The organism is Arthrobacter sp. 05L428, from assembly GCF_056397665.1.
In genome coordinates this window covers 221,805-278,308 of record NZ_JBFTNW010000001.1, presented here as the reverse complement: position 1 = coordinate 278,308, position 56,504 = coordinate 221,805, and the positions used below count along the sequence as shown (strand labels likewise).

The window sequence follows — 56,504 nt, the reverse complement described above, 5'->3', positions numbered from 1 at the left end:
GGCCAGCTCGCGGCCGCGCTTGCGTTTTTCGGTGACGCTCTCGTTCCGCAGGCTGCCGTCCAGGAGTTCGGCGTGCAGCCGGGTCATCTTCTCCTTGACCAGGGCCACCTTTTCCTGCGGCAGCTCCTTCATAAGCTCGTGGTCCTTCAGCGCCGCAATGGCCGCCTGCTGCGCGCGGGAGGCCAGCAGCCGGGCGGCGTCGCGCTCCACGGACCCGTCCTCCGAGGCCTTCAGGACCCGCATCAGCCACGGCAATGTCAGACCCGGCAGCACGAGCGTGGCCAGCAGCACGGCGCACGCAATCACCAGCAGCTCGCTGCGGGCCGGGAACGGGGTCCCGTCGGCCAGCGTGGCCGGGAGGGCCAGCGCCAGCGCCAGGGTGGCCAAGCCGCGCATGCCGCACCAAGTCAGGATCAAGACCTCTTTCGCGGAGGTGGGACGCAGCGTGTTTTTCTTGCTCCGCGCCAGGCCCGACATCATCGCCAGCCAGCCGAACCGCACGGCGAAAACCAGCACGCAGACCACGGCGGCTGTTCCGGCCATTCCGATCACCGCGGTGCCCTCGTCGTGGATGACCTGGCGGATCTCCAGGCCCACCAGCCCGAAGGCGAGGCCCGTGGCGAGCAGCTCCACCACATCCCAGAACGCCGTGCGGGTGACCCGTTCGGCGGCCTCCTGCGGCCGTGAATGCCGCTGGATCTCCAAGGCCGTGACGACGACGGCGATCACGCCGGAGGCGTGCACCTCCTCAGCGAGGATGTAGGCGGCAAACGGGACCACTAGCGTGACCGCGCTGCGGGCCACCATCGAGTGCACCAGACGCGTGATGAGGCGCGTGAGCCAGCCCATCCCGATCCCGACGCCGACGGCAAGGGCCGCCCCGACGGCGAACTGGAGAACGACGTCGGGCCCCACCCTGCTGCCGGCAACGGAGGCCGCCGCGGCCGCCTGGAAAATGACGATGGCGGCCGCGTCGTTGAACAGGCCCTCGCTCTGCAGGACCGTGATGAGCCGGCGCGGCATGTGGACCCTGCCTGCGATGGAGTCCACCGCCACGGGATCGGGCGGGGCCACCATGGCGCCCAGGGCGATCGCGGCCGGGATGCCGATACCCGGGATCATGAGCCAGGCGGCGCCTGCCACGACGGCGGTGGAAACCACCACAAGCGCTACGGCGAGCATCAGCAGCGTCCGCCAGCGCACCCGGAAGACGGCCCAGGAACTGCGCTGCGCGGTCGCGAAGAGCAGCGGCGGCAGGAAGATGGGCAGGATCAGTTCCGCCGGAATGTCCACCTCCGGAAAGCCCGGGATAAACGTCAGCGACGCGGCGAGGATCAGCATCAGGACCGGGTATGGCAGGCGGAGCCGGTCGCCCAGGCCCACCGCCACCACGGTGGCCAGAAGAAGTCCGATGATGAGGGCCAGCTGGTCCATGTGCACTCTTTCCCCGGGGTGACGGCGACCAGTCCCCGGCCATCGACGCGCCAGCCGCCCCCACCACCCTATCGGGGCACTGGTTCGCCGGGGCCGGCCCGGCCGACTACCTCACGGGTCCAGTTCGCCGGTTTAGCTCACGGGACCGAGGGCCGCGGCGAGCGGCAGGGTTCCGTCCCGGAACTCGATTGTCCGGCCTGCGGTCTGCGGCAGACCCAGCACCGCGGCGGCGACGAGCGCCACGTTGGAGCGCGAGGTGCCGGTGCCGTCAGAGGTATCGGTGGGGTTGACGTCCAGCAGACCGTTGCCGGGGCCGTCGGTCAAGGCTCCCGGGCCCAGGATGGTCCACTCCAGGCCGCTGCCACGCAGGTGGGCGTCCGCGGCAGCTTTGGCCTCGGCGTAGGCGTGGAAGCTGTTGTCCGCGGGGACGCCATGGTCCGGCCCGGCCCCGAGGTAGGAGACCATAAGGTAGCGCCGGACGCCGGCGTCGCCCGCGGCGTCGATCGACCGGATGGCCGCGTCCCGGTCCACGGCATAGGTGCGTTCCGGGCTACCGCCGCCCGCGCCGGCGGACCACACCACGGCGTCGTGGCCCTTCAACGCTTCGGCGATTTCCGCCGTCGTCGATTTCTCCACGTCGAGCACCAACGGGGTGGCGCCGGTGGCGGCGACGTCGTCGCGATGGTCCGGGTTGCGGATGATGGAGGTCACCTCGGCCCCGTCCTTCGAGAGGATGCCGGACAGTTCCATAGCCACTTTTCCGTGGCCGCCGATGATTGCGATTCGCGTCATCGTCCCATTCTGTCCCACCGAGCCCCGTCCCCGCACCCGGACCGTGGCCATTCGAGCGCGATGCGCTATCACTTCTGGCGGTTGTGGGCGCGGCAGAACAGCCATAAGTGACAGAGCAACGGCGGAACCCGGACCGCCGAACCTGGCAGGTCCCGTAGTAGTTACCCGATGGTGTAGCCGTTGAAGCCGTGGCCGATCTGCACGCGGTGCTTGAGTCCGCGTTCACTCGCGTAGAGCCACAGCCCGCCGTGGGTGTCCGTGGCGACGAAGTCGATGTACCCGTCCACGTTCACGAAGTCACCGTCCTCGACTATGCTCCTGTACTTGCCCCAGCCGGAACCGTAGTTGAACGGCGACCGGTGGACGTGCGGCCCGTAGTGGCTGTCGTAGGTGAAGTAGTAGGGCCAGAGCGTGCCGTGCGTGTCCCGGGCCAGGAAGTCCGAGTCGTTGTACCCGCGCGAGGCGACCAGCATGTGTCCGGCCCATCCGGCGCCGAGCCGCTGGCGGGTCAGCCAGTGGATGCTGTGCGATCGGACCTCATACGGATACCGCCACAGCGTGCCGGAGCGGTCGATTGCCAGGAGCGCGGGTTCGTGTGAGGCGGGGATGATGCTGGTCATCTGGTTCCAGCCGCCGCCGGTGCGTATCCGTTTGAGCCAGCCGCCGTGGCCGTTGCTCGGGATCGCCCAGAGGGTTCCTTCGCGGTCCCGGGCGAAGACGCCCGTATATTGGGCCGGACCGGGCACCACCCCTTCCAGAATGGCGGTGTAGTGCCACCCCGTGCCGGACCTAATACGCGGTTTCAGATGGCCGTCCCCGTCGTTGGGGTAAAGCCAGAGTGTGCCGTGGCTGTCCTGCGCGAGCAGGTCCGGACGGCCGTCGCAGGTGAAGTCGCGAACACCGGACCCACACGGCGCCGGTTGCAGTGCGGCCTGCGCCGGGGCGGCGAAGATGCCCGCGGCCAGGAGCAATGGCCAGGTGATGCTGATCAGAAGACGCCGGCTTGCTTTCATGGCCCGGAGCCTAGACCCGTGTGCCATTGTGCACACGAGTATCAAAACCCGTGACTAGTACGACCCCTACGCAAGTAGCGGCTGCCGCCCTCGACGCTCACCTGGTTCCGCGGATATGAAACGCAGCCAGCAAGACCGATGACCTGCTTCTTCGTGGCGGTTAAGACAAAAGGACCCCGCAGGCCGGGCCTGCGGGGTCTTTCTGTAGCGGCGGGGAGGCTCGATCTCCCGACCTCACGATTATGAGTCGTGCGCTCTAACCAACTGAGCTACGCCGCCACGAATGAGAAAAACCTGCGTCAAGCCGGTCAAAAACCGCCTTGACGCAGGCCCTCATTCAGAGCCCCCCACCGGAATCGATCCGGTGACCTCGTTCTTACCAAGAACGCGCTCTACCACTGAGCTAGGGGGGCAACGAGTAAATACTCTACCGGAAGATTCGGCTCCCAACAAATCGGCTGGCCTCCCCTGCCGGCGGTGCCAAAATCCGCGCGATTTCGGGGGTATCCCGGGCCTTCGGGCATCCCCCGGGGGCCCATTCCGGCCGGTCCGCACCCCGGATGTGACGAAGGCGACTCACGGGTCCGGAGCGTGCCAGGAACTGCGCACGCTCCGGACCTTAAAGCAGGACGGGCCGGCTCAAAGAGAGCCGGCCCGTCCTGCTTGCCTAGGAACTAGTGGTTACCACTTGTTGCGGGGCTTGAAGCCGCCTTCGGTGCGGGGCTTGCGGGTGTCGGTGCCGACGCTGCGCTCGTTGCGGTCGCTGAAGGAGCGGCCGCCGCGGTCAGCGGAGGAACGCTCGCCGTCGTTCTTGCGGAACTCGCGCTTGAAGCCGCCGTTGCCCTTGAAGTTGCCGCTGCCACCGGAGTAACCGCCGCGCTCGCCGCCACGGTTGCCCTGGTAGGCGCCCCGGTCGCCGGAGGGCTTGCGGCCGTTGTCCAGCTCGAGGTGGATCAGCTCGCCGCCGATCCGGGTGCGGGACAGTGCCTTCAGCTGATCCGGGCTCAGGTCCGCCGGGAGCTCCACGAGGGAGTGGTCCGAGCGGATGTCGATGCCGCCGATCTGGGCCGAGGAGATGCCGCCTTCGTTGGCAATGGCGCCCACGATGGAACCCGGCATGACGCGCTGGCGGCGTCCGACGGCGATCCGGTAGGTGGCGTTGCCCTCGGTCAGGGTGCGGGTCGGGCCACGGGAGCCGAACCCGTCCTTGGAGCGCTCGCGCTTCTGGAATTCCGGCGCGGCGGGCAGTTCCTTGACCAGGAGCGGCTGTCCGCCCTGCGCCATGACGGCCAGTGCAGCGGCAATCTCGGCTGCCGGAACGTTGTGCTCTTCCTCGTAGGAAGCGATCAGGTCGCGGAACGCCGAGACGTCCTCAGATTCGAGGGTTTCGGTGATCTTCTCGGCGAACTTGCCCAGCCGCAGGGTGTTGACCGTTTCCGCGGTAGGCAGGTGCATCTGCTCCACCGGCTGGCGGGTGGCCTTCTCAATGGAACGCAGCAGGTACTTCTCCCGCGGGGTCATGAACAGCACGGCGTCGCCGGAACGGCCCGCGCGGCCGGTGCGGCCAATGCGGTGCACGTAGGACTCGGTGTCGTGCGGGATGTCGTAGTTGATCACGTGGCTGATGCGCTCGACGTCCAGGCCGCGGGCCGCGACGTCGGTGGCGACGAGGATGTCGATCCGGCCCTCCTTCAGGGCCTCGACCGTGCGCTCACGCTGCTGCTGCGGGATGTCGCCGTTGATGGCCGCCGCCTGGAAGCCACGCGAGCGCAGCTTGTCGGCCAGGTCCTCGGTGGCCATCTTGGTGCGGACGAAGGCGATGACGCCGTCGAACTCTTCGACCTCGAGGATGCGGGTCAGTGCGTCGAGCTTGTGCGGGCCCATGACCTGCAGGTACCGCTGACGCGTGTTGGCGCCGGTGGTGGTCTTGGACTTGACCTGGATCTCGGCCGGGTTGTTCAGGTACTGCTTGGAGAGGCGACGGATCTGGCTCGGCATGGTGGCAGAGAACAGTGCAACCTGGCGGCCCTCGGGGGTCTGCTGGAAGATCTGCTCCACGTCATCGGCGAAGCCCATCCGCAGCATCTCGTCAGCCTCGTCCAGCACAAGGTACTGGAGTTCGGACAGGTCCAGGGAACCCTTGGCGATGTGGTCGATCACACGGCCGGGGGTACCGACGACGACCTGGGCGCCGCGGCGCAGGCCGGCCAGCTGGGGTCCGTAGGCGGAGCCGCCGTAGACCGGCAGGACGGTGAAGTCGTCGATGTGCTTTGCGTAGGAGGTGAAGGCCTCCGCGACCTGGAGCGCAAGCTCGCGGGTCGGAGCCAGGACCAGGGCCTGCGTCTTGCGGGAGGGGCCGTTCAGGTCGTGGAGTTCGGCCAGCCGGGACAGTGCCGGTACTGCGAATGCTGCAGTCTTACCGGTACCGGTCTGGGCTAGGCCCACAACGTCGCGGCCTTCAAGCAGCACCGGGATGGTCGCTGCCTGGATCGGGGACGGCTTCTCGTAGCCGACGTCCTGCAGGGCGGCAAGGACGCGGGCATCAATGCCGAGGTCGACGAAGCGGAGACCGGTTTCGTCGTCACCGGCATCGTTCGGGGTGTTTTCGGCCGCGGTTTCCACCGGCGTGGTGGCTGCTTCGGCGGCAGGGGTTTCGGTGATCTCGACGTCGGCCTGGGTGTTTTCAGTGTCGACGGAGTTGTCCTGATTTTCGGGCATAGGGGAATCTTCCTCATCCATAGGGGCCAGGCGGCACAACCCGAGGTGAGCGGAGCCGCAGTACACGTGCCGTAATTGCCGGGCATACGTTGACCGGCCGGTCACATAGAAGCCCGGCGCTTTCGCAATCCCGTGGCAGGACTTCCCGCTGCAACTCTTGGCTGCTATCCCAGCAGTCTGTACAGCGTTTTCTTTAGCCGGCTCTCCCTATGAAAATGCCCGCATCACAGTAGCGGGCCCCAACACTTGCCAGTCCTGCCTCAAAAATTGGGCAGGAATAAGGGATTTCCGGAGTGGGGGATATTTCAAGTGTAAGGCATGCACACCTGCAGGTGGTAACGCAGGGGTCGACGGCGGCGGTGAGCTTGCGCACATGCCGCACCGCCCGGGCCTGTGCGGGGCCCCGGACCGCGCTCCGGCGGGCGTGCTAGTCCGCCGGTTGCAGCTTCGCAAATTCCTGGTGGTACTCCGGCTGCAGCCGGATCAGGCCATCGGCGTCGGCATCCCGCAGCGCCTCCATGTCCTGGACCGTGGGGTCGGAGAACCATTTGCCGATCGTCACGCCGTGCGCCGGGACGTAGAGCCGGTGGATGTGGTCCCCCGCCTGGATGCTGCCGGTGCGCACCACGCGCAGATAGGTGCCTACAAGTCCGGCCTCGGTGAACCGCTTGACCCAGTGGGGTTCGTTCACGCGCCGCTGGAAGGTGCTGCACGGCCGGCGGGGCGAGGTGACTTCCACTTCGACGTCGAGCCCGATCTTCCAGCGTTCGCCGATCACCGCGTTGGTGGCGTCGATGCCGGCAACCCGGAGGTTCTCGCCAAAGTATCCGGGCGGGATGTCCCGTCCAAGTTCCGCGGCCCAGTAGTCGGCGTCGGCCTGGGAATAGGCGTACAGCGCCTGGTCTTCGCCGCCGTGGTCGATCCGGTCGGCCTGGATGTCACCGCGGAGGCCCAGCCGGTGGACTTTCACGGGTCCGTCCACGGGACGCTTGTCGATGGCGGTCACGCCCAGTCGTCCCTCGTCGCTGAGCAGCTGGTGCACCCGGCAGACGGCAAGCACAGAAGCGGTGTTCATGGCACCAGTGTAGGCCTGGGGCCGCGTCCAGACGGCGGAAAGTAGGATGCTCCCATGAGCAGTGTTGGAGCAACAGACGTGTCCGATGTCCTGGCGATCGATTCCCTGCTGAGCGCCGAAGAGCTGGCTGTTCGGGAAAAGGTCCGCGATTTCACCAGCCAGCGGATCCGGCCCGGGATCGCAGCCTGGTATGACGACGGCGTCTTCCCGCTCGAACTGGCAGCGGAACTGGGCGAGCTGGGCGTACTCGGGATGCAGCTGGAAGGCTACGGCTGCCCGGGCCGCTCCGCCGTCGAGTACGGCCTGGCCGCGATGGAGCTCGAGGCCGGCGACTCCGGCATCCGCACCTTCGTCTCGGTGCAGGGTTCCCTCGCCATGACCGCCATCCACCTGTGGGGCTCGGAGGAGCAGAAGCAGGAGTGGCTGCCCCGGATGGCCGCGGGCGAAGCGATCGGCTGCTTCGCCTTGACCGAGCCCACCGCCGGGTCGGACCCGGCGGCGATGCAGACCTTCGCCCGGCGGGACGGTACGGGCGATGACGCCGGCTGGATCCTGGACGGGGCGAAGCGCTGGATCGGGCTCGCCTCCGTCGCGGACGTGCTGGTGGTGTGGGCAATGACCGACGACGGCGTGCGCGGCTTCCTGGTGCCTGCCGGCACGCCGGGGGTGACTGCCACGCCGATCGGGCAGAAGCTTTCGATGCGCGCCTCGATCCAGTGTGATGTGGGCTTCGACGGGGTCCGGCTGGGCCCCGAGGCACAGCTGCCCGCCGCCCGCGGGCTGCGCGGACCGTTCAGCTGCCTGAACGAGGCACGCTACGGGATCGCCTGGGGCGCGATGGGCGCCGCCCGGGACTCCTACGAGGCTGCGCTGCGGTACTCGCAGTGGCGGCTGCAGTTCGGCAAGCCGCTGGCCGGGTACCAGCTCACCCAGGAGAAACTGGTGAACATGCTGCTGGAAATCCAGAAAGGCACCCTGCTGGCGCTGCAGCTGGGCCGGCTCAAGGACGCCGGGAAGCTGAGGCCGGAGCAAATTTCGTTGGGCAAACTGAACAATGTGCGGGAGGCAATCGCGATTGCCCGCGAGGCCCGCACCATCCTGGGCGGGAACGGGATCACGCTGGACTATTCACCGCTGCGGCACGCCGCCAACCTCGAGTCGGTGCGCACCTATGAGGGCACCGACGAGGTGCACACCCTGGTCCTGGGCCAGCACATCACCGGGCTGGCCGCCTTCCGCTAGCGGCGCGGGGTGAAATGACAGTTCGCGGCAGTGTTGCCGCACCACACTGCCGTGAAATGTCATCTCGACGGCGGCGACGGCGCGGCCTCAGGCGGAGAAGCCTCCGTCGGCCTTGACCAGCTGCCCGGACACCCAGCGGCCCTCGGGTGAGAGCAGGAACGCCACCGTCCCGGCCACGTCCGCGGGGGTGCCGATCCGGCCGCCTGGATGCCGGCGGGCCAGGTCCTCGCGCAGTTGCGGGTCCATCCAGCCGGTGTCCACCGGCCCCGGGTTGAGCACGTTGGCGCTGATGCCCTGCGGGCCCAACTCCCTCGCGGCCGCGATCACGATCCGGTCCAACGCGCCCTTGGACGCCCCGTACGGCAGGTTGAACGCGGTGTGGTCGCTGGTCAGCGCCACGATTGCACCGCCTTCAGCCGGCGCCTGCCGGGCAAATGCGGCGACCAGCTGCCAGCTGGCGCGGGTGTTGACGGCGAAGTGGCGCTCAAAGCTCTCCAGGGACGTGTCCAGGATGCCCGAGTCCACGGATTCGGCGTGGCTCAGCACCAGACCCTGCAGGGCGCCAGCCTCTTCCGCCACTGCGGCCATCAGCCTTTCCACGGCCTGCGGATCCTCGAAGTCGGCGGGCACGGCCAGCACGGCGGCGCCGGTCGCCTGCAGCTCGGCGGTGAGGCGTTCGACGTCGTCCGGCTGCACGCCCCAGGGCATCCGGGTGTCGTAGTCCTGCCAGTAGGTGAGCACCAGGTCCCAACCGTCCGCTGCGAGCCGCCGCGCAATGCCTGCACCGATGCCGGCGAGCCTTCCGACGCCGGTAACCAGGGCCGTCTTGCGCTGCACCGGCGGGGCATCGGCGGCCGGCGTGTCCGGGTTATCTGGCCTGGGCGGGGTGGAAACCATGGTGCCCAGCCTAACGTCCGGCCTAGGCCGGGACCGGGACGGCCGCCTGCTTTCCGGTGTCCTTGCGGATGGTCGCGCTGATGACGGCGGCGATGGTGCACATCGCCGCGGCGGCGAACCAGGCGTACGTGTACTGGCCGGTGGCGTCCCGGACGGCACCGGCCGCCAGCGCTGCCGCGGCGGCGCCGAGCTGGTGCGCGGCGAAGACCCAGCCGAACACGACACTGCCGTCCGCGCCGAACACCTGGCGGCAGATCGCGGCCGTCGGCGGGACGGTGGCTACCCAGTCCAGGCCGTAGATGATCACGAAAACGATCATGCTGGGCTGGATCTCGGCGCTGAGCAGCAGCGGCAGCACCAGCAGCCCGATGCCCCGGAACTGGTAGTAGACGGCGAGCAGGATCCGTGGATTGAAGCGGTCCGTCAGCCAGCCCGAGGCGATGGTGCCGAGAATGTCGAAGATGCCGACGACGGCGAGCAGGCCGGCGGCCGTGGTTTCGGCCATGCCGTGGTCGTGGGCGGAGGGGATGAAGTGGGTGCCGATCAGTCCGTTGGTTGTGGCTCCGCAGATGGCGAAGCCGGCCACGAGTGCCCAGAACGTCCGGACCCTGCTGGCCCGCTTGAGCACCTGGAGTGCCCGGACGGCGGCATTCCGGCGGGGCCCGGCCGGGACCGCCTGCTCCCCCGGCGTTGCGGTCTCGCCGGCTGTAGCCCCACCCTCCGCGGACTCGGTCTCGGCGCCATACGGCAGTGCACCGACGTCGGCCGGTGAGTTCTTCAAGAACTTCAGCACCAGCGGCACCACCGCCAGGGCACCGGCGGCGATCAGCAGCGAGGCCTGCCGCCAGCCGGGGCTCTGCGCGAGGGCGGCGATGAAGGGCAGGAACACCAGTTGCCCGGCCGCGCTGCCCGCGGTGAGGATGCCGATCACCAGCCCGCGGCTCTTCACGAACCAGGTGTTGGCGACCGTGGCGGCGAACACCAGCGCCATCGATCCGGTGCCGAGTCCGATCAGCAGCCCCCAGGTCAGCAGGATCTGCCACGACTGGTTGACCAGGACGGTCAGGGCGCTGCCTGCCCCGATCAGCACCAGCGCCACGGCGGTCACGGCGCGGATGCCGAAGCGCTCCATCAGGGCCGCGGCGAACGGTGCCGTGAGGCCGAACAGCACCAGGTTGATGCTGACCGCGGCCGAGAGGACCGTGGTGGACCAGCCGAACTCGGTCTGCAGCGGCACCATGAGCACGCCCGGGGCGGCCCGGAAACCGGCAGCGCCGACCAGTGCCAGGAAGGCGACGACGGCGACGATCCAGGCCGGATGGATGCGGCTCCGGGTGGAGGTGCGGGGCTCACTCATGCTGCGGTTCCGTTCTTCCGTGTCGCCGGAGCGGTGGCGAGGGGGACAGGGTCGGCGGTCCGGGTGAGGCTGTGCCAGCTGGTGTTTTCGGCCGTGAGCCGTTCGCCGCAGGCCGTGCAGCTGTCCGCAGAGGAGGTGCGCTGCCCGCAGCCGCTGTGGACCACAAACATGTGCGCCTGTTCGGACGGCGCGGCGAGGTGCTTCTCGGACCAGATCACGACGGCGTTGAGCACCGGCAGGGCGTCCTCGCCTTTGGCGGTGAGCACGTACTCCTGGCGGCGGCGGCCGCCGTCGTCGTCGTAGGGGCGGCGGGTGAGCAGGCCGGCGTCGACGAGTGCTGCCAGCCGCCGGGTGAGGACCGAGTCAGCAGCGCCCAGCCGGGCCTTCATGGCGTCGAAGCGTCCGTTGCCGAAGAAGACTTCGCGCAGGACCAGCATGCCCCACGGGTCGCCGAGGATGTCCAGGCCGCGGGCCATGCTGCAGTTGCGCCGGGACCAGTCGGATCGAAGTGCCATACCGGCAGATTAGCTGGCTTTCTTCAAGATAGCTAGAGGCCGCAGCTGCCGGGACCTAGAGGTACGGCCGGAGCCCGGCGCGGGACGGCCGGTAGGCCAGCGCCCAGTACACCAGCATCGCCATCCCGCAGACCACGCCGAGGCTGGCGACCGTGAGCTGCCACTGCGTAGTGGGATCCTTGCCCCACTCGTGTGCCCCGGCCATCACCGCGAGGTACTTGGGGGTGAGGTAGAAGACGACGGCGGAGGCGGCGACGATGATCCAGCCGGCCAGCCGCATTTTGCCGTCACGCGAGGGGACTCGGTGGATGGCGAACCCCATGCACGGCAGCGCCACGGCCATCCAGACCCAGTGGTGGGACCAGGACACCGGGCTGATCAGCAGCATCAGCAGCGCGGTGGCGGACACCGCCACGAAGTTCTCCTCCGCGTCAACCGCCCACTTGATCACCAGCGCGGCGACGGCGGCGAGGCCCAGCGCGAGCACCAGCCAGACCACGGAGGTCAGGGACGAATCCGGCATCCCCAAGTGCAGCAGCAGGCCCTTGACCGAGAGGTTGTCCACGTAGGCCGGCCCACCGATCCGTCCGGTGTCCGGCAGGATCTTGGTCCAGAACGTCACCGAAGCGGTGGGCAGCATGGCCCAGGCCAGCGCGATCGAGCCGAAGAACCCCGCGGCCATCCAGCCCAGGGCCTTGAAGTCGCGGCGGACCAGGAAGTATAGGCCGAAGGCGAGCGGGGTCAGCTTGATCCCGGCCGCGATCCCGATCAGCAGGCCCGCCGGCCAACGGAACTCGCCGGCCCGGGATTTTCCGTAGAGTGCGAAGTCGGCCAGGATCAGGCCCATCAGGATGATGTTGATCTGGCCGAAGTCGAAGGTATCCCGCCACGGGCCCATCAGCAGGATCGCCGCGGTGCCGGCCAAGGCGACGGCCCGGAACCGCCAGTCCGCGACGGCGTCGCGCCAGCGGCCCAGCCCGAAGTAGTGCCGGGTCAGCCAGGCGGACACGACGGCTGCGCCGAGCAGCGCGGTGGCAGTGAAGACAAAGCCGCCGGCGCTTTGGCCCAGGGTGGCGAGGGCGGCGAAGATCAGCGCGGCGAACGGCGGGTAGGTGAACGGAAGCCCGTCGCGCGGGGCGTAGAGCTCGTTCACGCCGGCTTCGCCGGTCTGCAGCACCCGGTTTCCGCCGTAGAAATAGACCTCGAAGTCGTTCAGCAGCGGGATGTAGGCCGAGTACAGCACCACCAGGGCGGCGACGACGGCGGCCGCGCCGGCCGCCGTCGCGATCCAGCCGCGGGTGGTGGAGCTGGCTGCCCTGGAAGTGCTGGTCACCGGAGGCTAGCTGCCCGTCTCAATGCGCGCGAAAGCCTGCTCGAGGTCCGCAATCAGGTCCTCGACGTCCTCGATGCCGCAGGAGAGCCGGATCAGGTTCTCCGGGACTGCCAGTTCGGTGCCCTTGACCGAGGCGTGGGTCATCTCGGAGGGGTAGTTCATCAGCGATTCGATGCCGCCCAGGGATTCCGCCAGCGTGAACACGGAGGTGGATTCGGCCACCTTGCGTGCCGCGGCCTCGCCGCCCTTGAACTGCACGGAGATCATCCCGCCGAACTTCTTCATCTGCTTCTTTGCCAGTTCGTGGCCCGGGTGGGAGGGCAGGCCCGGGTACAGCACGGCCTCCACCTCGGGGCGCTGCAGCAGCCATTCGGCCACGGCCTGGGCGTTGTCGCTGTGCCGGTCCATCCGCACGCCGAGCGTCTTGAGCCCTCGGGTGGTGAGGAACGCGTCCATCGGCCCGGACACGGCGCCGACGGCGAACTGCACGAAGCCGATCTTCTCGGCCAGCTCGGGGTCGTTGACGATGATCGCGCCGCCGACGACGTCGGAGTGCCCGCCGATGTACTTGGTGGTGGAGTGCACCACGACGTCGGCGCCGAGGGCCAGCGGGTTCTGCAGGTACGGCGAGGCGAAGGTGTTGTCCACCACGAGGAGGGCGCCGGCGTCGTGCGCCACCTTGGCGAGCGCCTCGATGTCGGTGATCTTCATCATCGGGTTCGACGGCGTCTCCACCCAGACCAGCCGGGTCTTGCCGCCGGCCGCGCCGCCGTTCGATCCGCCTGCGGCGACGGCCTTCGCGACGGCGTCAAGATCGGACATGTCCACCGGGGTGTTGCCGATCCCCCACTCGCCCAGGACGCGACTGATCAGCCGGTACGTCCCGCCGTAGGCATCGTTGCCGAGCACGATGTGGTCTCCGGGCCGGGTGAGGGCGCGGATCATGGAATCCTCGGCGGCCAGGCCGGAGCTGAAGGAGAACGCCGCTGCGCCGCCCTCCAGCGCGGCGAGCTGCTCCTGCAGGGCGTCGCGGGTGGGATTGGTGCCGCGGCCGTATTCGTAGCCTGCCCGGAGGCCGCCGATCCCGTCCTGCGCATAGGTGGAGGAGAAGTGCACCGGGGGCACCACGGCGCCGGTGCGCGGCTCGAAGGCCTGGCCGGCGTGCACGGCCCGGGTGTTGAAGCCGGCGTTGGCCGTGGAAGAGCTTTCTGGCTGGGACATGGGACTCCTTGAACTGGTCAGTTGCTGAGGTAGGCGAGGAGGTCGTGGCGGGTCAGGATCCCCACCGGAGCGCCGACGAACGTCACCATCAGGGTGTCGGTGTCGGAGAGGAGTTCGCGGGCCGTCGAGATCGATTCGAGCGAACCGATCACGGGCAGCCGTGCCTCCATGTGTTCGGAGATCTTGTCGGTGAGGTTCGCCTCGCCGCGGAAGAGCTTGGCGGTCAGGGTGCGCTCGTCGACGGCTCCGAGCACCTCGCCCATCACGACCGGCGGTTCCTGGGACAGCACCGGGATGTGGGAGACGCCGTACTCGTTCATGATGTTGATGACGTCCCGCACGCTCTCGTTCGGGTGGATATGCACCAGGTCCGGCAGCTCGCCGGTCTTGGACTTGAGCACTTCTCCCACCGAGGCTTCATCGCCGCCGGCGAGGAAGCCGTAGGAGCGCATCCACTGGTCGTTGAAGATCTTCGCCAGGTAGCCCCGGCCCGAATCGGGCAGGATCACCACGACGACGGCGTCGGCAGGCAGGTCCTTGGCGGCCTGCAGCGCGGCGACGACGGCCATGCCGGAGGAACCGCCCACCAGCAGGCCCTCTTCCCGGGCCAGGCGGCGGGTCATGGCGAAGGACTCGGCGTCGCTGACGGCTATGACCTCATCCGGAACGGCCTTGTCGTAGTTGGCGGGCCACATGTCCTCGCCGACGCCCTCGACGAAGTACGGCCGGCCGGTGCCGCCGGAGTAGACCGAACCGGCCGGGTCGGCGCCGATGATCTTGACCACGCCGCCGTCGGCCTCGGGCCGGTCCGCGGAGACTTCCTTGAGGTAGCGGCCGGTGCCGGTGATGGTGCCGCCGGTGCCGGCGCCGATCACGCAGTGCGTGACTTTGCCGTCCGTGTCCTCCCAGATCTCCGGGCCGGTCGACTCGTAGTGGCTGGCCGGCGCGGCCGGGTTGGAGAACTGGTCCGGCTTGTAGGCGCCCGGGATTTCAGTGACCAGGCGGTCCGAGACGCCGTAGTAGCTCTGCGGGCTGTCCGGCGCGACGGCGGTGGGGGTAACCACCACTTCGGCGCCGTAGGCCTGCAGCACGGCGCGCTTGTCTTCGCCGACCTTGTCCGGGACCACGAAGATGCAGCGGTAGCCCTTCTGCTGCGCCACGAGCGCCAGGCCCACACCCGTGTTGCCGGACGTGGGCTCCACGATGGTCCCGCCGGGCTGGAGCTTGCCGCTGCGTTCGGCCTCTTCGACCATCTTGGCGGCGATGCGGTCCTTGATCGAACCGCCGGGGTTCAGGTATTCCAGCTTCACCAGGACCGTGGCGGCGATGCCGTCGGTCACGTGATTGAGTTTGACGAGCGGCGTGTTGCCGATGAGGTCCAGGACGGACTGGGCGTACTTCATAGGTACAAAGTTACCGTCTCCGGGACGGCGGGCACGTCGCGTCGCCGGCGCCGCGGTCCGGGTGCGACGATAAGGCAGTGAAGCGAAGGACCTGGTTGAAGACGCTGAGGAGCTACCTCGTCCCCGGCGGGATGCTCCTCGCCGGGGTGGCGGTGCTGGGCACCGGGCTGTTGCCCTGGCCCGCATTCGAGGAGCTCACCGGCCGCACGGTGCCCGTACTGGGCTTCGTGGTGGCCATGTCCCTGGTGACGGAACTGGTGGATGACGCCGGGCTGTTCCGGGCCGTCACGGACCGACTGGCCGCACTGGGCCGGGGCAGCGTGCTGCTGCTCTGGCTGCTGGTGATCGCGCTGGCAACGGTCTCCACCGTGTTCCTGTCGCTGGATACGACGGCGGTGCTGGTCACGCCCGTCGTCGTACTTCTGGCCGTCCACGCCCGGATCCCGCCGCTGCCCTTCGCGCTGACTACCATCTGGCTCGCGAACACGGCCTCGCTGCTGCTGCCGGTGTCCAACCTGACCAACCTGCTGGCCCAGTCCCGGCTGGGTCTCAGCCCGGCCGCCTTCGCCTCGCTGGTCTGGGCCCCCGCGCTGGTTGGGATCCTGCTCCCCCTGGCTCTGCTCTGGCTGGCCTTCCGGAAGGATCTGCGGGGCCGCTACGGCCCCCAGCCGGTCCACCGGGTGCGTGACAAGGTGCTGCTGTACGCCTCGGCTGGCGTGATGCTGCTCCTGCTCCCGGCCCTGGTGTCCGGAGTGCCGGTACAGATTCCCGCCGCTGCCGCGGCCGCGGTCCTCCTGGGGCTGTTCCTGTGGCGGCGCCGCTCGGCCCTCCGCTGGGCCATGGTCCCGTGGCGGCCGCTTATGCTCACCGTCGGCCTGTTCATGGTGGTCGAGGCGTTGCACGCCAACGGCCTGACCAAGGTCCTGGCGGGCGTCGCCGGGTCCGGGGAGAGCCTTCCCGCGCTGCTCCAACTGGCGGGGCTCGGCGTGGGAGCCGCGAACACCGTCAACAACCTGCCGGCCTACCTCGCGCTGGAACCGGCGGGCGGCTCGCCGGTGAGGCTCGCGGCCCTCCTGATCGGCGTGAACCTTGGCCCGCTGGTGAGCCCCTGGGCGTCCCTGGCGACCCTGCTCTGGCACGAGCGCCTGCGGGCCCTCAACGTCGAGATCCGCTGGGGCGGCTTCGCGCTGGCCGGCCTCGCCGCCGTCGTCCTCACGGTTCCCCTCGCGGTCGTGGCCCTCTGGCTGGCCAGCGGCATGCACTAGGCGCGGGTCAGGCCCCGATGTCGTTTCCGGCGGTTTCGCCGCTGCCGCCGGCCGGAGCCGGTGCCGCGGGCGCGGCGTTCTGCCACAGCCCCACTACGTTGCCCTCGGTGTCCGTGAAATACGCGTTCCAACCGGACCCCGGCACCTCCATCTTTGCCCGCTGCACCGAACCGCCCCGGGCCACGATCTGCTCCAAGGCGGCGTCGATGTCGTCGACGTCGACGGTCACCACCGGGGCGGTGAGCTCGCCGCGGCGGAACAGGCCGCCGTTGATCGACCCGGAGACCGCGGGCCGGCCCTCCTCGTCCATCGGGGTGGTCAGCGCCAGGCTGTATTCCATCTCCGGCATGACCTGGAAACCCCAGCCGAACACCGAACTGTAAAACTCACGCGCACGGTTCTCGTCGTCCGCGGGAAGCTCGAAGTGCACCACTCCACCAGCCATCACACTCTCCTGACCATCAAGGGATCCGATCCCGGGGCGGGCGCGGGAAGTCCGGGCCACAGCCGGAGTCTAGTCCCGTCCGGGGCCGCGGATAAGGGCCGTCCGGTTGCGCGCATCCCTCCGCCCAACAGCCCGGATGTGCCCGCCGTCGGCCGGGCGTGGGAACATATTCGAGTGACCACCGCAGAGCTCCCCGCCGGCGTGCCCGCCGCGGCGGACGCCTCGCTGCGGTGGCACCCGGGCGGCCCGTTCGATCTCCTGCAGACCCTCGGCACGCTCCGCCGGGGCCACGGCGATCCGTCCATCCGGGTCACTGCGGACGGCTTCTGGATGGCGTTCACGACGGCGGCCGGTCCGGCCACGCTGCGCCTGGCGTCCGCGGGTCCGGCGGCCGCGCCCTGGATCGAGGCGCGCGCCTGGGGGCCCGGGGCAGCCGCGGCGATCGAGGCCGTTCCGCGAATGCTGGGACGCGACGACGACTGGACGGCCTTCGACGAACCCGGCTTCCACGCCACGCTCCCCCGGATGGTTGTCGACGCACGACGCCGCAACCCCGCCCTCCGGCTGCCGGCCACCGGGCGGATGATCGATTCCCTGGTGCCTACGGTGCTCGAGCAGAAGGTCACGGTGATCGAGGCACGCCGCGGCTACCGCTACCTGATGTACCGCTTCGGGACAGCGGCGCCCGGCGCCGGCACCGTGGCCCCCGCCAACCTCCTGGTCCAGCCCACGCCCGAGCAGTGGCTGCGCATCCCGTCCTGGGAATGGCACAAGGCCGGAGTCGGCCCGCAACGATCGGACACCGTCATGCGGGCGCTGCGTTCCGCGGCCGCGCTGGAACGGCTGGCGGCGCTGCCGGCGGCCGAAGCGGCCGCGAAGCTGCAGACCCTTCCCGGGATCGGCGTCTGGACGGCGGCCGAGGTGGTGCAGCGCACGCACGGCTGTCCGGACTCGATCGCGGTGGGCGACTACCACCTCGCGGCCTACGTCGGCGCGGCCCTGACCGGGCGGCGGACCGACGACGCCGGGATGTTGAGGCTGCTGGCGCCCTGGGCCGGGCACCGCCAGCGGGTGGTGCGCATGATCGGCCTCAGCGGGTTCCGCAAGCCGGTTTTCGGGCCGCGGATGACCATCCAGGACCACCGCGGCCACTGACCGGCGCCGCTGAAGCAACGCGGGGTCACATCCGGCCCATCCGGGGCGCCTTTATAGGCGCGATCTGACCCCGCGTTGCGTTAGACCGAGCGGAGCCGGGTCTTCTTGATCCGGCCAACGACGGCTTCGAAGCCATCGGCGAGGTCATCGGCGTTGGCCTTGAAGTACGCCCAGCCAGCGCCGCGGAACGCTTCGTCCCGCCGGATGTCCCTGGATTGTTGTTCCCGGGTGAGGTGGTGGGCGCCCTCGTACTGGATGGCGATGCGGTACCTCCGGTAGCCCAGGTCTGCGGCCGGCGAGCGCCGGTCGTCAGGGTCCAGCCTGATCTGAAGCTCCGGCTCCGGTAATCGCGCGTCCATCAGCGCCAGCCGCAGAAAGGTCTCCGGGAACGAATCCGCCCCCACCCGCATCTCGTCCAGGGCCAGCCGGGCTTTCTCGACGCCCTTCATGTTGGGATGCTGGCGGATGAGTAGCCGCAGTCCGTCCTTGTACGCGTAGGGCTCTGAGCGCTGTTCCAGGCCAGGCCGGGGTATCCGAATGATCTGGTCGCCCAGGGCGATGAGGTAGTTGAGAGGCAGGCCCGAGGCGAGATCCAGCCAGGTCCGCGGCGGTGCCGTCACAGGGACGCCGTCGACGTCGGTCAGCTCGCCGGGGATACACCGCACGCGGTGTCCCGTAACCCCGGCCCGGCGGACGCGAGGCAGTTCGTGCGGCTTGCTGAGGTGGATGGTGGAACACCCGCCCAGCCACGGCGGCAGCCCGAGCCGGGTGAGCACGGCGGCGGTCTCGTGGGACACCCAGGCGCCGGGCGTGGCTGCGCTGAGTACCCGGGCACGTTCGAAGATCTCCAGGTGCCTGCCGGCCGGCAGATAGATGAGACGGCCGCCGTCGGACAGGTCCTTCGCCCGGAGTCGCTTGGACGTAACGCCGGCCGCACGGGATTCGTAGACCGTGAACGGCGTCTGGAAGAGACTTTCGGGGAGCGGCACAATGCGGACCATGGGCACCATTGTGGCCGCGGATTAGGCTCGCTGCCTGAGTTATCCACAGGCCTGCCTAACTCGAAGCATCGCGGGGTCAAAGATGCAGCCTGGCCACGGCTTCCTGGCGCATGTCCACCTTGCGGATCTTGCCGGACACGGTCATCGGGAAACTTTCCCGGACGTCCACGTAGCGCGGGATCTTGTAGTGCGCCAGCTTGCCCCGGCAGAATTCCGCCAGCCCCGCGGCGTCCAGCCTGCCGGCTCCGGGCTTGAGGATCACGCACGCCATCAGTTCCTCACCGTACGTGGCGTCAGGGACACCGATCACCTGAACGTCCTGGATATCCGGGTGCGTGTAGAGAAACTCCTCGATCTCGCGCGGGTAGACGTTCTCGCCGCCGCGGATCACCATGTCCTTGATCCGGCCCTCGATCACCAGGTAGCCGTCCTCATCCATGCGCGCCAGGTCGCCGGTATGCATCCAGCCTTCGGCGTCGATCGCCTCGGCCGTCTTGTCCGGCTGGTTCCAGTAGCCCTGCATCACGGAGTACCCGCGGGTGCACAACTCGCCGATCTCGCCGCGCTGCAGCACCTCCCCGGTCACGGGGTCCACGATCCGGTTCTCCAGCTGCGGCATGGTGCGGCCGACGGTCTGCGTGCGCTGGGCCATGGTGTCCCCGTCGCGGGTCATGGTGGAGACCGGAGAGGTCTCGGTCATGCCGTAGCAAATGGCCACGTCGCGCATGTTCATTTCCGAGATCACCCGGTTCATGACCTCGATGGGGCACAGCGACCCGGCCATGACGCCGGTGCGCAGCGTCGAGAGGTCGTAGGAGGCGAAGTCCGGCAGCGCGAGTTCGGCGATGAACATGGTCGGCACGCCATAGAGCGACGTTCCGCCGAAGTCCTGCACTGCCTCCAGCGCGGCGGCCGGCGTGAACCCGCGGCCCGGAATGATGGTGGCGGCGCCGTGGCTGAAGGCGGCCAGGTTGCCGATCACCATTCCGAAGCAGTGGTAGAACGGCACCGGCAGCACCACCCGGTCGTGCTCGGTGTAAGCCAGCAGCTCGCCGATGGCGAAGCCATTGTTGAGCAGGTTGTGGTGGGTCAGGGTGGCGCCCTTGGGAAAACCGGTGGTGCCGGAGGTGTACTGCAGGTTGATCGCGTCGTGCGGGTCCAGTTCGGCCATCCGCGCCTTCAAGCCGGAGTGCGCGACGTCGTCGGCCCGCCTCAGCAGCTCGGCGAATGTCCGCTCCGCCTCACTTTCCGGGACCCCGGCGGTGAGGCCGGGCTGGCCGGAATCGGGCAGGAACACGACTTCGCGCAACTCGGGACATTCCGCCAGCGCCTGCCGGGCCATCACCGTGTAGTCGCTGTTCCGGTCCGACGGCGCCGCCACCAGCATCCGCATGCCGTTCTGCTTGACGACAAACTCCAGCTCGTGGCTGCGGTACGCCGGATTGACGTTGACCAGGATCGCCCCGATCTTCGCTGTGGCGTACTGCAGAATGGTCCATTCGGCGCAGTTCGGGCTCCAGATTCCGATCCGGTCTCCCTTGGCGACGCCGAGCGCCAGCAGCGCGCGGGCCAGCCGGTCGACGTCGTCGTTCATCTTGGTGTAGCTCCACCGCCGGGCCTCCCCGCCGGGAACCGCCGCGGCCTCGATCAGCGCGTCGTGGTACGGGAACCGGGCGACGATCCGCTCAAAGTGGTCGCCGATGGTTTCATCGATCAGCGGGACGTCAGTGTCCCCGGCTGTGTACGCAAGCATGGTGTGACGCTACCAACAGGCCGCCGGCAAGAGAAGGGCAAAGCGTGGAAGTCCTAGGAAATCTTCAGGACATCTTCCGACGCCGGGTCGGCCGCCCGGTAGGGTAAAACCCATGAGCGCACCCATTGACCTGCAGGCCACTTTTATTCCCAACGAGGGCGAATTCTTCCGCGTGAAGCTTGCCCTCGAAATCGCGATCGACGAGGTCGTCAACGAACCCGGTTGCATCCGCTATGAGCTGACCGAGGCGAGCGAGGACAAGCTGGTTCTGACCGAGCAGTGGGCTTCCCAGGCAGACCTGGACAAGCACTCCAAGGGCACCGCGGTCCAGGACCTGAACGAGTCCCTGAGCGCTTTGCTGGCCGAGCCGGTCAAGCTGGAAAAGCTCTAAGCCCGCCCCGCCTCCGAACACAAACGCGGGGTCACCTCGCGCCGGTAATCCCTCAAGGGATGGGCGCGAAGTGACCCCGCGTTGTTGTTTGTTGCGGCAGTCCGGCTTAGATATCCGGAATCTGGCTGCCGTCCTGCTGGGTTGCGGCGGCCTCGGCCTGGGAACGGGCCACGTGCGCGTGGACCTCCTCCATGTCGAGGGCCTTGACGGCGTCGACCACCTGCTCCAGCTGCTGGGCGTTCAGCGCACCGGGCTGGGAGAACACCAGTACCTTTTCGCGGAAGGCCATCAGCGTGGGGATCGAGGTGATACCGGCCTCGGCGGCAAGCTGCTGCTCCGCTTCGGTGTCCACCTTGGAGAAGACCACGTCCGGGTGCTTCTCCGAAACGGCCGAGTACGTGGGGCCAAACTGCTTGCACGGGCCGCACCATTCGGCCCAGAAGTCTACGAGGACAATGTCGTTGTCCTCGACGGTCGATGCGAACTGTTCACCTGTAATGTCTACGGTAGCCATGCGTCAACGGTACGCGAGCCGCCCGCGAAAGTCCCCTGCGTTTCGCTGATGGCACATCCCGGCGGGCACGGCGCGGAGGTCACGCCCAGACGTGCGGGGCGGGGCGGCGGGCGCCCGGCAGCGCGTTCGTTTCCCGCCACTCGTGGATCCATTCGGGCAGCTCCAGGTCCGCCGGCGGCGCCCCGAACTCGCGGATGATCTCTTCCTGGCTGACCGGCTTGCCCTTGCTGACCAGCCGGGTGGCGATGTGGGCGCGGGCGTAGATTTCGCCGTCGACCACCATGCGCTGCTCAAAGTAGATGGCCTTCTCATCCAGGCCGATGACCTTGGACTCGATGGTGTACTGCTGCCAGAGCTGCAGGGAGCGGCGGAAAGCGATCGTCTCCCCCGCCACCACTGGCGTCCAGCCGCGCCGGCGCATGGCCTTCCAGGTCCCGCTGCGTGCCATCAGGTCGAAGCGGCCCAGGTCCATCAGCGAGAGGTACATGCCGTTATTGACATGCATTGCGATGTCGATGTCTGTCGGGAGCACGCGGAGCGGCAGCGAGGACGTGTCCCAGATGCTCAGCGGCGAGCGCCGGGCGGACTTGATGAGCAGGAGGAGGGTGCGGAGCAGCAGGTGCATGGGACTATGTTACCCGCGGGTAACAAAGGTGCCAAGAAGGGTCGGCCGCTCAGCCGGCGGACAGCACCGCCACCGTGGCCTTGCGGCCGGAGCCGCGGATGGTCCAGCAGTTCCCGGTGCCGAGCACCTCAAGGTCCTCGAGGCCCGCGTGGCGCAGCACCAGCGCGGTGTTCTCGTCCACGGCCACGGCCCGGTCAACCAGGCCCTCCGCCACCGCCGCGACCGCGCGGCTCAGGGTTCCGGCCTGCGCGGTATGGACGTCAACGGCGAACGGCACCAGGCCCAGACCGTCGCGGACGTCGAGTTCGTCAAGGCCTTCGGAGCATTCCTCCGAGCACACCTCGATGCCCCGGACCCGGTATCCGCCCACAAGCGCCCGCTGCGGCGCGATCATCGCCCCCGCGGAGAACCCCAGATAAGGCACGCCCGAAGCGACCGCCTTCCGGATTGCCGCGGCCGAGGCCTGCAGGCCGGCCAGATAGTCCGGGGCGGGGCCGCCTCCGACGAGGATCCCGTCGACGTCGTCGAACGCCCCCGGGTCCGCCGGCTCGTGGGAGCGCAGCAGGATCGGTGTCAGCTGGCAGGGCGTGCGGCTCTGCAGCGGCTCCAGGTACGCGGGGAGGAAATACTCCGAGCTGCCTTCGCGGTCGAACAGCACGACGACGATCCGGGGAGGCCGGCTTCCCCCGCCGCGGTTCCGGACATCCTTGACGAAGCGGTCAAAGATAACCGGGGTGGTGACGGTATCGGGGCCCCCGCCCACCAGGATGATGCTCATGGGTATCACGGTACCCGCCCGGCCGCCGGGTCAGCCGGTGGCGACCAGCTCGACTTCGAAACCGTCCGAGTTCACCAGGTAGGCAGCGTAATGTCCGGGGCCGCCGGCGTGCGGATATTTTTCCGGAAACAGCTCGGTCCAGCCGTTGCCGGGGCCGTCCGCGGCCAGCGCGTCCACGTGCTCCGGCGTTCCGCCCCGGAACGCCAGATGGTTCAGCCCGGGCGCGGTGCGGTGGTGGTTCCGGCCGTCCAGGTCGGGTGACTCCTCGACGACGATGTACGTGGCGCCGCGCCGCCAGCTCCGCCCGCGGGGCCAGTCCTGGAACTGCCCGTAGCCGAGCCTGGTCAGCAGCCAGCCCCATTCGTCCCGGGCCCGCGCAAGGTCCGGCACCCAGAGCTCGACGTGGTGCAGGTCGCCGAAGGATTCGTCAGTCACTGTGTGAGTCTCGCACGTGCCTCAGTGCAGGATGCGCTGGAACAGGAGATGGTCCTGCCAGGCGCCCGCAATCTGCAGGTACTCCGGGGCATGTCCGATCTGCTGGAACCCGGCCCGCTGCAGCACCCGCTGGGAAGCGGCATTGTGCGGCAGCGTGGCCGCCTGGATCCGGTGCAGGCCCAGCGCGGTGCTGGCGGCTCCGACAACATGGGCGACGGCGGCCGATCCGATGCCCCGCCCGTTGAAGTCCTGATCCACCCAGTACCCGAGGTTGGCGCTGAGGAAAGGCCCGCGCACGATGCCGCTCAGCGTCATCGTCCCCACGGCCTCCCCGCCGGCCAGCAGGACCCACGGAACGCCGGTTCCGGCGCCGAACATGGCGAGTTTGCCGCCGATGTTGGCGCGCTGCCCCTCCGTGGTGAAGAACTCGGCGCTCCGGGCCGGTTCCCAAGGCGCAAGATGATCCCGGTTCCGCCGGTACGCGGCCCCCAGCCGTTCGGCGTCGGAACCGCGAAGCAGCCTGATGCGGAGACCGCCGGGCAGCTCTCCCGCCAGCGCGCTTGGGGCGTCAGTCGTCACGTGCCCCTGCCGTCCCGGTGAGCGCAATGATCATCCGCTCCATCCTGGCAACGCCGGCGAAACGCCCCGCGTTGTCCGTCACCAGGAGCGAGTCGAACCTCTGGTTCTTGGGCCTCGTCATGGCCCGGGCCAGGGCCTGGCTGAGCGGGGTATCGAGGTTCACGCGCATCCCGGGGCTGACCACGCCCAGTGCGGACGCTCCGGCGTCCAGCACCGCGACCGGCCGCAGGTGCTCGCCGAGCAGCACGACGGCCTCCAGCGCCGGGTTGGCCGCGAAGGCGTCAGCGGCCTGGGTGACGCTGCCGGCCGTCGTCGCCGGTTCGACGACGTCGCGGATGACCGTCTTGTGTGCCACCGGACGGGCGCTGGCGAGGCGGTGGGCCAGGTCAAGATCAATGCCGGCCCAGGGCGGGGCGGGCCGGGCGAGGTAGTAGCCCTGCACGAGCGGGACGCCCAGCGAGACCAGTGCCTCGAGCTCCTCCGCCCGTTCGACGCCCTCGGCCAGGATCCAGGCGTCGACCTGACTCGCAAACGCGCCGAGCATCCCGATGAGGGCACGCTTCGCCTCATCACGGTCGACGTCCTGGATCAGGTCCCGGTCGATCTTGATCAGGGCGGGGCGCAGGGCCAGCAGGTGGCGCAGTCCCGCGTAGCCGGCTCCGGCGTCGTCGACGGCGATCAGGGCACCGGCGGCGCGCAACTGGTTGAGGTCCGGTTCCAGCTCCACGTACGAGTCGATCGGTGTTTGCTCTGTCAGTTCGACGATCAGGCCGCCCAGTTTGCCCTCGTCGCGCCAGACGCTGCGGATGCATTCCGTGGTCAGCAGCTCCGGTGAGACGTTGAGGGTCAGGAAGCAGTTGGCCGGCAGGGCGGCGCGGGCCTTGAGCGCGGTGCGCAGCGCGGCCGCTTCGAGTTCAGCGGCTTTCCCGTGTTGACGCGCAGCGGCGAACCAGACTTCGGGGTTCTTCTCGGCATAGCCGGGAAACCTGGCGAGGGCTTCATAGCCCACCACCGCTCCCCGCGCGGTATCAACGATGGGCTGGTAGGCAGCCGCCAGGCCTTCGCCGCGGCAGGCCGAGGCCAGCAGCCCATCCCAGTCCGGCGGTGCAGTGGCGCCGGACCCGGAAGGTGGACCGCCCGCCGCAGGAATCAACTAACCGGGTGGATTGCTTTGTGCACCGAGTCGACGAGCTCGGCGGGAAGCTCGGTCAGGCCGTGCACGGACGCGGCATGGGCGCCGACCTGGACCAGGATTTCGTCATCGGTGCTGCAGACCCAGCGGGCTTCACAATCGGGAACAACGTCACCACATGCAAACGATTTCATGTCAACTCCTCAGGCTCATTCGATCAACGCGCCTAACCCTACTCCGCAGTAATGCCGGATCGGCCGATTATCCGCCCGGGTGTCGCCGGAGCCTCCGGTGCCGCGGAAGGATCAGCCGGCGACGCTCTGCGGTTCGTCGCTGGCGGCCAGCTCACCCAACCACTCCAGGGCGTCGGCGCGGGAGGTGAAGTAGCGTTGCGGGCAGTCGTTTCCGCGGCGCATCCACGCGGCGACAACCCGGTCCACGTTCGATTCGCCGACGAGTGCCACGGAGGAAACGAAGCGGCTCTCCAGGTAATGGTTGCGGGCTCCGGCGGTCAGCTTGACGTCGCTGATGTCGATCAGCAAGGGCAGCATCCGCCCGGCGCTGATTTTTGAAATGGCAACGACGGAATCGACGGCGTCCGCCGTATCGAGCATGGACCCGGAGGCCCAGGCCAGCCGAAGAATTCCGCTCTCATCCAGGTTGAGCGTCCCCTTGCCAGCTGCCAGGACTATCTCCATGTGATTCCCCCTCCTGCGACAGAGTAGCGCCTCAGCGGGCCAAGATGTGACGCCGGGCACGTTTTCGACCGGAAAATGACGTTCGACGGCGGAAACCCCCTGCGTTGCGCGCCTTCGCCAGCGGCCGGACCGCGTAGGGTGCCGTCATGGACATCATCCTGGTTCCCGGTTTCTGGTTGGACGCGTCGTCGTGGTCGGAGGTCACGCCGCCGCTGGTCGCCGCGGGGCATCGGGTCCACCCGCTCACGCTGCCCGGGCTGGAGTCGGCTGACGCACCGCGCGCCGGCATCGGCTTGCGCACCCACATCGACGCCGTCGTGGCCGCCGTAGACAGGGTGGATACCCCGGTGGTCCTGGTGGGCCACTCCGGCGGCGGGGCGATCATCCATGGCGCCGTGGATGCGCGACCGGACCGCGTTGCCCGCGCCATCTACGTGGACAGCGGCCCGCTGGGGGACGGCGGCGTCGTCAACGACCAGCTGCCGGCCGACGGCGACGAGGTGCCGCTGCCGCCATGGGAATTCTTCGAGGACGAGGACCTCGTTGACCTGGACGAGGAGCTCCGGTCCGCCTTCCGGGCCCGCGCCGTCCCGGAACCCAAGGGCGTTGCCTACGACCAGCAGAGGCTCCACGATGACCGCCGCTACGACGTTCCGGCAACTGTCATCGCCTGCGAATTTCCGACGTCGGTGCTGCTCGAATGGATTGCCGCGGAGCAGCCGTATGTCGCGGAGCTGGCACGGATCCGCGACGTCGAATACCTGGACCTGCCGACCGGGCATTGGCCGCAGTTCACCAGGCCCGCGGAACTGGGTGCTGCCATCGTCGCCGCCGTGGACCGAACGCCGATTGCTCCATAACTGCCGTTTTCACGTCCCGTAACGGCACCTACGGAGCAGTCGCGCAATAAAACAAAAAAGCCTCCGGAACCGTTTGGTTCCGGAGGCTTTCTCGAGGGTGGCAGATGAGGGATTCGAACCCCCGTAGGCGTTGCCAGCTGATTTACAGTCAGCCCCCTTTGGCCGCTCGGGTAATCTGCCGAACTTCAAAAGAAGATCACTCGCGGCTTCCATCTGCCGAACGCCTGTTTCCAGTCCGTTCCGCTTCCAGCAACCGCGGGCAAGACAACTTTACAGAACTTCCGCCGAAGAATCGAATCGGCGCCGCGTGGCCCCGGGTGGCCCGGAATATCAGGCTTCTCCGAGGATGCGGCCGGCGAGTTTGGCCTCGAACTTCGCCGCCTGCTCGGCGGTGACCTGGTTCAGCTGCACCGCCCGGGCCAGGTCCGCCTGCACGCCACCGAGGCGGGCGGAAGCGTCTGCGGCCGGGCTGAGGATGATGGAGGCCGCCAGGGCCGCGGCGGCCACCGACGTCACCGCCGTCGTGATGGAACCCGCGGCTGCGGCGGTGGTGCTGCTGACGTTACGGATGGCCCTGCGGTTCATGTGCCCTGCCTTTCAAGCGGCTCTTCCAACGGTCCCAACTCTCCCGGGCCAAGCTTCGTTCCCCCCGGGGTTCAGCTTTGAGCCAACTGTGAAGACCGGCCGCCCCGCGGCACCTTCACATCCGGAGCATCCGTACTAGGCTGGAATGCAGAAAACACCGCCCTCCAGCAGGGCGTCCGGACAACATCAGGAGGACAGTCATGGCAGGCGAATCCACATTCGACGTCGTCAGCAAGGTCGACAAGCAGGAAGTCGCCAACGCGCTGAACCAGGCGCAGAAGGAACTGGCGCAGCGGTACGACTTCAAGGGCGTCGGCGCCGAGGTCGACTTCAGCGGCGAGAAGATCCTGATGAAGGCCAATTCCGAGGAGCGGGTGCTGGCCGTCCTCGACGTGCTGCAGTCCAAGCTGATCCGCCGCGGCATCTCGCTGAAGTCCCTCGACACGGGCGAGCCCTACCCTTCCGGCAAGGAATTCCGCCTCGAGGCCACCATCAAGGAAGGCATTGCCCAGGACCTCGCGAAGAAGATCAACAAGTTGATCCGCGACGAGGGCCCCAAGTCGGTCAAGTCCCAGATCCAGGGCGACGAGCTGCGCGTGACGTCCAAGTCCCGCGACGACCTCCAGGAAACCATGAACCTGCTGAAAGGCTTCGACGAGGCCGATCTCCAGTTCGTGAACTTCCGCAGCTAGCTGCGCTCCGCGTCGGGCACTACCCTGCGACGCACAAAAGGGCTGGCGCCACCGGTATTCCGGCAGCGTCAGCCCTTTTGTGCGTCATGGAACCAGGTGCGCGTCGTCGGGCCGGCGGGCCTAGCCCAGCTGACGCCCCGCCATCCGCTCAAGCCGGCCGATCCGTTCGCTCATCGGCGGGTGCGTGGAGAACATCCGCGCCATGCCGCCGCCGCGGAACGGGTTGGCGATCATCAGGTGCGAGGCGTTGACCAGCCGCTGGTCCTGCGGCAGCGGCGCGAGCTGGACGCCCTGTTCGATCTTGCGCAGGGCCGAGGCCAGCGCCAGCGGGTCGCCGGTGAGCGCCGAACCGTCCTCGTCGGCGTCGTACTCGCGGGTCCTGGAGATGGCCATCTGGATCAGCGACGCGGCAAACGGCGCCAGCAGGGCCATCGCGAGGAGGGCGAGGGGATTGCCGTTGCGGCGGTCTCCGCCCCCGCCGAAGAACAGCAGCATCTGGCCCACCGAGGTGATCACGCCCGCGACGGCGGCGGCCACCGACGAGGTGAGAATGTCCCGGTTGTAGACGTGCATCAGCTCGTGGCCGAGCACGCCGCGGAGTTCGCGGGCGTCGAGCAGCTGCAGGATGCCCTGCGTGCAGCAGACCGCGGCGTTTTGCGGATTCCGGCCGGTGGCGAAGGCGTTGGGTGCCATGGTCGGTGAGATGTAGATCCGCGGCATCGGCTGGTTGGCGCGGGCGGAGAGCTCCCGGACGATCTGGTGCAGCCCCGGCGCCTCGGCCTCGGTCACCGGATAGGCCTGCATGGACCGGATCGCGATCTTGTCGCTGTTCCAGTACCCGTAGGCGGTGGTGCCGACGCCGATCAGGGCCATGATCCAGATGGGCGCCGAACTCCGCATCCCGGATCCAATCACCGCGCCCAGGCCAAGCAGCACCGCCCAGAGCACGCCGAACAGGGCCGCCGTCTTCAAGCCGTTGTGATGGTTATGCACTGATCCTCCCAAGCCATGCCGTCGATCGGGTGTCCCACGGGTCACCCATCTAAGAAACGAACCGCTAGGGAACCGGGTTCCGCGCGTCGTACTTCAGGAACCCGGACTGCCAGCGCGCCACGAGCCAGGCCACCACCGCGCACAGCACCCCGCCGGCGAGCAGAACCCAGCCTTCACTGAGCAGCTTAGTCGCGCCGCCGGCCAGCATGTCCCCCACCCGGGGGCCGCCCGCGACGACGACCACGAAGACGCCCTGCAGCCGGCCGCGCAGGTGGTCCGGGGTGGCCGATTGCAGGATGGTGGTGCGGAAGACCGCGCTGACGGAGTCGGCGATACCGGCGAGCGCGCAGCACACGGCGGCAGGCACCAGCCAGGGGGTCACGCCCGCGGCGCCGGACCGGCCGGCGAGCACGACGACGAGGCCCAGCCCCGCGATGGAGGCGCCCCAGCCCATGACAGACCAGACCACCGCCGTGCCCTGCGCCCGGACCGCACCGAGCGGGCCGGAGAAGAGCCCGGCCAGGAACGCGCCGACGGCAGTTGAGGCTAGCAGCACGCCGACCGTGGCTTCGCCGCCACCGATCATGAGTGCGGCGATGGCCGGCAGCAGCGCCCGCGGTTGCGCCAGGATCATGGCCACGAGGTCGATCACGAAGGTCATGCGCAGGTTCGGCCGCGTGCCGAGGAAGCGGAAGCCCTCGACGACGGAGCGCAGGCCGGCCCGGTGCGACTCATGCCCTGGCGGCATGGGCGGCAGCTTCAGCAGGGCCCAGACGACAAACGCGAAGCTGGCCACATCGATCGTGTAGGTCCAGGCGAAGCCGACCGTGGCCACCAGCACGCCGGCCAGCAGCGGACCGGCGGTCATGGTCAGGCCGAAGATCATCATGCTCAGGGCATTCGCCGCGGGCAGGAGCTCTTTCCGGACCAGGACCGGGATGATGGCGCTGCGGGCCGGCTGGTTGATGGCCTGCGCGCCGCTCTGCACCGCGACGAGCAGGTACAGCAGCCAGACGTTGCCCAAGTGCAGCCACGCCTGCAGCGCCAGGCCGACCGTAGTCAGCCACAGCACCGCGGAGGCGAGCAGCGCGACCTTGCGGCGGTCGTGGGCATCCGCGATGGAGCCGCCGAGGAGGCCGCCGAACACCAGCGGGACCAGGGCAAAAATGCTCAGCAGCCCCACGTACAGGCTGTCCTGGGTGAGCCGGTAGACCTCGAGGCTCACGGCTACGAGGGTGAGTTGGCTGCCCAACGCCGAGGCGGCGGATCCAAGCCACAGACGGCGGAAGGCCGGGCTTTCGCGTAACGGCGTGATGTCCGCCAGGAATTTCCCCACCCGGCAACTCTAGTGGGCCACAAAGGAAATAAGCCGAACCTTATTGTGACCAGCTAAAAATAAGTGCTTGAATGGGGCCATGACGGATTCGGTGGGCGGCAGCGAGGCATGGACCGCCGCCCTGCATGCCCACGGCCGCCGGGTCACTAAGCAGCGGCTGGCCGTGCTGGCCGCCGTCGAACGCCACCCGCATTCGCCGGCGGAGAGCATCCTTGCCGCAGCCCGCGAGGAGCTGCCCGAACTTACGGCGCAGTCCGTCTACGTGGTCCTCGGCGACCTGACCGAGCTGCAGATGCTGCGCCGCTTCGAACCCCCGCACTCGCCCGCGCTGTATGAGACGCGTGTGGGGGACAACCACCACCACGCCGTCTGCATCAGCTGCGGCCGTGTGGAGGACGTTGAATGCGCCGTCGGCCACGCGCCGTGCCTCACCCCGCACTGGGAGTCGGGCTCCAAGCCCATGACCATCCAGATCGCGGACGTCCTGTACCAGGGCATCTGCGAGGACTGCCAGCGCACCCAAAAACTCCCCGCCGACCGTAACTAAGTTAGAAACAGAAATAGGAGAATGATGACTCAGAACATCTCTGCGCCCGCAGTGTCCACGACACAGTCCGGTGCCCCCGTCACTTCCGACGCCCACTCGCAGTCCGTCGGTGCTGACGGCGCGATTATCCTGACCGACCACTACCTGGTGGAGAAGCTCGCCCAGTTCAACCGCGAGCGCGTGCCGGAGCGTGTCGTGCACGCCAAGGGCGGCGGCGCCTTCGGCACGTTCACGACCACGGGGGATGTCTCCCAGTACACCAAGGCCGCGCTGTTCCAGCCGGGCGCCGAGACGGACATGCTCATCCGTTTCTCCTCCGTCGCCGGCGAGGCAGGCTCCGCCGACACACTCCGCGACCCGCGCGGCTTCGCCGTGAAGTTCTACACCACCGAGGGCAACTACGACCTCGTCGGCAACAACACCCCGGTGTTCTTCATCCGCGACGGCATCAAGTTCCCGGACTTCATCCACTCGCAGAAGCGCCTCCCGGGCACCCACTTGCGGGACGCCGACATGCAGTGGGACTTCTGGACCCTCTCCCCCGAGTCCGCCCACCAGGTCACCTGGCTCATGGGCGACCGCGGCCTGCCGGCCTCCTGGCGTGAAATGCAGGGCTACGGCTCGCACACCTACCAGTGGATCAATGCAGCGGGCGAGCGCTTCTGGGTCAAGTACCACTTCAAGTCCAACCAGGGCGTCAAGTCCCTGACGGGCGACGAAGCGGAAGAGCTGGCCGGCGCGGACGCGGACTTCTACATCCGCGACCTGCAGGAGAACATCGACGCCGGCAACTTCCCCTCCTGGGACCTGCACGTCCAGGTGATGCCGTACGAGGACGCCAAGACGTACCGCTTCAACCCGTTCGACGTCACCAAGGTATGGCCGCACGGCGACTACCCGCTGGTCAAGGTCGGCACCATGGAGCTGAACAAGAACCCGGAGAACTACTTCGCGCAGATCGAGCAGGCCACCTTCGCGCCGTCGAACTTCGTGCCGGGCATCGCCGCCTCCCCGGACAAGATGCTGCAGGCCCGCATCTTCTCCTACGCCGACGCGCACCGCTACCGCGTGGGCACCAACCACGCCCAGCTCCCGGTGAACCTGCCCAAGAGCCAGGTCAACAACTACAGCCAGGACGGCGCGGCGCGGTACCACTTCAACGCCCCCTCGGTCCCGGTGTACGCGCCGAACTCCTTCGGCGGTCCCGCCGCCGTGGAACCGCAGAACCCGGCCGGCGGCTGGGAGAACGACGGCGAGCTGACGCTCTCCGCGCACTCCCTGCACGCTGAGGACGGCGACTTCGGCCAGGCCGGCACGCTGTACCGCGAGGTGTTCGACGACGGCGCCAAGGCCCGCCTGCTGGACACCCTCACCGGTGCGGTGGGCGGCGTCAAGGACGCTGGCATCAAGGAGCGCGCCATCCAGTACTGGACCAACGTCGACGCCGAGCTCGGCGCGAAGCTTCGGGCCAACCTGGGTGCCGCCGCCGGTGCTGCCACTTCGGACGCAGAGGCTGCCAACAAGATCGGCTAGCCTTTCCCGGCAATGAAAGAACACCCCGCCGCGGAGAACCGCGGCGGGGTGTTCTTTTCGTCCGGCGCCCGGACCGGCGGGACAGCTAGGCGCCGCTGGCGCCGGGGTCCGCCGCCGGGGCCGCCGGCGCCGACGCTGCCGCGGTAGCTGCTGCCGGCGCGCCCGCCGCTGCGGGGCGGTGGCCCCTCTTGGCGAGCTGGATCTGCTCGTAGACGTGGTGGCGGAGCTCGGTGAACCGGGGCAGGGAACGGGTCTCCAGCTGGTCCCGCTCGGCCGGAAGGTCGATCACGATGTCCTCCTGCACCACGGTCGGGGAGCTCGAGAGGATGATGACCCGTTCACCGAGGTAGACCGACTCGTCGATGTCGTGGGTCACGAAAAGCACGGTCACGCCGAGCTTCTTCCAGACCACCCGGATCAAGTCCTCGAGGTCCGCGCGGGTCTGCGCGTCGACGGCGGCAAACGGCTCGTCCATCAGCAGGACCTCGGGCTGGTATGCGATGGCACGGGCGATCGCCACGCGCTGCTGCATGCCGCCGGAAAGCTGCCAAGGGTAGGAGCGCGGCACGTGGGCCAGGCCCACGGCCTCCAGGGCCTCGTCGACGAGTCGGTCGCGTTCGGCCTTGGGCACGCCCTGGTTCTTCAGCGGCAGTTCCACGTTGTCCCTGACCCGCATCCAGGGGAACAGCGAGCGTCCGTATTCCTGGAAAACCACCGCCATCTTCTTCGGCGGCCCGGACACCCGCTTGCCGTCCAGGAGCACTTCCCCCTCGGTGGGGGTCATCAGGCCCGAGATGCACTTGAGCAGGGTGGTCTTGCCGGACCCCGAAGGGCCCACGAGGCAGGCCAGTTCACCGGCGCGGAGATCGAAGGTGAGGTTCCGCACCGCTTCGACGTCGCCGCCGTCGGTCTGGTAGACCTTCTTCAGTCCGCGGACGGAGAGCATCGCCTCCGGGGCCGCTTGCGCTGCACTAGGCTGCATTTTCTACCTCTTTCTGGCCGTGGTACCAGCGCAGGATGTTCCGCTCGGCCCACTGGAAGATGAATGACATGGCCACGCCCAGCAGTCCGAGGACCACGATGCCGGACCACATTTCGGGGATGGCGAAGGACCGCTGGAACTGGACAATCGTGAAGCCCAACCCGGAGGACGAGGCGAACATTTCGGAGATGACCATCAGGATCAGCCCCAGGGACAGCGACTGGCGCACGCCGGCGAGGATCTGCGGGCTGGCCGAGGGCAGCACCAGGTAACGCACACGGGCCCAGCCGTCGATGCCGTAGGTGTGGGCCGAATCCGAGAGGACCCCGTCCACGGCGCGGACGCCCTCAATGGTGTTCAGCAGCACCGGCCAGACACAGCCGGAGATGATGACCGCGATCTTCATCGAGTCGGTGATGCCCATCAGCAGGATCAGGACCGGGACCAGCACGGGCGGCGGGATGGCGCGGAAGAATTCGAGCGTCGGTTCCAGCAACGCCCGGAGCCATTTGACCGAGCCGATCAGCACCCCGCCCACGACGCCGATCACGATCGCCGCGACCACGCCGATCAGGAGCCGGGCGATGCTGGGCAGCACATCCGAGAAGAAGCGGGGGCCGAACCAGACCTCGCCGAACTTGTTGACCAGGGCGGCCGGGGTGGGGACGAAGAAATTGACCGTTCCGAGGGTGGAGGCCCACCAGGCCAGGACGAGCAGAACTGGCAGCGCGAGCAGGTAGGCCGCCGTTTTCAGTGCTTTCATACGATCACCTCAGAACGGACCGAGGAATGCCAGGACAGGGTCTTCTTTTCGATGAAGCGCATCAGGACGTTGATCAGCACACCGATCAGCCCGGTGGCGAGCACCAGGGCGTACATGCCCGAGATGGCGCCGCCGGATTGCGCGAGCGCGATTTCACGGCCTAGCCCCGGCGAACCGATCACGAGTTCCGCCGTGATGGCCAGGACCAGCGCCACCGTGGCTGCGAGCCGGACACCGGTCATCAGGTAGGGCAACGCGGTGGGGAACACGACGTAGCGGATCCGCGCCATCCACCCCAGCCCGTAGGTCTTGGCGGTGTTGTTGGCGACCATGTCGACGTCGGCCACCCCGTAGAGGACCTGAATGAGGACCTGCCAGAAGGCGGCATAGGTGATCAGCATCAGTGACGACTCGATCTTCACGCCGAAGAGCAACACGGCCAGCGGGATGAGGGCCACGGACGGAATCGGGCGCAGGAACTCGACGGTGGAGTTGGTGGCTTTGCGCAGGAAGCTGCTGGATCCGATGATGAAGCCCAGCAGCACGGCGAGGGCAACCGCGATGATGAGGCCCAGGAACCAGGCCTTCATGGTTTCACCGACCGAGACCCAAAACGCCGTCAGGCCGAAGTCGAGGGCCAGGGCGGAAATGACCTCGCTGGCGGGCGGAAGGTAACGTTCGTCGATAATTCCCAGACGCGGAATGAGCTCCCAGGTTCCCAGGAACCCAATTATCCCGACCACACCGAGCAACTGCTTCACCGGAAGTTTGTGGCCGGACCGGCGGTTCCGCCTCCCGCCGGAGGCGGAACCGCCGGACGCCACAGCGTCGGAACTCATGGAACTTACGGAACTCACGGGAGGAGGTCGCCTGCGTTCGGGGCCTTGGACAGCGTCCCGTACTTGGCGGCAGCATCACCGAGGGTCTTGAAGGCGTCCTTGTTGAACTCCACACGGTAGCGGGGCAGGACAATCTTGGCCCGGGTGGCTTCGTCGATCTTGGTGTAGGTGCCCACGATGTCGCGGACTTCCTGCGGGTGCGCCTGGGCATATTCGAGCGACTTGTTCATGGCCCGGGTGAACTTCTGGGTCAGCTCGGCCTTGCCCTTGATGGTGTCCGCCTTGGTGAAGTAGCCGGCGATGTCCAGCTCAGGGCTCATGTCCACGAAGTTGGAGGAAATGATCTTGCCGCCCTCTGCGACGGCCTTGGACAGGAAGGGCTCCAAAATCCAGGCCGCGTCCACCTGCTTGTTGGCCAGCGCGGCGGGGGCGTCCGGGAAGGCCACCTCCACGAACTTCACGCTCGAGGGGTCGCCACCGGCCTTTTCGACGACCGACTTGATGGTGGTGTCCCCGATATTGGAGAGGTTGTTCACCGAGACGGTCTTGCCCGCAAGGTCCTTCGGGGACTGGATGCTGGACCCGGCCGGGACGACGACGCCGCCGATGTCCTTGCCCTTCTCGCCCGTGGTTGAGGCGCCGTTGGCGACGAATTTCAGGTCAAGGCCCTTGTCCTTCGCCACCATGACGGAGATCAGGTTGGAGAAGGCGAAGTCGAAGCTGCCGCTCACCACGCCGGGGACGATCGCCGCACCGCCGGTGGCCGTCTGGATGTCCAGCTGAAGGCCTTCGTCTTTGAAGAATCCCAGCTTGTTGCCCAGGTAGATGGGGGCGCAGTCGACGATCGGGATGACGCCGACGCTGACCTTGGTCAGATTTCCGCCGCCCGTTGCACCGCCGGATGCGCTGCCCCCGCCGGTGGAACTCGGCGATCCGCTGCCGCAGGCCGAGAGGGCCAGGACCGATGCGGCCGCCAGCACGGCGATAATACGACGTTTCATGTTCACTCCTATGTGCGCATTGGCGTGGGCGTGACAAGCTCCCAAGCCCCAAAGTTCGCTCTCCGAACAAGCGTTCAAAATCAAGTCTGACCTAAGGCTACTGTGAGGTCAACCACATTAGGCGCATTGTTACAGCTCCGAGACGAGCGCGGAAGAGGCCGCGGCAATACCTCCCGCAACGCAGCAACGCGGGGCCCCTACGCCCGTCCGGACAGGCCGGACGGGCCGTAGTGACCCCGCGTTGACTAACCGCGTGGCAGTGCAGCGTTGCAGCTACGAGCGGGTGAGCGACTCCGCATCCTCGTCCGCAACCGGATCGGCGGCCGGGCCGTTGACGGCGGCCCTTGCCTCGGCGAACTTCTCGTTGAGCCGGGAGTGGCGCTGGCCGTAGGCGAAGTAGATCGCGATGCCGATGACCAGCCAGATCGCGAAGAAGATCCAGGTCTCCACCGCCAGGTTCGTCATCAGGTACAGGCACAGGACGGCCGAGACGACCGGGAGCACCTTGCCGAACGGCACGCGGAAGGCCGGCTTAAGGTCCGGCCGCTTCCGGCGCAGCACCAGGATGCCGAGGCTGACCATCACGAACGCGGAGAGCGTGCCGATGTTGATCATTTCCTCGAGCAGGTCCACGTTGGTCAGTCCGGCCACGACCGCCACGGCCGTGCCGCAGATGATCTGCAGGCGTGCGGGGGTCGCCCGGATGGTGCCGGTCTTGGAGAGCGAGCGCGGCAGCAGGCCGTCGCGGCTCATGGCCAGGACCACACGCGAGAGGCCCATCAGCAGCACCATGATCACCGTGGTGAGGCCCACGAGGGAGCCGAAGGCGATGACCTTTGCGGCGTCGGTGTTCCCCACGGCCTCGAAGGCAGTGGTCAGCGTCGGGTTCTTCGCCTCGGCCAGCTTGGTGTAGGACACCATGCCGGTCAGGGCCAGCGAGACCAGGATGTAGAGCACGGTGACGATCGCCAGGCCGCCGAAGATGCCGCGGGGCAGCGTCTTCTGCGGGTTCTTGACCTCCTCGGCGGAGGTGGCGACGACGTCGAAACCAATGAAGGCGAAGAACACCAGGGCGGCGCCGGCGAAGATGCCGAGCGTGCCGTACTGGGCCGGGGCCGCGCCGGTGAGGAAGCCGAAGAAGGACTGCTTGAGCACGTCCGTGGCGCCGGTACCGCCGGTGGGTTCGGAGGCAGGGACGAACGGGGCGTAGTTCTCAAACTTCACGTAGCTGAAGCCGACGACGATGACGAAAAGCACGACGGCGATCTTGATCAGCGTGAACACGTTGCCGACACGGGCGGACAGCTTTGTCCCCAGCACCAGCAGCACGGTGAACACGGCAACAATCAGGAAGGCGCCCCAGAAGAGGTCGACGCCGGCCACGGAGATCGACGGCGGGACGTCCAGTCCCATCAGCGCGAACACTTTGCTGAGGTAGATGCCCCAGTATTTGGCGATCACGGCGGCGGCGGTGAAGAGCTCGAGGATGAGGTTCCAACCGATGATCCAGGCGAGCACCTCCCCCATGGTGGCGTAGGTGAAGACATAGGCTGAGCCGGCCACCGGGATGGCGGTGGCGAATTCGGCATAGCACATGATCGCCAGGGCGCAGGTGACGGCTGCGATGGCGAACGAGATGGTGACGGCGGGGCCGGCGAAGTTGGCGGCAGCCTTGGCCCCGACCGAGAAAATGCCTGCGCCGACCGCAACGGCGACGCCCATGATCATCAGGTCCCAGGTGCTGAGCGAGCGTTTCAGCTTGCGTCCGGGCTCATCGGCGTCGGCGATCGACTGCTCGATGGATTTGGTCCGGAAAAGGTTCATAGGAAAGTCCAAAATCTCGGTAGCTGGTTGGAAACAGACCTATTAATAGTAGTGTCCATCCACTGGACGGCCGCTTTTATCCCACATCGTGAGACGCAAAAGAGCGCGAACATACCCTTGGGGGCCCCGGCCGCGGGGCCCCCAAGTGAACGTTCGCGCCCAGGGCTTCAGTGGCTCAGGCGGGCCAGTCCATCAGCGTCGAGCGGATCAGGAAGCGCTTGCCCTCGGGAGCCTCGACGGAGAAGCCGCTGCCGCGGCCGGGGACGACGTCGACCGTCAAGTGGGTGTGGCTCCAGTAGTTGAACTGCTCCTTGGACATCCAGAATTCCAGCGGCTGCGGCTGCAGGCCGTCCGAGATGTCGAACAGGCCCAGCCGCACATCGGAGTCTCCGGTGAGGAACTCCCCCGCCGGGTAGCACATGGGCGAGGAGCCGTCGCAGCAGCCGCCGGACTGGTGGAACATGAGCGGGCCGTGCTGGAGCCAGAGCTTGCGCAGCAGCTCAACGGCTTCGGGGGTGAGCGCCACGCGGGAAAAGTCCTCGCCGGCCTGTGTCACGGCGGCGTCGAGCCTGGTCTGGGTCATCGGAGCTTCTCCTGCAAGTAGGGGCGGCTGTCACGGGCGGGACGGGAAGGCGGGGCGGACCGGTCCGGTCCGCCCCGCCGCAACGGCTTAGAAGAAGCCGAGCTTGTTCTCGTTGTAGCTGACCAGCAGGTTCTTGGTCTGCTGGTAGTGGTCCAGCATCATGGCGTGGTTCTCGCGGCCGATGCCGGAGGACTTGTACCCGCCGAACGCGGCGCCGGCCGGGTAGGCGTGGTAGTTGTTGACCCACACCCGGCCCGCCTGGATTTCGCGGCCGGCGCGGTAAGCGACGTTGCCGTTGCGGGACCAGACGCCGGCGCCCAGGCCGTAAAGGGTGTCGTTGGCGATGCCCATGGCGTCGTTGTAGTCGCTGAAGCGGGTCACCGAAACCACCGGCCCGAAGATCTCCTCCTGGAAGATCCGCATCTTGTTGTGTCCCTCGAAGATGGTGGGCTGGACGTAGTAGCCGCCAGCGAGGTCGCCGGACAGTTCGGCGCGGGCGCCGCCGGTAAGCGCTTTGGCGCCCTCCTGCTTTCCGATGTCGATGTAGGAGAGGATCTTCTCGAGCTGGTCGTTGGAGGCCTGCGCGCCGAGCTGCGTGTCGGTGTCCAGCGGGTTGCCCTGGATGATCTTCTGGGTGCGGGCCAGCGCGTCGGCCATGAAGGAGTCGTAGATGCCTTCCTGGACCAGGGCACGGGAGGGGCAGGTGCAGACCTCGCCCTGGTTGAAGGCGAAGAGCGTGAAGCCCTCAAGAGCCTTGTCGTAGAAGGCGTCGTTGTTATCCGCGACGTCGTTGAAGAAGATGTTGGGGCTCTTGCCGCCGAGCTCCAGGGTGACCGGGATCAGGTTCTGGGACGCGTACTGGCTGATCAGGCGGCCGGTGGTGGTCTCGCCGGTGAAGGCGATCTTGCGGATTCGCGGGCTGGAGGCGAGCGGCTTGCCGGCTTCGACGCCGAAGCCGTTGACGACGTTGATGACGCCCGCCGGCAGCAGGTCGCTGATCAGCTCCATCAGCACCAGGATCGAGGACGGGGTCTGCTCGGCCGGCTTGAGGACGACGGCGTTGCCGGCGGCGAGCGCGGGGGCCAGCTTCCAGACGGCCATCAGGATCGGGAAGTTCCACGGGATGATCTGGCCGACGACGCCGAGCGGCTCGTGGTAGTGGTAGGCGGTGGTGTCGTCGTCGAGCTGGGACAGCCGGCCCTCCTGGGCGCGGACGGCGGAGGCGAAGTAGCGGAAGTGGTCCGCGGCGAGCGGGATGTCGGCGTTGAGGGTTTCGCGGATCGGCTTGCCGTTGTCCCAGGACTCGGCGACGGCGAGCATCTCGGTGTTCTCGTCGATCCGGTCGGCAATCTTGTTCAGGATGGCCGCGCGCTCGGCGACGGAGGTCTTCCCCCACGACGGTGCGACCTTGTGCGCGGCGTCCAGGGCCAGCTCGATGTCCTCGGCGGTGCCGCGGGCGACCTCGCAGAAGGCCTTGCCTGTCACCGGGGTGATGTTCTCGAAGTACTGGCCCTTGACCGGGGCAACCCATTCGCCGCCGATCCAGTTCTCGTAGCGGTCCTTGAAGGTGACCTTCGAGCCCTCGGTACCGGGCTGTGCGTAGACAGTCATTGCTAGCTCCTTTGCTGTGCAAGATTGGTGGCGGGAGCGGCCAGGATCTCTGCGGCCGCCGCTGGCACCAGCCTAGGAGCCGGGAGGTTGCGAGCAGGTTGCAACCATGTGAGCCGGATCACGCGGACTCTCATTGCGCTGGGCTCGTTCAGGAACGCGGCCACCATCCAGGCAATAGGGCCCGTGTTCTGGTACTTACCTCCACCCCGCAATACCTATGGACACCGCCGGAGCCCCCTCCGATACTCAGCGTGACGCCGCAGGCTGTTGCGGCGTGGGCGTCCAGCTGCTCACCAACGGCGCTCACACCTTCATTGAGGGGGCTCTTGGCATGGTGGTAAAAACGGCAACAAAAGCAGGAGGAAGAGGCTGGCGGATGGCGTCGGCCATTGCATTGGCTTCGGCGATGGCCAGCACCTTCGTGGTCTCGCAGGCTGTCCCGGCGAGTGCGGCGACGTCGGGCGGGATGGTGATCTCAGAACTCAACTACCATTCCGGATCGGATCTGGATACCGACGACTTCCTGGAACTGACCAACACATCAGGCGCTCCGCTGGACATCTCGGGATGGTCCTTCACCGCCGGCGTCACGGCCGTCTTCGCTGCGGGCACCGTGGTTCCCGCCAACGGCTACTTTGTGGTGGCGAAGGATGCCGCCCAGTTCCAGACCACATACGGGTTCGCCCCGAACGCCGTCTACGGCGGAAACCTCAGCAACGGCGGCGAAGCGGTCACGCTGGTCGATGCGGCGCTGAACGTCGTGGACACCGTCACTTACGCGGACGTCGCGCCCTGGCCATCGACGCCTGACGGGACGGGCCCCACCCTCGAACTGCGCGACCTGACCTTGGACAACACACAGCCCGACAGCTGGGGCGCGAGCCTGGCTGCGGGCGGCACCCCCGGGGCCAAGAACTCGCTCGACGGGACCGGGCCGGCGCCGGTCGTCGCTGAGCTGAAGGCGACCCCGGCGCGGCCGTCCGCCGGTCAGCCGGTGGCCGTTACGGCCCGGCTCCGGACCGGCTCCACAGCTCAGCTCACCTACAAGGTGATGTTCGGCGCCGACGTCGTGGTTCCGTTCATAGATGATGCGGCCAGCCCCGGCGGGGCAGGCGACGGCGTGTATTCCGGAACCATCCCGGGTCAGAGCGCGGGCAACCTGATCCGCTACCGGGTCGATGCCTCCGCGGGCGGTACCGGCTATTCGGAACCTGCGGCCGGTGACTCGGTGCGCTACCGCGGCGTGGTGGTCCTGAACTCCGCGGTCAGCAGCTCGCTTCCTGTCATCGAGTGGTTCATGGATGACGCCGTGTACAACGACATTCTGGCCAACCACCGCTACGACGACTACCAGGGCGCGGCGGTCTGGGCCTACAACGGCCAGGTCATCGACGGCGCCCTGATGAACGTGCGCGGCAACACCTCCCGGAGCAATGCGAAGGTGAGCTGGAAGGTCGAGCTGCCCAAGGGTTACATCTTCGATCTTGGCGGCAAGCTGCCCTATCCGCTGGACGAATTTGCGCTCCAGAACTACGCGGACAACTTCGCCGACGTCGGCTGGGCGACCGTGAAGGCCGGTGGCGACCGGGCCCTGAACATCGTCCCGGTCCGTACGCAGCGCAATGGCACCTTCTGGAGCCTGGGCCGGATCATGGAGACCGAGGACGGCCGCTGGCGGGATGACCAGGGCGTGTCCAACTGGGCGATCTACAAGGGCGACGGCGGCAGCGTGGGCGCCACGTCGTCTCCGGCCGCGCTCCAGGCCTCGAGCTGGCTGGACAAGAAGACCCGCAAGGATGAGGACTTCTCCGACGTCTGGACCCTGTCCAACTCGGTCGACGCCTCGCCCTCAGCGGCGCAGCAGGCCTGGATCTACCAGAATGTGAACATGCCGGAGCTGGTCAACTATATGGCGATCAACTCGATCATCCGGCACCAGGACAGCGGCTGGTACAACTGGTGGCTGGCCCGCGACACCGACGGGACCGGCCGGTGGGAGATGTGGCAGTGGGACCTGAACTGGATCTTCACCACTCCCTCCTCGGACGGCAAGGGCCTCTTCCTGACCCCGGACACCTCCAACAATTTCACGCAGGCCATGCTGAGCTACCCGGAGATCAAGGAAATGTTCTACCGGCGGCTGCGTACCCTGGCCGACCAGTTCCTTCCGGCCGGGCAGTACGAGGCGCAGTGGGACGCGATATCGGCCCAGACCACGCCGGACTGGAACCTGGACCGCGCTAAGTGGGGCGGGTACACGCCGGCGTCGGCGCGGACCGCGTTCCTGGCCGGCCTGGCGGATCGCCGCAACACGATCAACGGCAACACGGGCCCGGGACTGCCGGTGCCCACCACACAAGCGGCCGACGCGAATGTGGTGGTCAATGAGATCCAGTACCACCCGGCCGGAAGCGGTGGGGAGTACATCGAGCTGGCGAACCCCGGCAGCACGGCCGTGGATATCTCGGGCTGGACGATCGATGCGGTCGGCCTGAAGATCCAGCCCGGCACGGTGATCCCGGCCGGCGGACGCGTGGTGTTCGTGGCGAATGACAAGGCGTTCCGCCTCGCCTACACCGGGGCGAACCGCTTTGTGGGCGGCACGTTCACGGGCACTCTCGACGACGCCGGCGAAGCCATAGTGCTGCGCGACGGCAGCCGGGTGGTGGACTCCGTCACCTACTCGAACGCGGCGCCGTGGCCGACTGCGGCAGACGGCACCGGCCCTTCGCTGGAGCTGACCTCGCCGACGGCGGACAACTCCGTTGCGTCGAACTGGACCGCGGTGTCCACCACCGGCGGCACACCGGGACTGGCAAACACGAAGGGGACTCCGCCGTCGAATGTGGCGCCTGTTGCGGCGTTCACGAGTGGGGTGAGCGGGTTGACGGCGAACGTGAACGGGGCCGGTTCAACGGACTCGGACGGCACGATCGCCTCGTACGCCTGGGACTTCGGTGACGGCGGGACCGGGACCGGGGTGACGGCGAGCCACACCTACGCTGCCGAGGGGACGTATACGGTCACCCTGACCGTRACGGATAACGGCGGCGCCAAGGGTACGGTCAGCCATTCGGTAAGYGTTGCCGCGCCGCCGGCGGGCAGTGTCCTGGCTCAGGACACGTTYACCCGCACGGTCACCGGCGGTCTGGGGACGGCGGAAACGGGCGGGCCCTGGACATTGTCCGGGACAGCCTCGAACTTCGCCGTCAACGGCAGTGCGGCCACGATTGCCAGCCCCGCTGCCGCCAACCGCTACGCCTACCTTGACGGTGTCTCCTCCACCGACACGGAGGTGCGGGCAACGATCGGCTTCAACCGGCCGACCGCCAGCAGCATCTACACCGGCCTGATCGGCCGCCGGGTGGGTGCGGATACCTACGGTGCACGGGTGGTGGTTAATTCCGCCGGCGCGGTGAGCCTGCACCTGACCCGCAGCACGAATACGAACATGAGTGCCGCGACAGTGTCCGGACTGACCTTCAATACCGGGGACCGGCTTCAGTTCCGGCTGCAGGTTACCGGAACCGCACCGACCACCATCCGGGCGAAGGTCTGGAAGGTGGGCACCGCGGAACCGGCGAACTGGCAACTGAGCACAACCGACAGCACGGCCACGCTGCAGAGCGCCGGTGGAATCGGCATCTACAGCTACCTCAGCACCACCGGAACGCCGACCCCGTTGACCGTCAGCTTCGACGACCTCTGGGCCGGGCGCACCAACTAGCGATACTCGGCAAAGAAGTCCCCGCCGGCGCAGACGACGCCGGCGGGGACTTCTTTGTGCGCCATGCAGCGCCGAGAGCGCGTCCTGCTCAGGCGCCGAATTCGGCTTCGAGCCGCTCCAGGTCCGCGACGACGGCGGCGCGCCTGGGCGAGCGCGGCGGCAGCAGCTTCAGCGCGGCAGTGCGGACCTCGACGTCGTCCCGCGCTTCCGGCAGTTCGGCATATTTCAGCAGCGATTCGGCGCTGCCGTCGGTCAGTACGGCCTCGCGCAGCAGGGACGAGACGCGGCTGCGGAGCTCGGTGATCCCCGGCGCCTCGGAGCGCGGCAGGACCGCGCCGCGGTAGATTTCCAGCGCGATCCGGTGCGCGCCGCGCTGCAGGCAGCTGAGGATCTGGCCGGAGTCCGGCACGAGGTCCACCGGGAGGCGGTACGGCCTGGACTCCGGGACGGCGTCCGGATTGAGCTGCTGCAGGACCTTGCGCAGCCGCACCATCTCGGCGCGCAACGTCATGGTGGAGCCGTCGCGCGGGTAGAGCAGCGAGCTCAGCTCCTCGGCGTTGAGGCCTTCCGGATGCGTGCTCAGCAGGGTGAGGATTTCGCTGTGCCGGGCCGAAAGCGTGACGGTGCGGCCGTCGATGCTCAATACGGCCTGGTCGCGGCCGAGCAGCTGCAGGCTGTTGCGGTACAGGCTGCCGGGCGCCCTGGAGCCCGCCCGGGCGGGTCGCGCTCCGCCGGACGCGGCGTCGGACCCGGCGCGAGACGCGGCGGCGGTCTGCCGGCGTCGAACCGGGGCGGCCTGCCGGGCGGCGGCAAGCTGGAGGCGCTCCACCCGCAGGTGCGCCTGCGCGGCGGCTACGGTCGCCTCGACGAGGGACAGGGTGTGCGGCGCGACGGCGGATTCGGTGCCGGTGATGTCGACGACGCCCAGCAGGGCCCCGGAATCCGGGTCGTGGAACGGCACGGCCGTGCAGCTCCAGGGGTGGACGGAGCGTTTGTAGTGTTCGGCGCCGGCGATCTGGATGCCGCGGCCAAGGGCGAGCGCGGTGCCGGGGGCGCTGGTGCCCACGGTGGCCTCGGACCAGTCTGCGCCGGGGACGAACATCATCCCCTCGGCGCGGCGCTGCATGGCGGGGTCCCCTTCGACCCAGAGCAGCCGGCCCACCTCGTCCCCGACGGCCACCAGCATGCCGCTGTCGTGGCTGGGCAGGACCAGCAGTTTGTGGATCACGGGCATGATCGCGGCCAGCGGGTGCTGCCGGCGGTATTCCTCGAGTTCCTCGCGGTCCATGGCCAGCGGGGCTTCGGGGTTGTCCGGGTTGGCGTGCAGTTGCGCGGAGCGCTGCCAGGATTCCCGGATCAGGCTGCGGAGCCCGGGCGGCTGCTCACCGCCCAGGCCTATGGAGTCCAGTTGCTCGTGCCCCGCGTAGGCATACTGCTGGCGCAACTCCGGGCTCAGGCCGTGGCCGGAGCCGCGCGGGGCCGTCTGCTCGACCGGATTCCTCATTGAACTCCCACCTGGCTGGCACACTCTTCAGCGCGCGACCGCATGCCGGAGGCAGCGTCGTCCGGCCCAGTCTAGTTCCGTGCCGGGAGATTGGGAATGCACCCGCCCGGGCCTCAGCCAGTGGCGCCCGACGGAAGAACGTAGCTTTGAATCTCGCCAAGAGCCCGGATCTCGGGGCTGGGCAGGCCGGCGTCGGCAGTAAGTTTCCGGAATTCCGCGCTGCTGCTGAAGCCGTCAAAAACCTCCCTGCTAGGGCAGGTATCCAGGACAACGATGCCTTCATCGGTCTGCACGCAAAGATGGAATTCCAGTTGGCCGGCGGGCAAGAGCGCCAGCATCCGGTCGTGTGCTGCAAGGAGCTCCGCCGGGTTCCCGCGGAAGCTGTACATTCCCAGATACATTGCCTGTCTCCTTTGCATTGATTGCGGTGTTTGGTTTCTCCGGCGCGGTCCTCGCGGAGGCTCACCGCGCAGTGGTTGCGGGCCGTCGCCCGGCCCAGGGTCTGGCCTGTTCAAGCTGGGCAGCAAGCCTGAAGAGACTTGCTTCGGCGCCGAAACCCGCGAGGAAAGACATCCCGACGGGCAGCCCGGCGGAATCCGTGCCCAGCGGAATGGACATGGCCGGGTTGCCTGTGACGTTTGCGTACTCTCCGTCGAACATCAGGAAACGGCCGGCCTCCTGCTCCCCGCGGAGGGGGTTCTCCGGAGTCGCCGTGAGCGTGCCCAGCGGAAGCGGCGGCCAGCCGACCGTCGGCGTCAGCCAGAGATCGTACAGCTCGAAGAAGCCGGCAACGCGGCGGCTGAAACGCTGCAGTTCCTCCACGCCCTGCAGGTAGTCCCCCGCGCTGACGTTCCGGCCGCGCCCGAACAGGACTTCGGTGTAGAGCTCCAGCTCGCCCGGTTCGGGCCCCCGCCCCAGTCGCCGAGTCCAGTACCCCTCGATCCAGGCCGCTGCAGCAGCGTACACGTCGCGGAGGGCCCGGCGTCCGGCCCGGTCCAGCGGCGCCGGGCGCCCTTCCTCGAGCTCGTGACCGAGGTCGCTCAGCAAGTCCACGGTCGCGTCGAAGACCCGTAGATAGTCAGGATGAACCGGCTGGCCGCGGTTGGGGGTAGCAGTGGCCGCGATCCTCAGCCGTCCCGGTGGTGTCGCGGTTTCGGCCACATAGGGACGGAGCTGCGGCGGGGCCCGGTAGGGGTCCCCCGGAGCCGCACCCGCGACGGCGTCGAGCAGCGCCGCCGCGTCGCGGACCGTGCGGGTCAAGGCGAATTCGGCAGCGAGGCCGCCAACAACGTCGCCGTATTCCGGCCCCAGCGGCACACGGCTGCGGGTCGGTTTGAGACCGAACACTCCGCACCATGCCGCCGGATAGCGCAGCGACCCGCCGAGGTCGTTGCCGTGGGCCATCGGAACGATCCCCGCCGCGACTGCCGCTGCCGACCCGCCGCTCGATCCGCTCGTGGACAAGGACAAGTCCCACGGGTTGCGTGTAGCCCCGTGCAGGAGCGGTTCGCAGTGCGGGCTCAGGCCGAACTCACAGGTGTTGGTCTTGCCGATGACGGCCAGTCCGGCGCGGCGGAAGCGGCCTGCGAGCTCCTGGTCGTGGCGGGAGACGTTCCCCGCAAGCCAGCGGGAGCCTTCGGAGAAGGGCGTTCCGGCAATTTCCAGCGCCAGATCCTTGACGAGGAACGGCACGCCGGGGAAAGGAAGAGCATCGGAGAAGACGTCACCGGGCTGGGCGCTGCCGGTGTTGGGAGCGTCCCCGTCCAGCTCGACAATCACGGCATTCAGGGCTGGGTTCAGTACCCTGATCCGTTCCCTCGCCTCGGCGAGGAGTTCTGCCGCACTAACCTGGCCGGAGCGGACCAGATCGGACTGCCCTGTCCCGTCCATCCACCGAAGTTCGTCATCCACGGCTGCCTCCCGGAGGGGGACCCGGGGCTATGAGCGAGCCGTTGCAGTCCCCGCGGGTGAATTCTACGTCCGGGCGCAGCGCAGGAACAGGTCAACGCCTACTGCGGTTCGGCGGTTCAGTCCCGGGAAATCCGGATCATCTCTTCCCGCGGCACGACCTTGATGCGTTCGCGCACCACGCCGTCGTCCGGATGGGAAGCGGTCCACGCCGCGCCGAGGGCCAGCTCGTGGGCGTCCAGCTTGTTCCAGCCTTCCCAGGTGGTGTACTGGATGCCGCGCTCTTCGAGCAGGTCGATGATGGCCTGCGGATCCGGGTTCTGGGCCGGCGGAAGGGTCAGCCGGTCCTCGAGCAGGAAGCCGATGGTCTCCAGCGCATCTCCCTTGGTGTGGCCGATCAGGCCGACCGGGCCGCGCTTGATCCAACCCGTGGCGTAAATGCCGGGCACGGGCTTGCCGTCGGCGCCGAGCACGCGGCCGCCTTCGTTGGGGATGACGCCGCGCCGCGCGTCGTACTCCAGCTCGTCGAGCTGGGAGCCGTGGTACCCGATGGCGCGGTAGACGGCCTGGACCGGGTAATCGACGAACTCGCCGGTGCCCTTGACGTTGCCCGTGCCGTCCAGCCGCATGCGCTCGAACTTGATGCCCGTCACCTTGCCGGGATGCGCAGCGTCGCCTGTTTTTTCGCCGAGGATCTCGACCGGATTGTGCAGGAAGTGCAGGTGCAGCCGGCGGGAGGACGGTTCCTCGGCCTCGGCGTGCTCCTCGACGAGCCAGTTGCCAAGGGTGCTCACCATGGTCTTGATCTGGTTGTTCGTGCGGATGGCCTCGTCGGAGGCTTCGTCGAATTCGAAGTCCTCCGGGTAGAGCACGATGTCCACATCCTTCGCGTGGCTGAGCTCGCGCAGCTCCAGCGGCGTGAACTTCACCTGCGCCGGTCCACGGCGGCCAAAGACGTGCACGTCCGTCACCGGCGAATTCTTGAGCCCCTGGTAGACGTTGTCCGGAATCTCGGTAACCAGCAGGTCATCTGCGTGCTTGACCAGCATCCGGGCGACGTCCAGGGCCACGTTGCCGTTGCCGATCACCGCGATTTCTTTGGCCTCCAGCGGCCAGTCGCGGGGAACGTCCGGGTGCCCGTCGTACCAGGAGACGAAGTCGGCCCCGCCGAACGAGCCTTCGAGCCCGACTCCCGGAATGTCCAGGTCCGCGTCCTTGATGGCGCCGGTAGCGAAGATCACGGCGTCGTAGAAAGCGCGGAAGTCGTGCAGGGTCAGGTCCCGGCCGTAGCTGACGTTGCCGAGGAAGCGGATATCGCCGCGGTCCAGCACCTTGTGCAGGGCGTTCACGATCCCCTTGATCCGCGGGTGGTCCGGCGCCACGCCGTAGCGGATGAGCCCGTAGGGCGCCGGGTAGGCCTCGAACAGGTCGATGCTGACCTCGAAGTCGCCGTCCTTGACCTCGTTGGACTTGGTCAGGATGTCCGCGGCGTAGACACCGGCCGGTCCGGCGCCGACAATCGCAACGCGGAGGGGACGTTTGGTCGTTCTTTCAGGCGAGGTTTCGGCCGAGTTGGACACCGGGAGCCCTTCTGAGTCTTGGCGGGTGCGCCGGCAGATACAGCGCACAGTCCCCTATTCTAAATGCCCCCGCGGTGGGGTGGTCCCCGGGTGAGGGAGAACGCAGGTGACGGACATCGCAGACGCCGCGGCCGCCCTGCCGGGCTCCGCGGCAGGAATAGCCGCGCCGGGGGTGGTGTTATGGGTCTTGTGCCTATCTCCGACGGATCCCCCGCTCCCGCATCCCTGACTTCCCCGGGCGGCGTTGCCCCCGCTACCGGAGCCGCCGGTGACGCCGCTGGCCCCGCTGCGGCACCTGGACTCAAGGCAGTGGACAAGGACACGACGGCGGGGATCCTGTTCGGCATCGGCGCCTACGGCTTATGGGGCCTGCTCCCGCTGTACTTCTTCGTGCTGCACCCGGCCAGCGCCGTCGAGATCGTGGCCAACCGCGTGGTCTGGTCCCTGCTCTTCTGCGTCCTGCTGATCACCGTCACCCGCGCCTGGCGGGTGATCGGCGCCGCGTTCCGGAACCGTACCGTGATCGGTCCGCTGGCCCTCGCGGCCGTCCTGATCGCGATCAACTGGCTGACCTACACCTACGGCGTGACCACCGGCCAGGCCGTCGAAACATCGCTGGGCTACTTCATCAACCCGCTCGTGTCCGTGCTGCTGGGCGTCTTTGTCCTGAAGGAAAAACTGCGGCCGCTGCAGTGGGCCGCCGTCGTCGTCGGTTTCATCGCGGTGGGCGTACTGACATATTCCTACGGCAAGCTCCCGTGGATCGCCCTGACCCTGGCGTTCAGTTTCGGCCTCTACGGCTTCGTCAAGAAACGTGTGGGTCCGCGGGCGGACGCGATCACCAGCCTGTCGGTGGAAACCATCGTGCTGGCGCCGATCGCCGGCGTGACCATGATCGTCCTGGCCCTGACCGGCGCCGCCTCGCTCACCACCAACGGCGCCGGACACTTCTGGCTGCTTGCCGCGTCCGGCGTCATCACCGCTGTCCCGCTGCTGTTCTTCGGCGCCTCCGCGCGGCGGCTGCCGATGACCACGATCGGGCTGCTGCAGTACTTCGCCCCGGTACTGCAGTTCATCGTGGCGCTGGTGGTGTTCAAGGAGGCCATGACCCCGGAGCGCTGGATCGGCTTCAGCGTCGTCTGGCTCGCGCTGTTGCTGCTCACGGCGGACATGCTGCGGACGGCCCGGAAGAACTCCGTCACCCGCAGGCTGGCCCGCGCCGCCGCCTAGGGCAGACCAGCCCAGGCGGCGGCGCCGGCTTAGTCGTCCGGGCTGGTGTCGATGCGCACGTAGTCGCGCGGCACTACGACCATGGGGACCGGCAGGGCGCGGAGCACCTTGTTGGCCGTGCTGCCGATGAAGAGCTTGTTCTTCTCCGCCAGGCGGGACGAACCGACAATCATAATCTCCGCGTCGTCCCAGTCGAGGTCATCGATGGCTTCCTCAATGGTCCGGCCGTGCGCGACCTCCACGGTGACGTGGTGTCCCGCCGGCAGGCGCTCGGCCGCGGCCTTCAGGACGGTGTTCGCGTGGACATGCGCGGCGTTGACGTTTTCGCCGCCGTCGCCCTCGGCGTCCAGTTCGACGAGCGAGACCAGCCGCAGCGGCACGCCGCGGCGCTCGGCCGACTCAATCGCGACGTCGATCGCCGCCTCCGCGCCGGTACGCTGGCCGACGGCGAGGGTCAGCCGGGTGATGGGGTCGGTGTTGCGGTAGCCGCGGGGCGCCAGCGCAACCGGCACCGGTGAGGCATGCAGCAGGGCGTTGGCCACGCTGCCAACGCTGTACCGCTTGAACAGGCCGCTGTTCGCGGCACCCACGACGATCAGGCCGGCGCGGTATTCCTTGGCGGCGTCGATCAGTCCCGCGGCGAAGGAATCAGCCTGGCGCACGTGGAACCTGGCCTCCAGGCCCTCCGGAACCAGGGACAGGCCCTGCCGCTCCGCCGTCAGCACGGACTGCTCCGCGGCACTGACGCGGTTTCCCTGCGGGTTCAGCGCGACATAGGGTGTGTTCCGGTCCACCACATGAACCAGGTCCAGGTGCGCGCCCTGGGCGCGGGCCATGGCGGAAGCCAGGGCGACGGCGTCGGCGCCGCGGTCGTTGGGTGTGTAGCCAACTACGTATCGCATGTAAGAACCCCTTATGGGTCTGGGGCAGAATCCAGCTTGGCTCCGGGGTTCCGGGCGACGTCGGCCGGTCTGCGTTCCTGCAGTGGTAGGAACGACTCTAGCCCAGCGTTGCGGGGAATAGTGGGTGACTTTTGGCCCTGCGGCACGCAAATTTCCGCGACTACGCTGAAGCCGTGGAGGGGAGCTCACCATGAGTCTGACCAGGAACACCGGGTTCGCGGCAAAAACGAGCGGGCTGGGAGCGCTGATCTTCCTGTTCGCGCTGACCGGCTGCACCCCTTCTTCGCCCCAACCCTCCGGGAGCAGCCCCGCGTCGGCGACGGAATCAGCGACGGCATCGGCGACGTCGACCTCCACACCTTCCGGCGCTGCGACGCCCTCATCCACCGCCTCGGCGACGCCGTCGGCCTCCGCGACGCCGTCTCCGGATTCCGACGAGACCAAAGCCCCGCAGGACGGCGACCGCGTGATCTCCTCGACCATTACCCATGACTGGGCCTGGCCTGGAGCGAAGTCGCCGTTCAAGACCACGCACAGCAATCCCGTACCGTTGGCCCCACCGCCGGCGGAGCCCCTGCCCACGCTGTACGCCATTGGCGCCGGCCAGCACCCCTCGGACACCCCGCCCTATGACCAGCTGAGCTTCCGGTTCAACGGCGCCTTTCCCAGTTACGACATCTCGTTCGTCCCCGAACTGATCGCCGACGGCAGCGGCCTGCCCGTGCCGATGCCCGGGACGGGCGCCATCCTGAAAGTTGTCTTCCACGGCGCCCAGGCGCACACCGCAGACGGGAAGGGCAGCACCGTCAAGAGCAGCCCTGCCCCGTCGATCGGCTACCGGGCACTCACCCGCTACGCCCCGGCCGGGGACTTCGAAGGGGTCCTTAGTTATGGGATCGGCGTCGGCCGCCCGGGTACCGCCGTGCAGCAGACCAAGGTGCGGGTCTACGAGGTGGAGAAGATCGAGCAGGGCCGGCACCTGTACGTCGTCGCGATCCAGCTCGACGCCAGCTCCTGGAAGTAGGCCCGGACGCGAACGAGCCGCGGACTTCTCGGTCCGCGGCTCGTTCATGTTGCTCGGTGGTGTCCCGCTGGGGGTGTCCCGCCGGTGGTGTCCCGCTGGGGTTGTCCCGCTGGGGGTTCCCGCCGGCGCTTAGGCGTTGGCGCGGACCGCCGCGGCCAGCACCTCGAGTCCGTCCAGCAGCAGCTCGTCGCTGATCACCAGCGGCGGCAGCAGCCGGATCACGTTGCCGTAGGTGCCGCAGGTGAGGATGATGACACCCTCTTTGAGGCAGGCAGCGGCAACGGCCTTGGTCAGTTCCGGGTTCGGTTCCTTGGAGCCGGCCTGGACCAGTTCGATCGCGAGCATGGCGCCGCGGCCACGGATGTCACCGACCACGGTGAGCTCGGACGCGAGCTCCCGCAGCTTGCCCAGGGCGAGTTCCTCGATGTGGCGGGCCCGGGCGTTCAGGTCGTACTGCTCCATCGAGCCGATGGAGGCCAGCGCCGCGGCACAGGCCACCGGGTTGCCGCCGTAGGTGCCGCCGAGGCCGCCCGGGTGGACGGCGTCGAGCAAGTCGGCGCGGCCGGTGATGGCGGAGAGCGGCATGCCGCCGGCGATTCCCTTGGCCATGGTGACGATGTCCGGGATGACACCCTCGTGGTTCACGGCGAACCATTCGCCGGTGCGGCAGAACCCGGACTGGACCTCGTCGGCAATGAAGACGATGCCCTTCTCCTTGGCCCAGGCGGCAAGGGCCGGCAGGAAGCCCTCGGCCGGGACGATGAAGCCGCCCTCACCCTGGATGGGTTCGATGATGATCGCGGCCACCGACTCGCCACCGATCTGCTTCTCGATCATGGTGATGGCACGCTTGGCGGCCTCGGCGCCGGTGATCTCCGGGTTTTCCTCGCGGTACGGGTAGCTCATCGGCATCCGGTACACCTCGGGCGCGAACGGGCCGAAGTTGGTCTTGTACGGCATCGCCTTGGCGGTCAGCGCCATGGTGAGGTTGGTCCGGCCGTGGTAGGCGTGGTCGAAGGCGACGACGGCGTCCCGGCCGGTGGCGAGGCGGGCCACCTTGACGGCGTTCTCCACGGCTTCGGCGCCCGAGTTGAACAGCACGGTCCGCTTCTCGTGGTCGCCCGGGGTGAGCCGGTTCAGCTGCTCGGCGACGGCGACGTAGCCCTCGTAGGGCGTCACCATGAAGCAGGTGTGGGTGAAGTGCTCCACGGCTTCCTTCACCGCGCCGACGACGGCGGGATCCGAGGCGCCGACGCTGGTCACGGCGATGCCGGAGCCGAGGTCGATGAAAGAGTTGCCGTCGACGTCCTGGATGATGCCGCCGTCGGCGTCGGCGACGTAGACCGGGACGCTGGAGGCGACGCCGGACGCGACGACCGCCTTGCGGCGCTCGGTCAGGGACACGGACTTGGGGCCGGGGAAGTCGGCCTGGACGCGGCGCTTCTGCTCCAGACGGTAGGTGAGGTCGTTTGCTGTGGTGGTCATGGGGAAGGCCTTTCTAAACGTGTAAGGGTCGGCGGGGCCGGGTCTGGCGGGAGCGTTAGGCAGCCGCGTCAGGCATCGAGCGCACTCATGACGTGCTTGATGCGGGTGTAGTCCTCGACGCCGTACATCGAGAGGTCCTTGCCGTAGCCGGACTGCTTGAAGCCGCCGTGCGGCATCTCGGCGGTGAGCAGGATGTGGGTGTTGATCCAGACGGCACCGAAGTCCAGGTCGCGGCTGACCCGCATGGCGGTGCCGTGGTCCGTGGTCCAGACGCTGGAGGCGAGGGCGTATTCGACGTCGTTGGCCAGCTCGATCGCCTCGGCCTCGGTGCTGAACTTCTGCACCGTGATGACCGGGCCGAACGTCTCCTTCTGGACAATGTCGTCGGTCTGCTTGGCGCCGGTGACAATGGTGGGCTCGAAGAAGAAGCCCTTCTCCCCCGCCCGGTGGCCGCCGGTCTCAATCTTGCAGTTCGCCGGCAGGTGCTCAACAACGTTGGTGACCGCGTTGAAATGGTTGACGTTGTTCAGCGGGCCGAAGTAGTTGTCTTCGTCGTTCTGCGAGCCGGTGTGCAGGGTCTTGGTGTGTTCCACCATGGCGGCGACGACGTCGTCGTGCACGGAATCCTCGACCAGGACCCGGGTGATTGCCGTGCAGTCCTGGCCGGCGTTGAAGAAGGCGAACTCGGCGATGGCCGCGGCGCTCTTCTTGATGTCTGCGTCCTTGAACACGATCGCCGGTGCCTTGCCGCCGAGCTCCAGGTGCGCGCGCTTGAGCCCTTTGGCGGCGCCGGTGGCGACAGCAATGCCGGCCCGGACGGAACCGGTGATGGAGACCAGGCCCGGGACCTTGTGCTCCACCATCATGGCGCCGGTCTCGCCGGTGCCGAGGACGACGTTGAGCACGCCGGCGGGGAGGATCTCGCCGGCGAGGCGGGCCAGGACCAGGGTGGATTCCGGCGTGGTGTCGGAAGGCTTGAGCACCACGGTGTTGCCGGCGGCCAGTGCGGGGCCGATCTTCCAGATCGCCATCAGGAACGGGTAGTTCCAGGGGGCAACCTGCGCTACGACGCCGATCGGTTCGCGGCGCACGTAGGAGGTGTGGCCCTCGAGGTATTCACCGGCGGACTTGCCCTCCAGGATCCGGGCGGCACCGGCGAAGAAGCGCAGCTGGTCTGCCCCCGCGGCAACCTCCTCGGCTGCGATCAGGGAGCGGACCTGGCCGGTGTTGCGGTGCTGGGCCTCGACGAGTTCGTCACTGTTGGCTTCGACGGCGTCGGCGAGCTTGAGGAGCATGAGCTGGCGCTGGCCGGGGGTGACGTGCTTCCAGCTGGCGAAGGCGTCCTTCGCGGCGGTCATGGCGGCGTCGACGTCGGCCTGCACCGAGACCGGCGACTTGGCCACCACCTCCCCGTTGGTGGGATTGACAATGTCCAGCAGGGCGGTCCCGGCGGGGGTGACGAACTCGCCGTTGATGAAGTTCTGCAAGGTTTGAACCACGGTGTACAACCTCTTTCGTGCTGGCCTCGGAAAGGCAGGTATGAGGGATCTGCGACTGCTCCGAGCCTATGCCAGGCACGCAAGGCAGGGAATAGGCAGCTGCACACCGAAGCAGCGCGACTTTAGTGCGGTTGACCAGCCCCCGGCTATCCTGATTCCATGGCAATTTCACTCGCGGCCCTGCTGGGGGTTCCGTCCCTCAAGCTGACGAAATCGGGCCTCGCGGAGACCACCTGGCACCAGGACATCCACTGGGTCGCGGTGACGGAGCAGGAAGACCCGCAGCGCTTCCTCAACGGCGGGGAACTGGTCCTCACCACCGGGATGCGGCTCAGGACCGCCCCGGAGCAGCGCCGCTTCGTCCGCCAGGTCCAACGCGCCGGCGCCGTGGGCATCGGTTTCGGGATCGGGCTGACACACGACGCGGTGCCGCCGGCCCTGATCGCCGAGGCCAACCGCTGGGGCCTTCCGGTGGTGGAAGTGCCCTACGAGACACCCTTCATCGCCATCGGCAAGCTCGTGGCCGACGCCCAGTCCGCGGACCACTACGCCAAGCTGGAGCGCCTGATCGCGGGGCACCAGGTCTTGGCCCGCGCCCTGCTGACCGGCGGCGGCCTCGCCGAGCTGCTCAGGCACCTCGGCTCCATGCTGCGCACCGAGATCGTCCTGACCCAGTTCACCGCGCAGCTCTACAACAGCGCCGCCGGCAACCCCTCCCCCACGGCGGACGGCTGGGCCTCGTACCCGATCCCGACCGGCCGCCGCGACGCCTGCACGCTGTGGGTCAGGCACCCGTTCGAAGACTCCGGAATCATCGGCTATGCGCAGAACCTGATCAGCGTCGAGCTCAACAACATGGTCAAGCAACGCCAGTCGCAGCGCGCCCTTGCCGGGCAAGTGCTTGAGGACGTGATCCACGGGACCCTCGATGCCACCGAAGCCACCCGCCGGCTCGCCGGCATCGGCGTCAACAGCACCCGCAAGAACGTGGTCCTACTGGCGGAATCTGCCGCCCACGCCAAGCAGCTGGGCAGCTCCTCGCTGCCTCAGCCGCTGGCGGCGGCGGTGACCGCCGTCGTCGGCAAGGACCTGGTGGTGCTGGTGCACGACGACGGCAGCGGCGCCGGCGCCCTGGCCCGGAGCCTCAGCGACCACCTCGCCGAGGCGGGCATCCACGCCACGATCGGCATCGGCGGGGCGTACACGAAGCCGAACGGCCTGCGCTGGAGCTACTTCGAGGCCCGCGACGCCGCCAGCCACGGCCTGCCGGTCAACGAGCCGGAGCGGCTGAGCCTGACCTCGCTGCTGCTGGCCAGCGAGGACGTTCCGCTGGCGGACATGGCGAACGAGTCGCTGAACCCGCTCCGGAACTTCGACGCCGCGCACGGCGCCGAACTGATGACCACACTGGAGAGTTACCTGAGCAACAACGGCTCGGTCGCCGCCGTCGCCGAGGAGCTCACCCTGCACCGCAACACGGTCCGCTACCGGCTGGCGCAAATCACCGAATTGACCGGCTACGACCCGGCGCAGACCGCGGACCGGGTTCAGCTCTGGCTGGCGCTGGCCGTGCAGCGGCTCAGCGCCCGGCAGCCGCGCTGACGCACCCGCCACCAACAACGCGGGGCCAGACCGCGCCCATCCGGCAACTGCCGTGGGAACGTTCTGACCCCGCGTCGGAGTGGAACCAGCGCGGCTAGCGGGAGAGGCCCTTGAAGACGTTCT

52 protein-coding genes and 3 tRNA genes (2 of these 55 cut by a window edge) are annotated in these 56,504 nt (G+C 68.0%); 12 read left to right on the top strand and 43 right to left on the bottom strand.

Annotation, left to right across the window (positions count from 1 at the left end):
• The 7 genes from AC1DH3_RS01340 to AC1DH3_RS01310 form a co-directional block, all read right to left on the bottom strand.
• Positions 1-1,434 carry the 5' portion of a Na+/H+ antiporter gene (locus tag AC1DH3_RS01340; protein WP_476908440.1) on the bottom strand. It extends 138 nt beyond the left edge of the window, so 1,434 of the gene's 1,572 nt are visible here — the first part of the coding sequence; its start codon is at positions 1,432-1,434; the stop codon falls past the left edge of the window.
• Between the two features lie 132 nt (positions 1,435-1,566).
• Complete coding sequence (locus AC1DH3_RS01335) at positions 1,567-2,226, bottom strand: SDR family oxidoreductase (RefSeq protein ID WP_476908439.1); 660 nt, start codon at positions 2,224-2,226, stop codon at positions 1,567-1,569.
• Positions 2,227-2,387: 161 nt separating this feature from the next.
• A complete protein-coding gene (locus tag AC1DH3_RS01330) occupies positions 2,388-3,239 on the bottom strand; it encodes a hypothetical protein (protein WP_476908438.1) in 852 nt (283 codons plus the stop codon).
• A gap of 205 nt (positions 3,240-3,444) precedes the next feature.
• A tRNA-Met gene (locus AC1DH3_RS01325) sits at positions 3,445-3,518 on the bottom strand.
• A gap of 62 nt (positions 3,519-3,580) precedes the next feature.
• Positions 3,581-3,652, bottom strand: a tRNA-Thr gene (locus AC1DH3_RS01320).
• A 268-nt stretch (positions 3,653-3,920) separates the two neighbouring features.
• A complete protein-coding gene (locus AC1DH3_RS01315) occupies positions 3,921-5,957 on the bottom strand; it encodes a DEAD/DEAH box helicase (protein WP_441416972.1) in 2,037 nt (678 codons plus the stop codon).
• Between the two features lie 427 nt (positions 5,958-6,384).
• The gene (locus tag AC1DH3_RS01310; RefSeq protein ID WP_441416971.1) at positions 6,385-7,032 is read right to left on the bottom strand and encodes an MOSC domain-containing protein; all 648 of its coding nucleotides are present in this window, start codon (positions 7,030-7,032) and stop codon (positions 6,385-6,387) included.
• 54 nt (positions 7,033-7,086) lie between these two features.
• Between AC1DH3_RS01310 and AC1DH3_RS01305 the strand changes: the two genes are divergently transcribed.
• On the top strand, positions 7,087-8,274 hold the full coding sequence (locus AC1DH3_RS01305; protein WP_476908437.1) for an acyl-CoA dehydrogenase family protein: 1,188 nt from the start codon (positions 7,087-7,089) through the stop codon (positions 8,272-8,274).
• Positions 8,275-8,361: 87 nt separating this feature from the next.
• Here the strand turns inward: AC1DH3_RS01305 and AC1DH3_RS01300 are convergent, their stop codons facing one another.
• The 6 genes from AC1DH3_RS01300 to AC1DH3_RS01275 are packed head-to-tail and all read right to left on the bottom strand — an operon-like array spanning position 8,362 to position 15,000.
• Complete coding sequence (locus AC1DH3_RS01300) at positions 8,362-9,171, bottom strand: SDR family oxidoreductase (RefSeq protein ID WP_476908436.1); 810 nt, start codon at positions 9,169-9,171, stop codon at positions 8,362-8,364.
• Positions 9,172-9,193: 22 nt separating this feature from the next.
• Entirely contained in the window at positions 9,194-10,528 is a 1,335-nt protein-coding gene (locus tag AC1DH3_RS01295; protein ID WP_476908435.1) for an MFS transporter, read from the bottom strand.
• Positions 10,525-11,043 carry a winged helix-turn-helix transcriptional regulator gene (locus tag AC1DH3_RS01290; RefSeq protein ID WP_476908434.1) on the bottom strand — a complete coding sequence of 173 codons (519 nt, stop codon included), beginning with the start codon at positions 11,041-11,043 and terminating at the stop codon, positions 10,525-10,527. The genes AC1DH3_RS01295 and AC1DH3_RS01290 overlap by 4 nt, the downstream gene beginning before the upstream one ends.
• Positions 11,044-11,098: 55 nt before the next feature.
• Positions 11,099-12,376 (bottom strand): glycosyltransferase family 87 protein, encoded by a 1,278-nt coding sequence (locus AC1DH3_RS01285; protein WP_476908433.1) that lies wholly within the window; start codon positions 12,374-12,376, stop codon positions 11,099-11,101.
• 6 nt (positions 12,377-12,382) lie between these two features.
• Positions 12,383-13,597, bottom strand: coding sequence for a cystathionine gamma-synthase (locus AC1DH3_RS01280; protein ID WP_441416965.1), 1,215 nt, complete (start codon positions 13,595-13,597; stop codon positions 12,383-12,385).
• A gap of 17 nt (positions 13,598-13,614) precedes the next feature.
• Positions 13,615-15,000 carry a cystathionine beta-synthase gene (locus AC1DH3_RS01275; RefSeq protein WP_476908432.1) on the bottom strand — a complete coding sequence of 462 codons (1,386 nt, stop codon included), beginning with the start codon at positions 14,998-15,000 and terminating at the stop codon, positions 13,615-13,617.
• Positions 15,001-15,131: 131 nt separating this feature from the next.
• Here AC1DH3_RS01275 and AC1DH3_RS01270 point away from each other — a divergent pair, with 131 nt between their 5' ends.
• Entirely contained in the window at positions 15,132-16,265 is a 1,134-nt protein-coding gene (locus AC1DH3_RS01270; protein WP_476892291.1) for an SLC13 family permease, read from the top strand.
• A gap of 7 nt (positions 16,266-16,272) precedes the next feature.
• Here the strand turns inward: AC1DH3_RS01270 and AC1DH3_RS01265 are convergent, their stop codons facing one another.
• Positions 16,273-16,770: a VOC family protein gene (locus tag AC1DH3_RS01265; RefSeq protein WP_441416963.1), complete on the bottom strand. Its 498-nt coding sequence runs from the start codon at positions 16,768-16,770 to the stop codon at positions 16,273-16,275.
• A 114-nt stretch (positions 16,771-16,884) separates the two neighbouring features.
• Here AC1DH3_RS01265 and AC1DH3_RS01260 point away from each other — a divergent pair, with 114 nt between their 5' ends.
• The gene (locus AC1DH3_RS01260) at positions 16,885-17,865 is read left to right on the top strand and encodes a DNA-3-methyladenine glycosylase family protein (RefSeq protein WP_441416962.1); all 981 of its coding nucleotides are present in this window, start codon (positions 16,885-16,887) and stop codon (positions 17,863-17,865) included.
• Between the two features lie 80 nt (positions 17,866-17,945).
• On the opposite strand, the gene AC1DH3_RS01255 is transcribed toward AC1DH3_RS01260, so the two are convergent.
• Both AC1DH3_RS01255 and AC1DH3_RS01250 read right to left on the bottom strand, forming a co-directional pair.
• The gene (locus AC1DH3_RS01255) at positions 17,946-18,866 is read right to left on the bottom strand and encodes a hypothetical protein (RefSeq protein WP_476908431.1); all 921 of its coding nucleotides are present in this window, start codon (positions 18,864-18,866) and stop codon (positions 17,946-17,948) included.
• Positions 18,867-18,942: 76 nt separating this feature from the next.
• Positions 18,943-20,619, bottom strand: coding sequence for an AMP-binding protein (locus AC1DH3_RS01250; protein WP_476908430.1), 1,677 nt, complete (start codon positions 20,617-20,619; stop codon positions 18,943-18,945).
• A 112-nt stretch (positions 20,620-20,731) separates the two neighbouring features.
• Between AC1DH3_RS01250 and AC1DH3_RS01245 the strand changes: the two genes are divergently transcribed.
• Positions 20,732-21,010, top strand: coding sequence for a putative quinol monooxygenase (locus AC1DH3_RS01245; protein WP_441416959.1), 279 nt, complete (start codon positions 20,732-20,734; stop codon positions 21,008-21,010).
• 106 nt (positions 21,011-21,116) lie between these two features.
• Here AC1DH3_RS01245 and trxA read toward each other — a convergent pair whose 3' ends face one another.
• From trxA to AC1DH3_RS01205, 8 genes are all read right to left on the bottom strand, one after another.
• Positions 21,117-21,524: a thioredoxin gene (gene trxA / locus AC1DH3_RS01240; RefSeq protein ID WP_175321340.1), complete on the bottom strand. Its 408-nt coding sequence runs from the start codon at positions 21,522-21,524 to the stop codon at positions 21,117-21,119.
• A gap of 79 nt (positions 21,525-21,603) precedes the next feature.
• A complete protein-coding gene (locus AC1DH3_RS01235) occupies positions 21,604-22,149 on the bottom strand; it encodes an acyl-CoA thioesterase (protein WP_441416957.1) in 546 nt (181 codons plus the stop codon).
• A gap of 49 nt (positions 22,150-22,198) precedes the next feature.
• Positions 22,199-22,927, bottom strand: a complete 729-nt coding sequence (locus AC1DH3_RS01230; RefSeq protein WP_476892079.1) for a Type 1 glutamine amidotransferase-like domain-containing protein — start codon at positions 22,925-22,927, stop codon at positions 22,199-22,201.
• 30 nt (positions 22,928-22,957) lie between these two features.
• Complete coding sequence (locus AC1DH3_RS01225) at positions 22,958-23,362, bottom strand: VOC family protein (protein ID WP_476892078.1); 405 nt, start codon at positions 23,360-23,362, stop codon at positions 22,958-22,960.
• Positions 23,363-23,383: 21 nt separating this feature from the next.
• On the bottom strand, positions 23,384-23,941 hold the full coding sequence (locus AC1DH3_RS01220; RefSeq protein ID WP_476892077.1) for a GNAT family N-acetyltransferase: 558 nt from the start codon (positions 23,939-23,941) through the stop codon (positions 23,384-23,386).
• On the bottom strand, positions 23,931-25,094 hold the full coding sequence (locus tag AC1DH3_RS01215) for an EAL domain-containing protein (RefSeq protein ID WP_441416953.1): 1,164 nt from the start codon (positions 25,092-25,094) through the stop codon (positions 23,931-23,933). Before AC1DH3_RS01215 ends, AC1DH3_RS01220 begins: the two co-directional genes overlap by 11 nt.
• Positions 25,091-25,267, bottom strand: coding sequence for a DUF1059 domain-containing protein (locus tag AC1DH3_RS01210; protein ID WP_476908429.1), 177 nt, complete (start codon positions 25,265-25,267; stop codon positions 25,091-25,093). Before AC1DH3_RS01210 ends, AC1DH3_RS01215 begins: the two co-directional genes overlap by 4 nt.
• Positions 25,268-25,378: 111 nt before the next feature.
• Positions 25,379-25,771 (bottom strand): DUF7793 family protein, encoded by a 393-nt coding sequence (locus AC1DH3_RS01205; RefSeq protein ID WP_441416951.1) that lies wholly within the window; start codon positions 25,769-25,771, stop codon positions 25,379-25,381.
• A 146-nt stretch (positions 25,772-25,917) separates the two neighbouring features.
• Here AC1DH3_RS01205 and AC1DH3_RS01200 point away from each other — a divergent pair, with 146 nt between their 5' ends.
• On the top strand, positions 25,918-26,631 hold the full coding sequence (locus tag AC1DH3_RS01200; protein WP_441416950.1) for an alpha/beta fold hydrolase: 714 nt from the start codon (positions 25,918-25,920) through the stop codon (positions 26,629-26,631).
• A 98-nt stretch (positions 26,632-26,729) separates the two neighbouring features.
• Here the strand turns inward: AC1DH3_RS01200 and AC1DH3_RS01195 are convergent.
• Both AC1DH3_RS01195 and AC1DH3_RS01190 read right to left on the bottom strand, forming a co-directional pair.
• Positions 26,730-26,811: transfer RNA gene (locus tag AC1DH3_RS01195), tRNA-Tyr, on the bottom strand.
• A 150-nt stretch (positions 26,812-26,961) separates the two neighbouring features.
• Positions 26,962-27,216, bottom strand: a complete 255-nt coding sequence (locus AC1DH3_RS01190) for a hypothetical protein (protein WP_441416949.1) — start codon at positions 27,214-27,216, stop codon at positions 26,962-26,964.
• Between the two features lie 200 nt (positions 27,217-27,416).
• Here AC1DH3_RS01190 and AC1DH3_RS01185 point away from each other — a divergent pair, with 200 nt between their 5' ends.
• Complete coding sequence (locus tag AC1DH3_RS01185) at positions 27,417-27,908, top strand: YajQ family cyclic di-GMP-binding protein (RefSeq protein WP_138768479.1); 492 nt, start codon at positions 27,417-27,419, stop codon at positions 27,906-27,908.
• Between the two features lie 120 nt (positions 27,909-28,028).
• Here the strand turns inward: AC1DH3_RS01185 and htpX are convergent, their stop codons facing one another.
• Together htpX and AC1DH3_RS01175 are read right to left on the bottom strand one after the other, a co-directional pair.
• Positions 28,029-28,901: a zinc metalloprotease HtpX gene (gene htpX, locus AC1DH3_RS01180; protein WP_476908428.1), complete on the bottom strand. Its 873-nt coding sequence runs from the start codon at positions 28,899-28,901 to the stop codon at positions 28,029-28,031.
• 64 nt (positions 28,902-28,965) lie between these two features.
• Positions 28,966-30,237, bottom strand: coding sequence for an MFS transporter (locus AC1DH3_RS01175; RefSeq protein WP_441416947.1), 1,272 nt, complete (start codon positions 30,235-30,237; stop codon positions 28,966-28,968).
• A gap of 79 nt (positions 30,238-30,316) precedes the next feature.
• Here AC1DH3_RS01175 and AC1DH3_RS01170 point away from each other — a divergent pair, with 79 nt between their 5' ends.
• Positions 30,317-30,784, top strand: a complete 468-nt coding sequence (locus AC1DH3_RS01170) for a Fur family transcriptional regulator (RefSeq protein WP_476892074.1) — start codon at positions 30,317-30,319, stop codon at positions 30,782-30,784.
• Positions 30,785-30,808: 24 nt separating this feature from the next.
• Entirely contained in the window at positions 30,809-32,317 is a 1,509-nt protein-coding gene (locus AC1DH3_RS01165; RefSeq protein ID WP_476892290.1) for a catalase, read from the top strand.
• Between the two features lie 85 nt (positions 32,318-32,402).
• Here the strand turns inward: AC1DH3_RS01165 and AC1DH3_RS01160 are convergent, their stop codons facing one another.
• From AC1DH3_RS01160 to exaC, 7 genes are all read right to left on the bottom strand, one after another.
• Positions 32,403-33,299, bottom strand: coding sequence for an ABC transporter ATP-binding protein (locus tag AC1DH3_RS01160; protein ID WP_476892073.1), 897 nt, complete (start codon positions 33,297-33,299; stop codon positions 32,403-32,405).
• Positions 33,289-34,062, bottom strand: a complete 774-nt coding sequence (locus tag AC1DH3_RS01155) for an ABC transporter permease (protein WP_441416943.1) — start codon at positions 34,060-34,062, stop codon at positions 33,289-33,291. Before AC1DH3_RS01155 ends, AC1DH3_RS01160 begins: the two co-directional genes overlap by 11 nt.
• Positions 34,059-34,901, bottom strand: a complete 843-nt coding sequence (locus tag AC1DH3_RS01150) for an ABC transporter permease (protein WP_441416942.1) — start codon at positions 34,899-34,901, stop codon at positions 34,059-34,061. The genes AC1DH3_RS01155 and AC1DH3_RS01150 overlap by 4 nt, the downstream gene beginning before the upstream one ends.
• A 14-nt stretch (positions 34,902-34,915) precedes the next feature.
• Complete coding sequence (locus AC1DH3_RS01145) at positions 34,916-35,902, bottom strand: ABC transporter substrate-binding protein (protein ID WP_441416941.1); 987 nt, start codon at positions 35,900-35,902, stop codon at positions 34,916-34,918.
• A gap of 273 nt (positions 35,903-36,175) precedes the next feature.
• Complete coding sequence (locus tag AC1DH3_RS01140) at positions 36,176-37,726, bottom strand: amino acid permease (RefSeq protein WP_441416940.1); 1,551 nt, start codon at positions 37,724-37,726, stop codon at positions 36,176-36,178.
• Positions 37,727-37,901: 175 nt separating this feature from the next.
• Entirely contained in the window at positions 37,902-38,309 is a 408-nt protein-coding gene (locus AC1DH3_RS01135; RefSeq protein ID WP_476908427.1) for a DUF779 domain-containing protein, read from the bottom strand.
• Positions 38,310-38,396: 87 nt separating this feature from the next.
• Positions 38,397-39,920 carry an acetaldehyde dehydrogenase ExaC gene (exaC, locus tag AC1DH3_RS01130; RefSeq protein ID WP_441416939.1) on the bottom strand — a complete coding sequence of 508 codons (1,524 nt, stop codon included), beginning with the start codon at positions 39,918-39,920 and terminating at the stop codon, positions 38,397-38,399.
• A gap of 376 nt (positions 39,921-40,296) precedes the next feature.
• Between exaC and AC1DH3_RS01125 the strand changes: the two genes are divergently transcribed.
• Positions 40,297-43,647, top strand: coding sequence for a lamin tail domain-containing protein (locus AC1DH3_RS01125; RefSeq protein WP_476908426.1), 3,351 nt, complete (start codon positions 40,297-40,299; stop codon positions 43,645-43,647).
• A gap of 88 nt (positions 43,648-43,735) precedes the next feature.
• On the opposite strand, the gene AC1DH3_RS01120 is transcribed toward AC1DH3_RS01125, so the two are convergent.
• The 4 genes from AC1DH3_RS01120 to AC1DH3_RS01105 all read right to left on the bottom strand — a co-directional run bounded on the left by AC1DH3_RS01120 (position 43,736) and on the right by AC1DH3_RS01105 (position 48,639).
• Positions 43,736-45,151 (bottom strand): GAF domain-containing protein, encoded by a 1,416-nt coding sequence (locus AC1DH3_RS01120; RefSeq protein WP_441416938.1) that lies wholly within the window; start codon positions 45,149-45,151, stop codon positions 43,736-43,738.
• Between the two features lie 113 nt (positions 45,152-45,264).
• Complete coding sequence (locus tag AC1DH3_RS01115) at positions 45,265-45,552, bottom strand: hypothetical protein (RefSeq protein WP_441416937.1); 288 nt, start codon at positions 45,550-45,552, stop codon at positions 45,265-45,267.
• Between the two features lie 61 nt (positions 45,553-45,613).
• Positions 45,614-47,062: an amidase gene (locus tag AC1DH3_RS01110; RefSeq protein WP_441416936.1), complete on the bottom strand. Its 1,449-nt coding sequence runs from the start codon at positions 47,060-47,062 to the stop codon at positions 45,614-45,616.
• Positions 47,063-47,178: 116 nt separating this feature from the next.
• Positions 47,179-48,639, bottom strand: coding sequence for an FAD-dependent oxidoreductase (locus tag AC1DH3_RS01105; RefSeq protein ID WP_441416935.1), 1,461 nt, complete (start codon positions 48,637-48,639; stop codon positions 47,179-47,181).
• 180 nt (positions 48,640-48,819) lie between these two features.
• Here AC1DH3_RS01105 and rarD point away from each other — a divergent pair, with 180 nt between their 5' ends.
• Positions 48,820-49,869: an EamA family transporter RarD gene (gene rarD, locus AC1DH3_RS01100; protein WP_441416934.1), complete on the top strand. Its 1,050-nt coding sequence runs from the start codon at positions 48,820-48,822 to the stop codon at positions 49,867-49,869.
• 29 nt (positions 49,870-49,898) lie between these two features.
• Here the strand turns inward: rarD and AC1DH3_RS01095 are convergent, their stop codons facing one another.
• Positions 49,899-50,771 (bottom strand): universal stress protein, encoded by an 873-nt coding sequence (locus AC1DH3_RS01095; protein WP_441416933.1) that lies wholly within the window; start codon positions 50,769-50,771, stop codon positions 49,899-49,901.
• Between the two features lie 190 nt (positions 50,772-50,961).
• Here AC1DH3_RS01095 and AC1DH3_RS01090 point away from each other — a divergent pair, with 190 nt between their 5' ends.
• Complete coding sequence (locus AC1DH3_RS01090; RefSeq protein WP_476908425.1) at positions 50,962-51,795, top strand: AMIN-like domain-containing (lipo)protein; 834 nt, start codon at positions 50,962-50,964, stop codon at positions 51,793-51,795.
• A gap of 129 nt (positions 51,796-51,924) precedes the next feature.
• Here AC1DH3_RS01090 and gabT read toward each other — a convergent pair whose 3' ends face one another.
• Both gabT and AC1DH3_RS01080 read right to left on the bottom strand, forming a co-directional pair.
• A complete protein-coding gene (gene gabT / locus AC1DH3_RS01085; protein WP_476908424.1) occupies positions 51,925-53,280 on the bottom strand; it encodes a 4-aminobutyrate--2-oxoglutarate transaminase in 1,356 nt (451 codons plus the stop codon).
• 68 nt (positions 53,281-53,348) lie between these two features.
• A complete protein-coding gene (locus tag AC1DH3_RS01080; protein ID WP_476892063.1) occupies positions 53,349-54,779 on the bottom strand; it encodes a gamma-aminobutyraldehyde dehydrogenase in 1,431 nt (476 codons plus the stop codon).
• A gap of 159 nt (positions 54,780-54,938) precedes the next feature.
• On the opposite strand from AC1DH3_RS01080, the gene AC1DH3_RS01075 reads away from it, so the two are divergent.
• Entirely contained in the window at positions 54,939-56,381 is a 1,443-nt protein-coding gene (locus AC1DH3_RS01075; RefSeq protein WP_476908423.1) for a PucR family transcriptional regulator, read from the top strand.
• A gap of 94 nt (positions 56,382-56,475) precedes the next feature.
• Here the strand turns inward: AC1DH3_RS01075 and AC1DH3_RS01070 are convergent, their stop codons facing one another.
• On the bottom strand, positions 56,476-56,504 hold the final stretch of the coding sequence (locus AC1DH3_RS01070; protein WP_441416928.1) for a hypothetical protein. 508 nt of this gene lie beyond the right edge of the window; 29 of the gene's 537 nt are visible here — the last part of the coding sequence; its start codon lies off the right edge, out of view; it ends in the stop codon at positions 56,476-56,478.

Coding starts and splice junctions, on each gene's coding strand:
- AC1DH3_RS01335 (WP_476908439.1), bottom strand. CDS start 2,226: ATGACGCGAATCGCAATCATCGGCGGCCACGGAAAAGTGGCTATGGAA.
- AC1DH3_RS01330 (WP_476908438.1), bottom strand. CDS start 3,239: ATGAAAGCAAGCCGGCGTCTTCTGATCAGCATCACCTGGCCATTGCTC.
- AC1DH3_RS01315 (WP_441416972.1), bottom strand. CDS start 5,957: ATGCCCGAAAATCAGGACAACTCCGTCGACACTGAAAACACCCAGGCC.
- AC1DH3_RS01310 (WP_441416971.1), bottom strand. CDS start 7,032: ATGAACACCGCTTCTGTGCTTGCCGTCTGCCGGGTGCACCAGCTGCTC.
- AC1DH3_RS01305 (WP_476908437.1), top strand. CDS start 7,087: ATGAGCAGTGTTGGAGCAACAGACGTGTCCGATGTCCTGGCGATCGAT.
- AC1DH3_RS01300 (WP_476908436.1), bottom strand. CDS start 9,171: ATGGTTTCCACCCCGCCCAGGCCAGATAACCCGGACACGCCGGCCGCC.
- AC1DH3_RS01295 (WP_476908435.1), bottom strand. CDS start 10,528: ATGAGTGAGCCCCGCACCTCCACCCGGAGCCGCATCCATCCGGCCTGG.
- AC1DH3_RS01290 (WP_476908434.1), bottom strand. CDS start 11,043: ATGGCACTTCGATCCGACTGGTCCCGGCGCAACTGCAGCATGGCCCGC.
- AC1DH3_RS01280 (WP_441416965.1), bottom strand. CDS start 13,597: ATGTCCCAGCCAGAAAGCTCTTCCACGGCCAACGCCGGCTTCAACACC.
- AC1DH3_RS01275 (WP_476908432.1), bottom strand. CDS start 15,000: ATGAAGTACGCCCAGTCCGTCCTGGACCTCATCGGCAACACGCCGCTC.
- AC1DH3_RS01270 (WP_476892291.1), top strand. CDS start 15,132: ATGCTCCTCGCCGGGGTGGCGGTGCTGGGCACCGGGCTGTTGCCCTGG.
- AC1DH3_RS01255 (WP_476908431.1), bottom strand. CDS start 18,866: ATGGTCCGCATTGTGCCGCTCCCCGAAAGTCTCTTCCAGACGCCGTTC.
- AC1DH3_RS01250 (WP_476908430.1), bottom strand. CDS start 20,619: ATGCTTGCGTACACAGCCGGGGACACTGACGTCCCGCTGATCGATGAA.
- AC1DH3_RS01245 (WP_441416959.1), top strand. CDS start 20,732: ATGAGCGCACCCATTGACCTGCAGGCCACTTTTATTCCCAACGAGGGC.
- trxA (WP_175321340.1), bottom strand. CDS start 21,524: ATGGCTACCGTAGACATTACAGGTGAACAGTTCGCATCGACCGTCGAG.
- AC1DH3_RS01235 (WP_441416957.1), bottom strand. CDS start 22,149: ATGCACCTGCTGCTCCGCACCCTCCTCCTGCTCATCAAGTCCGCCCGG.
- AC1DH3_RS01230 (WP_476892079.1), bottom strand. CDS start 22,927: ATGAGCATCATCCTGGTGGGCGGGGGCCCCGATACCGTCACCACCCCG.
- AC1DH3_RS01210 (WP_476908429.1), bottom strand. CDS start 25,267: ATGAAATCGTTTGCATGTGGTGACGTTGTTCCCGATTGTGAAGCCCGC.
- AC1DH3_RS01205 (WP_441416951.1), bottom strand. CDS start 25,771: ATGGAGATAGTCCTGGCAGCTGGCAAGGGGACGCTCAACCTGGATGAG.
- AC1DH3_RS01200 (WP_441416950.1), top strand. CDS start 25,918: ATGGACATCATCCTGGTTCCCGGTTTCTGGTTGGACGCGTCGTCGTGG.
- AC1DH3_RS01190 (WP_441416949.1), bottom strand. CDS start 27,216: ATGAACCGCAGGGCCATCCGTAACGTCAGCAGCACCACCGCCGCAGCC.
- AC1DH3_RS01185 (WP_138768479.1), top strand. CDS start 27,417: ATGGCAGGCGAATCCACATTCGACGTCGTCAGCAAGGTCGACAAGCAG.
- AC1DH3_RS01170 (WP_476892074.1), top strand. CDS start 30,317: ATGACGGATTCGGTGGGCGGCAGCGAGGCATGGACCGCCGCCCTGCAT.
- AC1DH3_RS01165 (WP_476892290.1), top strand. CDS start 30,809: ATGACTCAGAACATCTCTGCGCCCGCAGTGTCCACGACACAGTCCGGT.
- AC1DH3_RS01160 (WP_476892073.1), bottom strand. CDS start 33,299: ATGCAGCCTAGTGCAGCGCAAGCGGCCCCGGAGGCGATGCTCTCCGTC.
- AC1DH3_RS01155 (WP_441416943.1), bottom strand. CDS start 34,062: ATGAAAGCACTGAAAACGGCGGCCTACCTGCTCGCGCTGCCAGTTCTG.
- AC1DH3_RS01150 (WP_441416942.1), bottom strand. CDS start 34,901: ATGAGTTCCGACGCTGTGGCGTCCGGCGGTTCCGCCTCCGGCGGGAGG.
- AC1DH3_RS01145 (WP_441416941.1), bottom strand. CDS start 35,902: ATGAAACGTCGTATTATCGCCGTGCTGGCGGCCGCATCGGTCCTGGCC.
- AC1DH3_RS01140 (WP_441416940.1), bottom strand. CDS start 37,726: ATGAACCTTTTCCGGACCAAATCCATCGAGCAGTCGATCGCCGACGCC.
- AC1DH3_RS01135 (WP_476908427.1), bottom strand. CDS start 38,309: ATGACCCAGACCAGGCTCGACGCCGCCGTGACACAGGCCGGCGAGGAC.
- exaC (WP_441416939.1), bottom strand. CDS start 39,920: ATGACTGTCTACGCACAGCCCGGTACCGAGGGCTCGAAGGTCACCTTC.
- AC1DH3_RS01120 (WP_441416938.1), bottom strand. CDS start 45,151: ATGAGGAATCCGGTCGAGCAGACGGCCCCGCGCGGCTCCGGCCACGGC.
- AC1DH3_RS01115 (WP_441416937.1), bottom strand. CDS start 45,552: ATGTATCTGGGAATGTACAGCTTCCGCGGGAACCCGGCGGAGCTCCTT.
- rarD (WP_441416934.1), top strand. CDS start 48,820: ATGGGTCTTGTGCCTATCTCCGACGGATCCCCCGCTCCCGCATCCCTG.
- AC1DH3_RS01095 (WP_441416933.1), bottom strand. CDS start 50,771: ATGCGATACGTAGTTGGCTACACACCCAACGACCGCGGCGCCGACGCC.
- AC1DH3_RS01090 (WP_476908425.1), top strand. CDS start 50,962: ATGAGTCTGACCAGGAACACCGGGTTCGCGGCAAAAACGAGCGGGCTG.
- gabT (WP_476908424.1), bottom strand. CDS start 53,280: ATGACCACCACAGCAAACGACCTCACCTACCGTCTGGAGCAGAAGCGC.
- AC1DH3_RS01075 (WP_476908423.1), top strand. CDS start 54,939: ATGGCAATTTCACTCGCGGCCCTGCTGGGGGTTCCGTCCCTCAAGCTG.